The organism is Microbulbifer agarilyticus S89 (genome assembly GCF_000220505.1).
GTDB lineage: Bacteria > Pseudomonadota > Gammaproteobacteria > Pseudomonadales > Cellvibrionaceae > Microbulbifer > Microbulbifer agarilyticus_B.
This window is the reverse complement of sequence record NZ_AFPJ01000029.1, coordinates 1-57,671: the sequence shown is the minus strand read 5'-3', so window position 1 is coordinate 57,671 and position 57,671 is coordinate 1. Positions and strand designations below refer to the sequence as shown.

At 57.6% G+C, this 57,671-nt stretch carries 43 protein-coding genes (1 of these 43 running past the window's edge); 30 read left to right on the top strand and 13 right to left on the bottom strand.

The window, feature by feature from the left end; all coding sequences use genetic code 11:
• Both fabB and fabA read right to left on the bottom strand, forming a co-directional pair.
• On the bottom strand, nucleotides 1-1,013 hold the 5' portion of the coding sequence (gene fabB, locus AS89_RS0108760; protein WP_010132164.1) for a beta-ketoacyl-ACP synthase I. It extends 211 nt beyond the left edge of the window; the window shows 1,013 of its 1,224 coding nt (coding positions 1-1,013); its start codon is at nucleotides 1,011-1,013; its stop codon lies off the left edge, out of view.
• A gap of 75 nt (nucleotides 1,014-1,088) precedes the next feature.
• Nucleotides 1,089-1,613 carry a 3-hydroxyacyl-[acyl-carrier-protein] dehydratase FabA gene (gene fabA, locus AS89_RS0108755; RefSeq protein ID WP_010132163.1) on the bottom strand — a complete coding sequence of 175 codons (525 nt, stop codon included), beginning with the start codon at nucleotides 1,611-1,613 and terminating at the stop codon, nucleotides 1,089-1,091.
• 329 nt (nucleotides 1,614-1,942) lie between these two features.
• On the opposite strand from fabA, the gene galU reads away from it, so the two are divergent.
• Complete coding sequence (gene galU, locus AS89_RS0108750; protein ID WP_010132162.1) at nucleotides 1,943-2,779, top strand: UTP--glucose-1-phosphate uridylyltransferase GalU; 837 nt, start codon at nucleotides 1,943-1,945, stop codon at nucleotides 2,777-2,779.
• 1 nt (nucleotide 2,780) lies between these two features.
• Entirely contained in the window at nucleotides 2,781-4,130 is a 1,350-nt protein-coding gene (locus AS89_RS0108745; RefSeq protein ID WP_010132161.1) for a phosphomannomutase/phosphoglucomutase, read from the top strand.
• An 82-nt stretch (nucleotides 4,131-4,212) separates the two neighbouring features.
• Here the strand turns inward: AS89_RS0108745 and ispB are convergent, their stop codons facing one another.
• A complete protein-coding gene (ispB, locus tag AS89_RS0108740) occupies nucleotides 4,213-5,175 on the bottom strand; it encodes an octaprenyl diphosphate synthase (RefSeq protein WP_010132160.1) in 963 nt (320 codons plus the stop codon).
• Nucleotides 5,176-5,540: 365 nt separating this feature from the next.
• Here ispB and rplU point away from each other — a divergent pair, with 365 nt between their 5' ends.
• The 4 genes from rplU (at nucleotide 5,541) to proB (ending at nucleotide 8,655) form a co-directional block, all read left to right on the top strand.
• Nucleotides 5,541-5,852, top strand: coding sequence for a 50S ribosomal protein L21 (gene rplU / locus AS89_RS0108735; protein WP_010132159.1), 312 nt, complete (start codon nucleotides 5,541-5,543; stop codon nucleotides 5,850-5,852).
• Between the two features lie 31 nt (nucleotides 5,853-5,883).
• Complete coding sequence (gene rpmA, locus AS89_RS0108730; RefSeq protein WP_010132157.1) at nucleotides 5,884-6,141, top strand: 50S ribosomal protein L27; 258 nt, start codon at nucleotides 5,884-5,886, stop codon at nucleotides 6,139-6,141.
• A 102-nt stretch (nucleotides 6,142-6,243) separates the two neighbouring features.
• Nucleotides 6,244-7,449, top strand: coding sequence for an Obg family GTPase CgtA (cgtA, locus tag AS89_RS0108725; protein ID WP_010132156.1), 1,206 nt, complete (start codon nucleotides 6,244-6,246; stop codon nucleotides 7,447-7,449).
• A 72-nt stretch (nucleotides 7,450-7,521) separates the two neighbouring features.
• Entirely contained in the window at nucleotides 7,522-8,655 is a 1,134-nt protein-coding gene (proB, locus tag AS89_RS0108720) for a glutamate 5-kinase (protein WP_010132155.1), read from the top strand.
• 49 nt (nucleotides 8,656-8,704) lie between these two features.
• Here proB and rpsT read toward each other — a convergent pair whose 3' ends face one another.
• The 5 genes from rpsT to AS89_RS18780 form a co-directional block, all read right to left on the bottom strand.
• A complete protein-coding gene (gene rpsT, locus AS89_RS0108715) occupies nucleotides 8,705-8,971 on the bottom strand; it encodes a 30S ribosomal protein S20 (protein WP_010132154.1) in 267 nt (88 codons plus the stop codon).
• 160 nt (nucleotides 8,972-9,131) lie between these two features.
• Nucleotides 9,132-11,192: an ATP-binding protein gene (locus AS89_RS0108710; RefSeq protein ID WP_010132153.1), complete on the bottom strand. Its 2,061-nt coding sequence runs from the start codon at nucleotides 11,190-11,192 to the stop codon at nucleotides 9,132-9,134.
• Between the two features lie 13 nt (nucleotides 11,193-11,205).
• A complete protein-coding gene (pdsR, locus tag AS89_RS0108705; protein WP_010132152.1) occupies nucleotides 11,206-11,898 on the bottom strand; it encodes a proteobacterial dedicated sortase system response regulator in 693 nt (230 codons plus the stop codon).
• Between the two features lie 301 nt (nucleotides 11,899-12,199).
• A complete protein-coding gene (locus AS89_RS0108700; RefSeq protein WP_010132151.1) occupies nucleotides 12,200-12,910 on the bottom strand; it encodes an OmpA family protein in 711 nt (236 codons plus the stop codon).
• A 195-nt stretch (nucleotides 12,911-13,105) separates the two neighbouring features.
• Complete coding sequence (locus AS89_RS18780; protein ID WP_158217352.1) at nucleotides 13,106-13,246, bottom strand: hypothetical protein; 141 nt, start codon at nucleotides 13,244-13,246, stop codon at nucleotides 13,106-13,108.
• Between the two features lie 287 nt (nucleotides 13,247-13,533).
• Here AS89_RS18780 and murJ point away from each other — a divergent pair, with 287 nt between their 5' ends.
• The 6 genes from murJ (at nucleotide 13,534) to ispH (ending at nucleotide 21,456) form a co-directional block, all read left to right on the top strand.
• Nucleotides 13,534-15,087 (top strand): murein biosynthesis integral membrane protein MurJ, encoded by a 1,554-nt coding sequence (murJ, locus tag AS89_RS17235; protein WP_050901672.1) that lies wholly within the window; start codon nucleotides 13,534-13,536, stop codon nucleotides 15,085-15,087.
• A 105-nt stretch (nucleotides 15,088-15,192) separates the two neighbouring features.
• On the top strand, nucleotides 15,193-16,170 hold the full coding sequence (gene ribF / locus AS89_RS0108685) for a bifunctional riboflavin kinase/FAD synthetase (protein WP_010132147.1): 978 nt from the start codon (nucleotides 15,193-15,195) through the stop codon (nucleotides 16,168-16,170).
• A gap of 426 nt (nucleotides 16,171-16,596) precedes the next feature.
• On the top strand, nucleotides 16,597-19,401 hold the full coding sequence (gene ileS / locus AS89_RS0108680) for an isoleucine--tRNA ligase (protein ID WP_010132145.1): 2,805 nt from the start codon (nucleotides 16,597-16,599) through the stop codon (nucleotides 19,399-19,401).
• A 65-nt stretch (nucleotides 19,402-19,466) separates the two neighbouring features.
• Nucleotides 19,467-20,012, top strand: a complete 546-nt coding sequence (gene lspA, locus AS89_RS0108675; RefSeq protein ID WP_010132143.1) for a signal peptidase II — start codon at nucleotides 19,467-19,469, stop codon at nucleotides 20,010-20,012.
• A gap of 33 nt (nucleotides 20,013-20,045) precedes the next feature.
• Complete coding sequence (locus AS89_RS0108670; RefSeq protein WP_010132142.1) at nucleotides 20,046-20,486, top strand: FKBP-type peptidyl-prolyl cis-trans isomerase; 441 nt, start codon at nucleotides 20,046-20,048, stop codon at nucleotides 20,484-20,486.
• Between the two features lie 34 nt (nucleotides 20,487-20,520).
• Nucleotides 20,521-21,456: a 4-hydroxy-3-methylbut-2-enyl diphosphate reductase gene (gene ispH / locus AS89_RS0108665; protein WP_010132141.1), complete on the top strand. Its 936-nt coding sequence runs from the start codon at nucleotides 20,521-20,523 to the stop codon at nucleotides 21,454-21,456.
• Nucleotides 21,457-21,517: 61 nt separating this feature from the next.
• Here the strand turns inward: ispH and AS89_RS0108660 are convergent, their stop codons facing one another.
• Nucleotides 21,518-22,030, bottom strand: coding sequence for a GspH/FimT family pseudopilin (locus tag AS89_RS0108660; protein WP_010132140.1), 513 nt, complete (start codon nucleotides 22,028-22,030; stop codon nucleotides 21,518-21,520).
• A 308-nt stretch (nucleotides 22,031-22,338) separates the two neighbouring features.
• Between AS89_RS0108660 and AS89_RS18185 the strand changes: the two genes are divergently transcribed.
• From AS89_RS18185 to AS89_RS17220, 6 genes are read left to right on the top strand one after another with little or no spacing between them, the layout of a single operon-like run.
• Nucleotides 22,339-22,890: a GspH/FimT family pseudopilin gene (locus AS89_RS18185; RefSeq protein WP_010132139.1), complete on the top strand. Its 552-nt coding sequence runs from the start codon at nucleotides 22,339-22,341 to the stop codon at nucleotides 22,888-22,890.
• 31 nt (nucleotides 22,891-22,921) lie between these two features.
• Nucleotides 22,922-23,347, top strand: coding sequence for a type IV pilus modification protein PilV (gene pilV / locus AS89_RS0108650; protein ID WP_010132138.1), 426 nt, complete (start codon nucleotides 22,922-22,924; stop codon nucleotides 23,345-23,347).
• A gap of 13 nt (nucleotides 23,348-23,360) precedes the next feature.
• Nucleotides 23,361-24,452, top strand: a complete 1,092-nt coding sequence (locus tag AS89_RS0108645) for a PilW family protein (protein ID WP_081475705.1) — start codon at nucleotides 23,361-23,363, stop codon at nucleotides 24,450-24,452.
• Between the two features lie 25 nt (nucleotides 24,453-24,477).
• A complete protein-coding gene (locus tag AS89_RS0108640) occupies nucleotides 24,478-25,017 on the top strand; it encodes a pilus assembly PilX family protein (RefSeq protein WP_010132136.1) in 540 nt (179 codons plus the stop codon).
• A 33-nt stretch (nucleotides 25,018-25,050) separates the two neighbouring features.
• Nucleotides 25,051-28,464, top strand: coding sequence for a pilus assembly protein (locus tag AS89_RS17225; protein ID WP_158217351.1), 3,414 nt, complete (start codon nucleotides 25,051-25,053; stop codon nucleotides 28,462-28,464).
• A 25-nt stretch (nucleotides 28,465-28,489) separates the two neighbouring features.
• Complete coding sequence (locus tag AS89_RS17220; protein WP_010132132.1) at nucleotides 28,490-28,906, top strand: type IV pilin protein; 417 nt, start codon at nucleotides 28,490-28,492, stop codon at nucleotides 28,904-28,906.
• A 56-nt stretch (nucleotides 28,907-28,962) separates the two neighbouring features.
• Here the strand turns inward: AS89_RS17220 and AS89_RS0108625 are convergent, their stop codons facing one another.
• Entirely contained in the window at nucleotides 28,963-30,438 is a 1,476-nt protein-coding gene (locus tag AS89_RS0108625; protein ID WP_010132131.1) for a sigma-54-dependent transcriptional regulator, read from the bottom strand.
• Between the two features lie 40 nt (nucleotides 30,439-30,478).
• Nucleotides 30,479-32,203, bottom strand: coding sequence for a sensor histidine kinase (locus AS89_RS0108620; RefSeq protein WP_010132130.1), 1,725 nt, complete (start codon nucleotides 32,201-32,203; stop codon nucleotides 30,479-30,481).
• A gap of 99 nt (nucleotides 32,204-32,302) precedes the next feature.
• Here AS89_RS0108620 and AS89_RS0108615 point away from each other — a divergent pair, with 99 nt between their 5' ends.
• Complete coding sequence (locus AS89_RS0108615; protein ID WP_010132129.1) at nucleotides 32,303-33,931, top strand: NAD+ synthase; 1,629 nt, start codon at nucleotides 32,303-32,305, stop codon at nucleotides 33,929-33,931.
• A 76-nt stretch (nucleotides 33,932-34,007) separates the two neighbouring features.
• Here AS89_RS0108615 and AS89_RS0108610 read toward each other — a convergent pair whose 3' ends face one another.
• Nucleotides 34,008-34,916: an outer membrane protein assembly factor BamD gene (locus AS89_RS0108610; RefSeq protein WP_010132128.1), complete on the bottom strand. Its 909-nt coding sequence runs from the start codon at nucleotides 34,914-34,916 to the stop codon at nucleotides 34,008-34,010.
• A 164-nt stretch (nucleotides 34,917-35,080) separates the two neighbouring features.
• Between AS89_RS0108610 and rluD the strand changes: the two genes are divergently transcribed.
• The 7 genes from rluD (at nucleotide 35,081) to AS89_RS0108575 (ending at nucleotide 51,482) form a co-directional block, all read left to right on the top strand.
• Entirely contained in the window at nucleotides 35,081-36,067 is a 987-nt protein-coding gene (rluD, locus tag AS89_RS0108605) for a 23S rRNA pseudouridine(1911/1915/1917) synthase RluD (RefSeq protein ID WP_010132127.1), read from the top strand.
• A 60-nt stretch (nucleotides 36,068-36,127) separates the two neighbouring features.
• Nucleotides 36,128-36,889 carry a peptidoglycan editing factor PgeF gene (gene pgeF, locus AS89_RS0108600; protein WP_010132126.1) on the top strand — a complete coding sequence of 254 codons (762 nt, stop codon included), beginning with the start codon at nucleotides 36,128-36,130 and terminating at the stop codon, nucleotides 36,887-36,889.
• Between the two features lie 143 nt (nucleotides 36,890-37,032).
• The gene (clpB, locus tag AS89_RS0108595) at nucleotides 37,033-39,639 is read left to right on the top strand and encodes an ATP-dependent chaperone ClpB (RefSeq protein ID WP_010132124.1); all 2,607 of its coding nucleotides are present in this window, start codon (nucleotides 37,033-37,035) and stop codon (nucleotides 39,637-39,639) included.
• Between the two features lie 165 nt (nucleotides 39,640-39,804).
• Nucleotides 39,805-40,998, top strand: a complete 1,194-nt coding sequence (locus tag AS89_RS0108590; RefSeq protein WP_010132123.1) for an efflux RND transporter periplasmic adaptor subunit — start codon at nucleotides 39,805-39,807, stop codon at nucleotides 40,996-40,998.
• Between the two features lie 29 nt (nucleotides 40,999-41,027).
• A complete protein-coding gene (locus AS89_RS0108585) occupies nucleotides 41,028-44,099 on the top strand; it encodes an efflux RND transporter permease subunit (RefSeq protein ID WP_010132122.1) in 3,072 nt (1,023 codons plus the stop codon).
• Nucleotides 44,100-44,248: 149 nt separating this feature from the next.
• Complete coding sequence (locus AS89_RS18180) at nucleotides 44,249-50,932, top strand: NHL domain-containing protein (protein WP_010132121.1); 6,684 nt, start codon at nucleotides 44,249-44,251, stop codon at nucleotides 50,930-50,932.
• Nucleotide 50,933: 1 nt separating this feature from the next.
• Complete coding sequence (locus AS89_RS0108575; protein WP_010132120.1) at nucleotides 50,934-51,482, top strand: hypothetical protein; 549 nt, start codon at nucleotides 50,934-50,936, stop codon at nucleotides 51,480-51,482.
• Nucleotides 51,483-51,647: 165 nt separating this feature from the next.
• Here AS89_RS0108575 and AS89_RS0108570 read toward each other — a convergent pair whose 3' ends face one another.
• Nucleotides 51,648-52,139 carry a DUF4124 domain-containing protein gene (locus AS89_RS0108570; RefSeq protein WP_010132119.1) on the bottom strand — a complete coding sequence of 164 codons (492 nt, stop codon included), beginning with the start codon at nucleotides 52,137-52,139 and terminating at the stop codon, nucleotides 51,648-51,650.
• 558 nt (nucleotides 52,140-52,697) lie between these two features.
• On the opposite strand from AS89_RS0108570, the gene AS89_RS0108565 reads away from it, so the two are divergent.
• The 4 genes from AS89_RS0108565 (at nucleotide 52,698) to pssA (ending at nucleotide 57,102) form a co-directional block, all read left to right on the top strand.
• Complete coding sequence (locus AS89_RS0108565) at nucleotides 52,698-54,434, top strand: acetolactate synthase 3 large subunit (protein WP_010132118.1); 1,737 nt, start codon at nucleotides 52,698-52,700, stop codon at nucleotides 54,432-54,434.
• A 15-nt stretch (nucleotides 54,435-54,449) separates the two neighbouring features.
• Nucleotides 54,450-54,941, top strand: a complete 492-nt coding sequence (ilvN, locus tag AS89_RS0108560) for an acetolactate synthase small subunit (RefSeq protein ID WP_010132117.1) — start codon at nucleotides 54,450-54,452, stop codon at nucleotides 54,939-54,941.
• A gap of 78 nt (nucleotides 54,942-55,019) precedes the next feature.
• Nucleotides 55,020-56,045 (top strand): ketol-acid reductoisomerase, encoded by a 1,026-nt coding sequence (gene ilvC / locus AS89_RS0108555; protein ID WP_010132115.1) that lies wholly within the window; start codon nucleotides 55,020-55,022, stop codon nucleotides 56,043-56,045.
• Nucleotides 56,046-56,172: 127 nt separating this feature from the next.
• Nucleotides 56,173-57,102 (top strand): CDP-diacylglycerol--serine O-phosphatidyltransferase, encoded by a 930-nt coding sequence (gene pssA / locus AS89_RS0108550; protein WP_010132114.1) that lies wholly within the window; start codon nucleotides 56,173-56,175, stop codon nucleotides 57,100-57,102.
• Nucleotides 57,103-57,671 lie beyond the last annotated feature (569 nt).

The following is a 57,671-nucleotide window of genomic DNA, read 5'->3' as shown; positions in this document are numbered from 1 at the left end:
AGGGAGTGGCCGGTGAGGGACTTGGTAGAGGCGAAGGCGGGTACCTCGTTGCCAAACACTTCCTTCATGGCGCGCAGTTCGGCGACATCGCCCACCGGCGTGGAAGTACCGTGGGTGTTGATGTAGTCCACTTTACCTTCCAGGCCCTTGCCGTCCATACCGGCCAGTGCCTGCTGCATGCAGCGGGCCGCACCTTCACCGCTCGGAGCCACCATGTCGTAACCGTCAGAGGTGGCGCCGTAGCCCACCAGCTCCGCGATGATGTTGGCACCGCGCGCCTTGGCGTGTTCGTACTCTTCCAGCACCAGACAGCCGCCACCGCCGGCGATCACAAAGCCGTCGCGATCCGCGTCATAGGGGCGGGATGCGGTGGTTGGGGCATCGTTGTACTTGGAAGACAGGGCGCCCATGGCATCAAACAGGTGCGTCAGGCTCCAGGCCAGTTCCTCGCCGCCGCCAGCGAAAACCACGTCCTGCTTACCCATCTGAATTAGTTCGGCACCGTTGCCGATACAGTGCGCAGAGGTGGCACAGGCGGAGGAGATGGAGTAGTTCACCCCCTTGATCTTGAATGGCGTTGCCAGGCACGCAGATACGGTGCTGCCCATCACCTGCGGAACCCGGTAAGCGCCCACACGGCGCACACCTTTGGTCTTCAGGATGTTGGCTGCTTCAATGATGGCTGCGGTAGACGTGCCACCGGAGCCCATCACCAGACCGGTGCGCGGGTTGGAAACTTCAGAATCTTCCAGGCCCGCCATGGCGATCGCTTCCGCCATGGAAATATACGCGTAGGCCGCGGAGTCACCCATAAAGCGCAGGTGCTTGCGGTCGATGTGTTCTTTGAAGTCGATATCGACCACACCGGCGATCTGGCTGCGCAGGCCGAGCTCAGCGTACTCTTCCATCGCGCGGATACCGCTGCGGCCAGCTTTCAGGGAGGCCAGCACTTCTTGTGTGTTGTTACCGATACAAGAAGTGATACCCATTCCGGTAATGACTACCCGGCGCATAGTGATCTCCAGTAAAACTTGTAGAGTGAATTGTTATTTTTTTATGTGACAGTCGCAGTGCGACTGTCTGCCGCATTAAAAATCGTCGGTGCGGGTAAACAGGCCCACGCGCAGGTCTTTCGCGGTATAGATCTCACGGCCGTCAACGGACACGGAGCCATTGCCGATACCCATGACCAGTTTGCGCTCTACCAGGCGGCTCATCTGGATGTGGTATGTGACCTTTTTGTTGGTCGGCAGGATCTGGCCGGTGAATTTTACTTCGCCACAACCCAGTGCGCGACCGCGACCGGGGTTGCCTTTCCAGGCCAGGAAGTAGCCCAGCAGCTGCCACATGGCGTCGAGCCCAAGACAACCTGGCATTACCGGGTCGCCGGGGAAGTGGCAGTCAAAAAACCACAGGTCTGGAGTGATATCCAATTCGGCGATCAATTCTCCCTTGCCGAATTCACCGCCGTCTTTGGCGATGTGGGTGATGCGGTCCAGCATCAGCATGTTGGGAGTCGGCAGCTGTGCGTTGCCCGGGCCGAACATTTCACCACGGCCACAGGCCAGAAGTTCCTCACGGGTGTAGCTGCTTTTTTGAACGAAATTACTCATTGGGTCCCCATTCTGGGTATTTCTTACACGAGCCGGCATTCTAAGCGCTAAGGATATCTTGTCCAGTCGGTCATAACGCTTTTTGTGACTGGAACTGTCCCAATTAGCCCTTGACCCTCGGTGTTTGGCTCGAAACTCCGGACATCTTGCCAGATTGCCCGAGCAGACCGCTAGTCTTGTGTTGCTGTGACGATGTGTGCCTGAAGCGTGTCACACATTTGTGATAAGTTGCGGGATCAACGGATGTCCGTGGTTTTACCCTGGTGCTCTTGAAAGTCAGCGTTTCGGCACAAGTTACACGGAATCGATTTAATAATGAGGGACGTGCAATGCTCAAAAAGTGTCTTTTCCCGGTCGCGGGCTACGGCACGCGGTTCCTGCCGGCCACCAAAGCCATGCCCAAGGAGATGTTGCCCCTGGTCAACAAGCCCCTGGTGCAGTACGGCGTGGAGGAGGCTATTGAGGCGGGGCTGACCGAGATCGGTTTTGTCACCGGCCGCGGCAAGCGTGCGATTGAGGACCATTTCGACACCAATTTTGAGCTGGAACACCAGATTGCCGGCACCGGCAAGGAGCGCTACCTGGATAGCGTGCGTGAGGTGATCGACACTGCGAGTTTTTCCTACACCCGCCAGGGGGAAATGCGCGGCCTGGGGGATGCGATCCTGCAGGGGCAGCGCCTGATTGGCGATGAGCCCTTCGGTGTGGTGCTGGCAGACGACCTGTGCCTGAACGACGAGCTGGGTGTGCTGGGCCAGATGGTGCAGCTGTATAAACAGTTCCGCTGCAGCATCGTCGCCGTAGAGGAAGTGCCCAAGGAGCAGATCCACAAGTTCGGGGTCATTGCCGGCAACGAAATCAAACCGGGCCTGTACCAGGTTACCGACATGGTGGAGAAGCCCAAGGCGGAAGAGGCCCCCAGCAATATGGCCATTATTGGCCGCTACGTCCTCACCCCGGATATTTTCGACCTGATTCGCGAAACGCCTCCCGGTAAGAACGGTGAGGTCCAGATTACCGATGCCCTGTTGACCCAAGCCAAACGTGGCTGTGTTCTTGCATACCGATTCAAGGGGCGCCGCTTCGACTGCGGTTCTGTCGACGGCTTTATCGAAGCCACCAACCATGTTTACCAAAATGTCTATTTGCCGGGAGAGAGTGGCTGAGATGTCTGAATTAACCTGTTTTAAAGCCTATGACCTGCGCGGCCGAGTGCCGGATGAGCTGAATACGGATGTGGCTTATCGCGTGGGCCGGGCTTTTGCCCAGTTTCTGAATGCGCGCCGCGTGGTGGTTGGCCATGATATTCGCCTGACCAGCGGCGAGCTGACCGATGCGCTGGCCAACGGCCTGCGCGACGCTGGTGCAGACGTCTACCACATTGGTGAGTGCGGTACCGAGGAAATCTATTTCTCAACGTTTCACGGGGACTTTGATGGCGGCATCTGCGTAACCGCCAGCCACAACCCGATGGACTACAACGGGATGAAGTTTGTGCGCGCGGGCTCGCGCCCGATCAGCGGCGATACCGGTCTTCTGGATATCAAGAAGCTGGCCGAGGACAACGACTTTGCCGCGGTCGAGACGCGTGGTGAACTGCACACCTTTGCCCACCGCGATGACTTTGTAAAACACCTGCTTGGCTATGTGGACACCGCTGCACTGAAGCCGCTGAAGCTGGTGGTCAATGCGGGTAATGGCGGTGCCGGTGCGGTGGTGGATGCGCTGGCCCCGAGCCTGCCATTTGAGTTTGTGCGCGTACATCACGAGCCCAACGGCAACTTCCCCAACGGTATTCCCAACCCGATTCTGCCGGAAAACCGCGCCTCCACCGCCGCCGCGGTGCGCGAAAGTGGTGCTGATTTCGGTATTGCCTGGGACGGCGACTTTGACCGCTGCTTTTTCTTTGATGAAAGTGGCGAGTTTATCGAGGGCTACTACGTTGTTGGATTGCTGGCCGAGGCGTTCCTGGCCAAGCAGGCTGGAGCCAAGGTCGTACATGACCCGCGCCTGACCTGGAACACGGAAGACATCGTGGAAGCTGCTGGCGGTACGCCGGTAGAGAGCAAAACCGGCCACGCCTTCATCAAGGAGCGCATGCGCAAGGAAGACGCCATCTATGGTGGCGAGATGAGTGCCCACCACTATTTCCGTGATTTTGCCTATTGTGACAGCGGTATGATTCCGTGGCTGCTGGTGGCTGAGCTGGTGAGCCGCAGCGGCAAGTCTCTGTCCCAGCTGGTGGGTGAGCGCATGGCTGCTTTCCCCTGCAGCGGCGAAATCAACTCCAAGGTCGAAGACCCCAAAGCGCTGCTGCAGGCGGCGGAAGAGAAGTATGCCGCGGACGCCAACAGCGTGGAGCATGTAGACGGCTTGAGTGTTGCCTTTGACGACTGGCGCTTCAACCTGCGCATGTCCAATACCGAGCCGGTTGTGCGACTGAACGTCGAATCCCGTGGCGATGCGGCGTTGATGAAGGCCAAGACTGAAGAGTTGCTGGCGCTGATTCGCGGCTAACCTCTTTTGTCCTAGAGGTCTTGCCCCAAAGCAAAAAGCCCCGGAACAATCCGGGGCTTTTTTGTTTGGGGCTCGCTGTGCGTTATTTGGTGCGCGCTACGGAAAACTCTGCGAGCTGGCGCAGCGCGGTTTTGTGCTCCCCATCGGGCAGGAACTCCAGCTTTTCCAGTGCAAGTTCCACTTCCCGGTTGGCGCGGGCAAAGGTGTAGTCGAGCGCGCCGCAGCTCTCGATGGCGGCGACAATCTCGGTCAGCTTTTCAGCGCTCTTCTGTTCAATGGCCTCTTTCACCAGTGCCGCCTGTTCTGCGGTGCCGTTTGCCATGGCGTAGATCAGCGGCAGGGTCGGCTTGCCCTCGGCGAGGTCGTCCCCCACATTTTTGCCCAGTTCTTCAGGGTTGCCGCGGTAATCCAACGCGTCATCCACCAGCTGGAACGCCGACCCCAGGTGGCGGCCGTAGAGCTTGAGGGATTCACGCTCGTCGGCACTGCATCCGGCCAGCACCGCAGCGGTTTCGCAGGCAGCCTCGAACAGGGCGCCAGTTTTCTTGTGGATTACGCTGAGGTAGTTCGCTTCGCTTACCGCGGGGTCACCGGCGTTCACCAGCTGCTGCACCTCGCCCTCGGCGATGGTGTTGGTGGTGTCCGAGAGAATCGACATGATGTCCATGTCTTTCAGTGCCACCATCATCTGGAAGGCGCGGGAGTACAGGAAATCGCCGACTAGCACCGCCGGCGCGTTGCCCCACTGGGCGTTGGCGGTCAGGCGACCGCGGCGCATATCGGACGTATCCACAACGTCGTCGTGAAGCAGGGTGGCGGTGTGGATAAATTCGATAATCGCCGCCAAGGTGATGTGGGCATTGCCCTGATAACCCGCGGCGCGGCTGCACAGGAGCACCAGTAGCGGGCGTAGGCGTTTGCCGCCGGCCTCGACCAGGTAGTGCCCGATATTCTCCACCAGCGGGACGTCGGAATGCAGTTGGTCGATGATTTGCTGGTTGACGGCCGCGAAGTCGTCGGCGGCTACCTGGTGGAAGGGCAACATGCGGGGGTCCTTACAGGGGTCCTTATTACAGCGCGCGATTTTTCGCGCTTATCTCTCTCACGGCGGCAAGACTAGCGGTTTTGGCTTCACTGGGAAAGGCGCGTGGCTAGAAAGAGCCAGCAAAGCCCCCGGTTGGTGGGGAGTCAGGGCTGATCTGTCCGAAAAACGCACTATTGTATCCAGCGGGCGAATTGATTAGAATCTGCGCCCCGCTCAAACCGGGTCCATAAAGTGTGGATGCAGTATGGGTGGGGAAGAAGTTATTAACATCAACGGCGCAAGCTCCCAAAATGCTGGTTACCCGGTCACTTATTTTTCTGTGACTTTACCGCTGCTTCGTGTCGTCCATTTTGGAGCATAGAGATATGTACGCTGTTATCGAGAGCGGTGGCAAACAACACCGTGTAGAAGAAGGCGAAGTACTGCGCCTGGAAAAAATTGAAGTCGCTACTGGCGAATCTGTCGATTTCGACAAGGTTCTGATGGTAGTGAACGGTGACACCATCAACATCGGTGCGCCGGTAGTGGAAGGTGCCAAGGTGACTGCAGAAGTGCTGAGCCACGGCCGCGGCGAAAAAGTACGGATCATCAAGTTCCGTCGTCGTAAGCACTCCATGAAGCGTCAGGGCCACCGTCAGTGGTACACCGAAGTTAAAATCACTGGTATCAAAGGCTAATCGCCGGGTAATAGAAGAGGAGTAACTACTCATGGCACATAAGAAAGCTGGCGGTAGTACGCGAAACGGTCGCGATTCCGAAAGTAAACGCCTGGGCGTTAAGCGCTTTGGCGGCCAAGCGGTTTCCGCAGGCAGCATCATCGTTCGTCAACGCGGCACCAAGTTCCACGCTGGCGTAAACGTTGGTATGGGCAAAGATCACACCCTGTTCGCTACCGCTGATGGCGTAGTGAAGTTCGAGGTGAAAGGCGCTAACAACCGTAAGTTTGTTTCTATCGAAACAGCCTAAGCGGTCACAACGCCCGATCGAAAAGCCCCGCACTCGCGGGGCTTTTTTGTATTGATGGACCGCAAATTACACTGAAGACCGGATAACCCGGTAAGTAGACACATGAAATTTGTAGATGAGGCGCCGATTTCGGTGCAGGCCGGCAACGGCGGTAAAGGGTGTTTGAGCTTTCGGCGCGAGAAGTTTGTCGCCAAAGGCGGCCCAGATGGCGGCGACGGCGGTGACGGCGGCTCCGTGTATCTGGTGGCCGACGAGTCACTGAATACCCTGGTGGACTACCGTTACCAGCCCCGCTATCAGGCCCAGAACGGCGAAGCGGGGCGCGGGCGCAACTGTACCGGCGCCAAGGGTGAAGACCTGGTGCTGAAGGTGCCCGTGGGTACCACCGCAATTGACGTGGAAACCGGGGAAACCCTCGGCGACCTGCTGGAACCGGGCGAGAAGCTGCTGGTGGCGCAGGGCGGCTGGCACGGCCTGGGAAATACCCGCTTCAAGTCCAGTACCAACCGCGCGCCGCGCCAGACCACCCCGGGTAGCGAGGGTGAGCGCCGCGACATGAAGCTGGAGCTGAAGGTGCTCGCCGATGTGGGCATGCTGGGCTTACCGAATGCGGGCAAGTCGACGTTTATCCGCGCGGTGTCCGCGGCCAAGCCCAAGGTGGCCAATTACCCGTTTACTACCCTGGTGCCAAACCTGGGCGTGGTGAAGGTGCAGAAGTACCGCAGCTTTGTTATCGCTGATATCCCGGGTCTGATCGAGGGCGCCGCCGAGGGTGCGGGGCTCGGTATTCGCTTCCTCAAGCACCTGACACGCTGCCGAGTACTGCTGCATCTGGTGGACCTGGCGCCATTCGACGGCTCCGACCCCGCACAGAATGCGCTGGCCATCGAGCGCGAGCTGGAATCCTTCAGCCCAACCCTGGCTGGGCGCGAGCGCTGGTTGGTACTGAACAAGACCGACCTGGTACCGGCGGATGAGCTGGAAGAGCGTTGCCAGGCCGTGGTAAACGCGCTGGGATGGCAGGGGCCGGTGTTCCGCGTGGCAGCCATTCGCGGCGATGGCACCGATGTACTGTCCGGCCAGCTGATGGACTACCTCGAAGAGCGCAAGGAGCAGGAAGAGCTGGATGGCGACCTGTTCGAGGCGGAGCAGGAGGCCCAGCGCCAAATGCAGCGTGAGGCCCGTGAGCGTATCGAGCACCTGCGAGAGACGCAGCGTGCCAAGCGCAAGGCTGCGCAAGAATCTGGGGAAGATGATGAAGAATGGGACGACGACGACTACGACGTCGATATAGAATATCGTCCCTGATTTATCGGTCCTCGCAGCGTAAAAATCTGGACAAGGGTTTTTCTGCGGGGGCATACCCCATATGAGGAAGAAATGGATTCCATCTCGCCACGCCGGCAGCTTGCGGCGAGCAAGCGCTGGGTCGTAAAAATTGGCAGCGCTCTGTTAACCGATAACGGCCGCGGGGTTAATCGCGCGGCCATCCAGAACTGGGCCGGCCAGATCAGCGCTTTGCGCCGGCAGGGCATCGAGGTACTGCTGGTCTCCTCTGGCGCGGTCGCTGCGGGCATGGACCGGCTTGGCTGGCGCAAGCGCCCGGACTCCATTCATCAGTTGCAGGCGGCGGCCGCCATTGGCCAAAGCCACCTGGTGCAGGTTTATGAGCACGCGTTCGGGCAGTATGACTGCCGCACCGCGCAGATCCTGCTCGACCATGACGACTTCTCCAATCGCACGCGCTACCTCAATGCGCGCAGCACCATCAAGACGCTGCTGTCCCTGGGCGCCGTGCCCATCATCAATGAAAACGATACGGTCGTGACCGACGAGATTCGCTTTGGCGACAACGATACCCTGGGTGCGCTGGTGGCGAACCTGGTGGAAGCCGATGCCCTGCTAATTCTCACCGACGCGGACGGCCTGTTTACCGAAGACCCCCGGGATAACCCGAATGCGGAGCTGGTGCGCGAAGCCGCCGCGACCGATCCGCGCCTTGCGGCCATGGCGGGGGATTCCCGCAGTGGCCTCGGGCGTGGCGGCATGGCGACCAAGGTGCGCGCGGCACAGCTGGCGGCGCGTTCAGGGGCGCGCACGGTGATCGTGGGTGGCAGTATCGATGGCGTAATCGAGCGTGTCGCTGCGGGCGAGGACGTGGGTACCTTGTTACTGCCGGAAGCGGACCCGTTGACGGCGCGCAAGCGCTGGCTGGCGGGGCAGCTGCAGGTGCGCGGCAAACTGGTGCTGGACGCTGGCGCCGAGCGCGCGCTGTGTAACCAGGGCAAAAGCCTGTTGCCGGTGGGGGTGGTTGGTGTGGAGGGGCGCTTCCACCGCGGTGAACTGGTGAGCTGTGTGAGCAGCGCTGGTGTGGAGGTTGCCCGCGGGCTGGTCAACTACGACAGTGCCGAGGCCGCCAAGGTGTGTGGCCAGTCGTCTGAGCGTATTGTTGAGCTGCTTGGCTATCGCGACGATGACGAGCTAATCCATCGCGACAATCTCATTGTGCTGTAAATAAAAAACCCCGCATAAGCGGGGTTTTTTGTGCTCAGGAAGCGGTGGCTTAGGCAGCCAGCTTCTTGATCTGGGCATTCAGGCGGCTCTTATGGCGAGCTGCCTTATTCTTGTGAATGATGCCCTTGTCTGCCATGCGGTCGATAACCGGCACAGCTTCCGCGTAAGCGGTCTTGGCTTTTTCTGCGTCACCTGCATCAATGGCCGCAACTACCTTTTTGATGTAGGTGCGCACCATGGAGCGCAGGCTGGCGTTGTGATTGCGGCGCTTTTCGTTTTGGCGCGCGCGTTTCTTCGCTTGGGGTGAGTTGGCCACCGGTTGCTCCTGTCTGGAATCTGTAAAATCTCGAACAATCGGGCCGAGGGCCCGTTTGGGACGCGACATTATCCCCAGCGTTGGTTGTTTGTCAACCGCATTGGCGGCTTGTTTGTGACCGCTTGGGATAGCTTCGCCAGGATGGCGGGCGCGGCGCTGTTCAGCGGGGCAGCGACAGGGTAAATACCACCCCGCTGTGATCATCGCGATTGGCCGCCCGCAGCTCCCCGTGGTGGAAGTCGGCGATCAGGCGCGCGATGTGCAGTCCCAGTCCCAGATGGCCGGCCTTGCCGCCGTCATCCCTTACCGACACCAGTGAGTCAAACAGCTTCTGCTTAAAACCCTCTGGCAAAAGTGGCCCCGTATTGCTGACGCTGACGCGGTAGGTTTCATCGTCGGCCTCCAGTTTAAGCTGGATTGTACTGCCCTCCGGGGCAAAGCTGGCGGCGTTATCCACAAGCTTGTCCAGCAGCTGGGCGAGCAATTCTGGGGCCCCGTAGTAGTTTTGAGGACCGTCCGGGCTGTCCAGCGCAAACTGTTGCTCGGGGTGGGCGTCGGCGTAGCTTTGGGTGAGTAGCTGCAGCAGGTCGCACAGGTCGAATTCCTCGCGCTCCGCCTGGCTGATGCTGGCTTCCAGCTGGTTGGCGGCAGAGAGTGCGTTGAGGATGGACGACAGGCGCGCTCCGCCTTCGGCTGCGCGCTCGGCATAGCGCCGGCTGTCTGTATCCAGCTCGCCCGCCGCCAGGTTGTCCAGCGATGAGCGCACCACGGCAAGGGGGGTGCGCAGCTCGTGGGACAACTTGCTGGCGAGGCTGCGCAAATATTGGTGATAGTGGTCCAGTTCCGCCAGCAGGCTGGCGAAGGCGCGATTCAACGCTCCCAGCTCGTCGTTCAGGTAAGGCCGGGGGAATTCGCCGCGCAGGCGGCCGCTGCTATCCACCGCGGTTTGCGCGGCCCGGTGCAGCTTGCGAATGCGCCAGGACAACCAGCTGGCGTAGCCCAGCAGTAGTAGCAGCACCAGCCCTGCGGCGGCGGCGGTGGTCAGCCAGAGCCGGCGCGCAGCGGTTTCGGTAAGTGACTGCAGTGCGTTGGAGGACTGCGCGGTAATGACGCGGCCAAGCAGCGGCCGCTCGATGATGTTGTCGGCCCGGGTGATCACCGGCACGCTCACCGCGGCGATGCGCTCTTCCGCAGCACCGGTTGCCCACGTCGTGGGCAAATTGAACCACTGGCTGGCGGTCTCGCGATTTTGCGTGAGGGACTCGGGCAGGGCGTCTTGCGGAAGTACTGGCAGCTCGCCGGTGGCCAGCACCTGGCGGTTGAGCCAGCTTCGCAGCCAGCTGCGCTCGGTACTGGTGCTGGCTGGCTCGCGTTGCTGGTGCCAGTCGCGGCCGGTGCGCGCCAGTACGAAGCCCTCCTGGTCCACCACCGTGAGTTGCAGCTCGGGACGGGCGAAGTGCTCCAGCTCCCGCTGCAGGGCCGGCAGCGGTTCCACCAGCATGCCGGGGCGACCATCAGCGGGCAGGGTGCTGGCCTGGCGCACGGGGGGGCCGCCGTCGCTGCGTTGGCGGTCGAGCACGCGCAGTGCAAGCTCGCCACCGCTGAGCGCAACGGGCATCGCCAGTTCCAGTTGGTAGCCCTGTGGCGAGGCGGTCCAGCGTCCGCGGATACGCAGCTCGCGCTCGTATTCGCCGCGGCGCGGGTTGTACCACATGGCTTGCACCGGCCCCTGACTTGCCACCGGTAAGGTGTATTGCTGGTGGGCGGTGTGGATTTCTACGGTGTCGCCGTTGGAGATGCCCGCTATGCGCGGATCTTTGTAGCTGGGGCTGGCATCACTCGCGGTCAGCAACAGGTAAAGCTGGCTGCCGTACTTGCCCAGGGTGGCCTGGGCGAGAGGCTCGCCCCGGGAATCGGGCAGCACTCTGGGGCGCACGCCGCGTCCGCGCCATTCGGCTCCGTAGCCATCCAGTTGCGGCGCAGACTCCAGGGGGTGCAGGTACAGTTGGGCCCCGGGTGGCCGGCCGGTGCGCCTGGGATCGGGCGCGACCAGCTCCGGTGCACTGGCGAGACGCGCAGCGATGGCGTTACCGGTGGCCTCCAGTGTCTGCATTTGCCCCTGGCCCAAAGCCTGATCGACCTGGCGTAAATACTGGCAGCCTGCCCAGGGCAGGGCGAGGGTGCACAGGCTCAGCAGGACCAGTTGGCGGCGTAAATTCATGCGGGTGGTTCCATCAGGTCTGCCAGCGATAGCCCATGCCATACGCGGTGCCGATGGCATCGAACTGGGCGTCAAGCGCCTGGAACTTGCGGCGGATACGCTTTACGTGGGAAGTGATGGTGTTGTCATCCAGTACAACCCGTGCAGCCTCCATCAGCTGGCTGCGGGATTTGACATGCCCGGGGCGCTTGGCCAGCGCGTGCACAATCCAGAACTCGGTCACCGTAAGGTCCACCGGCGCACCCTGCCAGTGGCAGTGCATACGGGACACATCCAGCGTCAGGTCGCCCTGGGTGATGGTGTCGTCATCGTCGGTGTTCGACTGCATCGCACTGACCCGGCGCAGTAGGGCGCTGATCCGCGCCTGCATATGCGGCAGAGAAATATCCTTGGTCAGGTAGTCGTCGGCGCCCAGGCGCAGGCCCGAGATGATATCCAGCTCGGAATCCCGTGCGGTGAGGAACAGGATGGGCAGGGTTGGCGCCATGGCGCGCAGCTCGCGACACAGTTCGAAGCCGCCCTCGATTTCAGCCCCCAGCCCGACATCGATCACCGCCAAGTCCGGCAGTCTCTGCTGAAAAGCGGCCAGTGCATCCGGTCGGGTGTGGTAGAGGTTCACCTGATAGCCGCTGCGGCGCAGGGCGTCGCGGTAATTTTCGGCGATGGCGATTTCGTCTTCGACGATGGCAATGGTCGGGCTGCTCATAGGTTTCCGGAACTGTGACGAATTATTAGATTTGGCTCAGCGGAAAATCATGCCCGATTAGCGGTGCTCGAGGCAAAGGGATCTGGCGGTTGAATGGGCTTGTGTGGCACTGATTGCGGTAACTTGCGGGGTAAAAAGCCGCGCGGTCACAGGTGCGCCGCGCGCAAAATACCACTTACAGGGTTGGGTTTTGAGGGGCGGTGAGCGGCTGCTCCAGCGGTGGAGCTGGGCTCGAGGAGCCCGACCGCCGCTTTTGTGGAGCGGAGGCCGGCCAATGACATTGTTGCCGTGGTTTCTGGGCTCAGAAAGAGCCAGCAACCGCTTCCGGCATGCCGAAGTGAATGTCGACGCGGCGCTCCAGAGCGTAGGCGTCGTGGTCACCTTTGCTGGCTTTGGACTGGCTGGCACCAAGGGCGCGACGCTCAATGCGCTCCGGCGCAACGCCGTAGGCTTCGAGGGCACGCTGTACGCTCAGGGCACGCTGGTCTGACAGCACATTGTTGTAGCCGTCGCTACCGCGGGGGTCGGAGTGTCCTTCCAGGTAGACCTGCAACTGCGGGTGGCGGTTGAGGAAGTCGGCCATGGCGGCGGCCTGGCGCTCTTGGGCCTCCTGGAGTTCGTCGTCGCCGGTGGTGAACAGCATCTGGAACTCGAGGCTCTCCAGTGCCAGTTCGCGGGCGTCGTTGGCGGACAGTCGCGCCGCATCCAGTTGTTGTGCGAGGTTGCCCAGTTCGGTGCGGCTTTCGGTGAGTTGCGTTGCGAGCATGTCGGCCTCTTCTGCTTGCTTGATCTGTTCGCCCAGCCAGGCTCCGCCAAGTGCCCCGGCGATGAAGCCTATGGGGCCTGCGATGGCGGCACCTGCAACCGTGGCGCCGGTAAATACACCGGCCTGCGCGGCCGGAGTCAGGACTGAGCCCTGCAAATCGTTTTCTGTGTCGGTAGCGGCCTCAGCGGAAGCAATGGTGTTCAGAGTCAGAGTGCTCAGGGTTACTGCCATCAACAACTTTTTCATGTGCGTGTTCCTTGCGATTGGATTGAAATAACTGCTCTTGGTTCCGATCGGGTGTTTCCCGCTTCGGTTGAGAGTTATTTAAATCCCGCAAGAAGGCACTGGCGTGGCGCCCGTGGGGCGAATTGCGCAACAATTATGGCGAAATATGGCGCAGGCCCCTGTGACTGAGTTCTGCCTCTGGGTTTGAGGGGTGTCTCAGACTTGGGGACGCCGGTAACGCCGGTCTCTGGGTTGCTCAATACGCACTCGCACTCGCCGCGGGCGCGGGCCCATGGCCACGGCGATATACAGTAGAACCGCCAGTATCAGTGCAATAATCAATGCGTTGATGGTCATTCCGTTACTCCTCTTTTGCCACTACTCCCTGTAGCGCGCCAACTGCATAACCTGAGTATAGTTCCCTCTTGCGCCAAGCGTAGGCGTGGCGCGGATGAAATGCGGGATAAGTTCCCATTCCAGCTGGCCGAGTAGGTAGATTGCGGTAGACTTGCCGGCCATTATGTAGTGATCGTGAACCAGGAATCAGGGAAGTGGCAGGATCTTCGCCAAACCAGACCTCCAAACCGACCCCGGACTCTCCCGGGCAGGCCCCGCAGGCTCCAAAAGATAGTCCGCAACGGGGACTGTTGCGCGGAACCTCCGTAGTTGGGGGTGCCACTTTATTGTCGCGGGTGCTGGGACTGGCCCGGGACATTGTGTTTGCCCGCCTGACCGGCGCCAGTGATGCCGCCGATGCCTTCTTTGTGGCGTTCAAAATCCCCAACTTCTTCCGTCGCCTGTTCTCCGAGGGCGCTTTCTCGCAGGCCTTTGTCCCCGTATTGGCGGAATACCGCCAGAATGGCGGTATTGCCGCGGTCAGGGAGCTGAACGACCGCGTCGCGGGGGCGCTGGGTGGCACCCTGCTGCTGGTCACCCTGTTCGGCGTTCTGTGCGCGCCGCTGGTGGCAGGGATATTTGCGTTTGGCTGGTGGTGGGGGGGCAACGAGCCGGAAAAGTTCGCCATGACCACGGAAATGCTGCGCATTACCTTTCCGTATCTGATGCTGATCTCGCTGACTGGTTTCGCCGGCGCCATGCTGAACAGCTTCGACCGCTTCTTGATCCCCGCGCTCACCCCGGTTTTGCTGAATTTGGTGTTGATAGGCGCGGCCACCATTGCGGCCGGCTGGTTTGAGCCACCGGTGATGGCGCTGGCCTGGGGGGTGCTGGCCGCTGGGGTGGTGCAGTTGCTGTTCCAGATCCCCTTCCTGATCCAGCAGGGGCTGCTGCCGCGACCCAAGTGGGACTGGCAGTATCCCGGTGTGCGTAAGATTTTGCGCTTGATGGCGCCGGCGATCTTTGGTGTGTCGGTTACCCAGATCAGCCTGGTGCTGGACACGGTGCTGGCCTCTTTCCTGCCAACCGGCTCGGTTACCTGGCTGTACTTTTCCGATCGCCTGACCGAGCTGCCGCTGGGCGTGTTTGGCGTGGCTGTGGCCACCGTGATCCTGCCGAACCTGTCCCGCCAGCACGCCGGCGGGGACCCGCGCAAGTTCCGCCATACCATTGACTGGGCGCTGCGCAGCGTCACCCTGATTGCGCTGCCGGCAGCGGTCGCCCTGTTCGTGCTGGCCGAGCCCCTACTGACGGTCCTGTTTCAGTACGGCAACATGACCCCGCGGGATATGGAGATGGCCGCCTGGTCACTGCGTGCTTATACCTTCGGCCTGCTGTCGTTCATGCTGATCAAGGTGCTGGCTCCAGGGTATTTCGCGCGCCAGGACACCGCCACGCCGGTGAAGTTTGGTCTCATCGCCATCGCCTCAAAGATGCTGCTGAGCCTGCTGTTTGTCATCCCACTGCATATCTACTTTAAGCTTGGTCATATGGGGCTGGCGATGGCCACCGCCGGACAGGCGGCGATCAACGCCTGGCTGTTGTACCGCGGCCTGCGCCAGGGCGGTGTTTATGCGCCGGAAGCCGGCTGGCGCAGCTACCTCTTGCGTCTGCTGCTGGCTAATTTGGCGCTGGCCGCGACATTGCTGACAATCCTGCACTTCTGGGGTGAGTGGAGCCAGTGGCTCTGGTGGGAGCGGGCCTGGCGAATGGCGGCACTGGTTGCCGCCGGCGGCGCCACCTATGGCGTGGTGCTGCTGGCCAGCGGTCTGCGGCCGCGGCATTTCCGTGCGACTTCCTGAATTTTCGGGGCGTTGCACGACGGTTGACGGTGCCCAGAGGCCGGGGAAATCCGGTATACTGCGCCGCTTGATTTTGCCAGGGCGGAAAAGGGTGGTTGGAGCACTGTGACCGAGCAACGGGAGCTGATACGCGGGCTGCACAATTTGCGCCCGCACCACCGCGGATGCGTGGCCACCATTGGGTCGTTTGACGGTGTGCACCTGGGCCACCAGGCCATTATTACGCAGTTGCGCGCGCGGGCCGCGGAGCACCAGCTGCCCTCGGTGGCAATTATTTTCGAACCCCAGCCCCACGAGTACTTCTCCGGCGAAAAAGCCCCGGCGCGCCTGATGCGTTTCAAGGAAAAGGTGCTGGCCCTGTTCGATGCGGGTGTGGACCGGGTGTTGTGCCTGCAGTTCAACGAGCGCCTGCGCAGCTTGAGCGCCGACGCCTTTATCCAGCAGGTGCTGGTCGACGGCCTGGGAGTGCGCCACCTGGTAGTGGGCGACGACTTCCGTTTTGGCTGTGACCGCAGTGGTGATTACGCCTTGCTGCAGCAGGCCGGCGCTAAATCGGGCTTTAGTGTCGAGGATACCGCCACCTTGCAGATCGGTGGTGAGCGGGTGAGCAGTACGCGTATCCGCAAGGCCCTGCAGGACGCGGACTTTGCCCTCGCTGAGCAGTTGCTGGGCAAGCCATACCGCATCACCGGGCTTGTTGCCCGCGGTCGTGCGCTCGGCCGCCAGCTCGGTGCACCGACGGCCAATGTGCGGCTGCACCGCTACCGCTCGCCCTTAGTGGGCGTATACACGGTGACGGCAAAGCGGACTAGCGGCGCCCCTATGGGTGGTAGTTGCATGGAAGTAGCTGGCGTTGCCAATGTAGGTTTCCGCCCCACGGTAGAAGGTGAGGGGGCCAAGCCGCTGTTGGAAGTGCATCTGTTCGATTTCAACGGCGACCTTTACGGCCGTGAAATTGCGGTGACCTTCTGCCACAAACTGCGCGATGAAGAAAAGTTTGAGTCGCTGGATATCCTCAAACAGAAAATCGCGGACGACATTGAGAATGCAAAAGCCTGGTTTGCTAACCGCAAGCCAGTTTGAGCATCACGAATTACCCCGTTGCATCTAACGAAGTACTTTGTGAGATGCGAAGGTAGGGGGCTGGGGGCGAGTTTTCAGGAGCGTCGCAAACAGGAAGTTTGCGCCGCAGCGCCCAGGGGTGGGTTTACAGCGGTCCTGAAAACTCGCCCCCAGTACCCTACCGCAACTGAACGAGTTTAAAGGGCCCCGGAGCTCTTTCTTTTCTCCGGTGGCGCTGGAGCACTGGGGATCAGGTTTCAAAATCGCTGCGAGTACATCCATGTACGCTCCGGCGGTGACGTCCTGTCACCGACGGTTTTGAAACCTGATCCCCAGCACTCCAGCTTAGATTTTTAGCCTTGCACTTCGTAAGAAAGTTTCCCGAATGAAGTGGGTCAAGGCACAAAGAATGAATTATTTCTGAGCTACAACCGAAGTAGATAGCCAATGACCGATTACAAAGCGACCCTGAATCTTCCTCAAACCGACTTCCCGATGCGTGGCAACCTGCCCAACCGGGAGCCGGAGATTCTGAAAAAATGGCAAGAAGGCAAGCTTTACGAAAAGATTCGTGAAGCTCGCGCCGGTCGTGAGCAATTTATCCTGCACGATGGCCCTCCCTATGCCAATGGCGATATCCATATCGGGCACTCGGTCAACAAGATCCTGAAAGACATTATCGTAAAGTCGAAAACCCTCAGCGGCTTCGATGCCCCATACGTGCCCGGTTGGGACTGCCACGGCCTGCCCATCGAACACAAAGTGGAGCAGAAAGTTGGCAAGGCCGGCGTTAAGGTAGATCACAAAACGTTCCGCCAGAAATGTCGCGAGTACGCCGCCAAACAGGTCGAAGGACAGAAGAAAGACTTTATCCGTCTCGGCGTGTTCGGTGAGTGGGACAACCCCTACCGCACCATGGACTTCCAGTTCGAAGCCGACATCATTCGCTCCCTGGCGGGCGTAGTAAAAAACGGCCACCTTTCCCGCGGCTTCAAGCCGGTCTACTGGAGTGTGGTGGGCGGTTCCGCCCTGGCGGAAGCGGAAGTCGAGTACCAGGATAAAACCTCCTTTTCCATCGATGTTTGCTACCCGGTAACCGATGAGACCGCGTTGGCCATCGCCGACGCCGCCGGTGGCCACGCAGGTGACGGTCAGCTCTCCGTTGTGATCTGGACCACCACCCCCTGGACTCTGCCTTCTTCCCAAGCCGTATCCGTAAACGGCGACCTGGAGTATGTAGTGGTGCAGGTGGGCGACAAGCGCCTGCTGCTCGCCGAGGCCCTCAAAGATGACGTCTTGGCGCGTGCAGGCCTGGAAGGTGAAGTGGTTGGGCGTATCCGCGGTGCCGCGCTGGAACACCTCAAGATCAAGCATCCCTTTTACGACAAAGAGCTGCCCATCATCCTCGGTGATCACGTCACCACCGATGCCGGTACCGGCTGTGTGCACACCGCACCCGACCACGGCCCGGACGACTTCAATGTGGGCAAGCGTTACGGCATCGAGACTCTGAATTACGTCGACGATAACGGCGTGTTCCGCGATGCGGTACCGGTGTTTGCCGGTGAGCACGTCTACAAAGTTGACGGCAAGATCGTTGAACTGCTGAAAGAGAAAGACGTGTTGCTGCATGAAGACAAACTGCTGCACAGCTACCCGCACTGCTGGCGTACCAAGACGCCACTGATTTACCGCGCGACCCCGCAGTGGTTTGTCAGCATGCAACAGAACGATTTGCTGGAGCACGCGCAGAAGGCGGCGGACGAAGTACAGTGGATCCCCGGTTGGGGCAAGGCACGCATTGACTCCATGCTGGATGCCAGTCCGGATTGGTGTATCTCCCGTCAGCGTACCTGGGGCGTGCCCATTGCGCTGTTCGTGCACAAGGAAACCCACGAGATCCATCCGGACACCCCGGCACTGATGGAAAAAGTGGCGCAGAAGGTCGAAGAGGGCGGTATGGACGTCTGGTTCGAACTGGACGCCACAGAGCTGTTGGGTGATGAAGCGGATAATTACCAGAAAGTCACCGATACCCTGGACGTATGGTTCGATTCAGGCGTAACCCACTACGCGGTGCTCGAGCGCCGTGAAGGCCTGCGCTTCCCGGCAGATCTGTATCTGGAAGGTTCAGACCAGCACCGTGGTTGGTTCCAGTCTTCCCTGAAAACCTCGATCGCCATCAACAATTGCGCCCCTTACAAGCAGGTGCTGACCCACGGGTTCACCGTGGATGCGCAGGGTCGCAAGATGTCCAAGTCCGTTGGCAACGTGGTAGCGCCCCAGGATGTGATCAATAAGCTGGGCGCGGACGTATTACGTCTGTGGGTTGCGGCCACCGACTTTAGCGGAGAGATGGGGGTTTCCGACGAAATCCTGAAGCGCACTGCGGATTCTTACCGCCGCCTGCGCAACACTGCGCGCTTCTTCCTGTCTAACCTGGCGGGCTTTGACCCGGCGAAAGATCTGTTGCCGGTAGAAGAGCTGCTGGCGCTGGATCGTTGGGCGCTGGAACAGGCCGCGAAGCTGCAGGAAGAAATCATCGCTTGCTACGACCGCTACCAGTTCCACCAGATTTACCAGAAGCTGCATAACTTCTGCGTGGTGGAGATGGGCGGCTTCTACCTGGATATCATCAAGGATCGCCAGTACACCACCCAGGCAGACAGTGTCGCACGCCGCTCCGCACAAACTGCGCTGTACCACATCATGCAGGCGTTTGTGCGCTGGGTTGCACCGATCCTGAGTTTCACCGCGGAGGAACTGTGGAAGTTCATCCCCGGTAACTCGGAAGATAGCGTCATGCTGGCGGAGTGGCATGAATTCCCTGAATTGCCGCAAGGCACCGAAATGGGTGATGAATTCTGGGCCGCCATTGCCGATGTGAAAACGGCGGTGAACAAGGTGCTCGAAGAGCAGCGTGGCGCTGGCAACATTGGTGGCTCCTTGCAAGCAGCCGTTACCCTGTTTGCCGACCCGGCCCTGCAGGCCAAGCTCGATGCGCTAAAGGATGAGCTGCGCTTTGTACTGATTTGTTCCTCTACCTCCGTGCAGCCGATTGCCGACGCGGCCGGCGCCGAAGAGACGGAACTTGCCGGCTTGCGTGTGTCGGTGCATAAAGTGGATGCACCGAAGTGTGGACGTTGCTGGCACTATCGAGAAGATGTGGGCAGCAACAGTGAGCACCCGGAACTGTGCGGGCGCTGTGTAGAAAATGTGAGTGGCAATGGCGAAGAACGTCACTTCGCATAATCAGCGCTACTTTGTATGAACAACGCGACCTTGCATGAAAAACGCGATTTTGCATGAGGAACACTATGCCTAACGCTCTCAAGCCCAAGCCCTCGTTTGGCCTGTTCGCGGCGCCCTGGCGGTGGTACCTGCTGTCGCTGGTGATCATCGTGATTGATATTGCCACCAAGGTTTGGGCAGTGGAGCGCTTTATGTATGGGCCGCCATTGCAGATTATCCCTGGCTTTCTGCAGTTCACTTATGCAGAAAACTATGGTGCCGCATTTAGCTTCCTGGCCGATGCCGGGGGCTGGCAGCGTTGGTTTTTTGGTGCGGTGGCCGTGATCTTCAGCGCCGTGGTGATTGTCTGGATCAAGAAGTTGCCGGCGGACAAGCGCTGGGAACCCATGGCGCTCGCGCTTATTCTTGGCGGTGCACTGGGCAACCTGTGGGACCGCATGCTGCTCGGTTATGTGCGCGATTTCATCTCTGTCTATTACGGAGATTGGCATTTCCCTGTGTTCAATGTCGCCGATATGGCAATTTCCGTGGGTGCCGCGATGCTGCTGATCGAGCTGCTGTTTTTTAAAGAAAAAGACGAAGAGTCGAGCAACAGTGGCGCGGAAGCCTAATCGCACAACGGACGTATCTGTTAGAGAAGTAGTATGAGTAATAACGTAATTGGCGAACACAGCCGGGTCACCCTGCACTTCGCATTGAAGCTGGATGACGGTTCGGAAATTGATTCCAATTTTGAAGGTGAGCCAGCCACGTTTATCGTTGGTGACGGTAACCTGTTACCTGGGTTTGAAAGTGCGTTGCTCGGCCTGAAGGCGGGTGATGAGGCAGAAATCGAAGTGCCCCCGGAAGCGGGCTTCGGCCAGCGCAACCCGTCCAATATCCAGAAGGTGAAAAAAGGCCATTTTTCACCAGACATGGAGCTGGAAGAGGGCTTGGTGGTTTCGTTTGATAACGGTGATGGCGAATTGCCTGGCGTGATTCGCGCAATTGGCGAGGACGATGTGGAGGTGGATTTTAATCACCCCCTAGCCGGTCAAACCGTATTCTTCCATGTGAAAATTCTTGAAGTGGCCTCGGTCAATTAATTAGACGGCTTAGATAGGTCAAGGACCCAGTAAGATGCAAATTCGCCTCGCCAATCCTCGCGGTTTCTGCGCCGGTGTCGACCGCGCCATTGATATCGTGAACCGCGCGCTGGATGTATTTGGAGCGCCTATTTACGTGCGTCACGAAGTGGTACACAACAAATTCGTTGTGGATACCCTGCGTGAGCGCGGCGCGGTATTTGTGGACGAGCTGGATGAAGTGCCGGACGATGTGATCGTGATCTTCAGTGCGCACGGTGTCTCCAAGGCCGTACAGCAGGAGGCCGCCGAGCGCGGATTGAAGGTCTTCGATGCCACCTGTCCGCTCGTCACCAAGGTGCATATCGAGGTGAGCAAGTTCAGTAGCGATGGCAGTGAATGTATCCTTATCGGTCACGAAGGGCACCCGGAAGTCGAGGGCACCATGGGCCAGTACGACACCAGTAATGGCGGTGCCATCTATCTGGTGGAAGATGAGCAGGATGTTGCGGCCCTCGAGGTAAAGGACCCTTCCAACCTGACCTTTGTTACTCAGACTACGCTGTCTGTGGATGATACCTCCCGGGTCATCGACGCCCTGCGGGCGAAGTTCCCCAGTATTCGCGGCCCGCGCAAAGACGATATCTGCTATGCCACCCAGAACCGTCAGGATGCGGTGAAACAGCTGGCGCTGGAATGCGACCTGGTATTGGTGGTGGGAAGCCCGAACAGTTCCAACTCCAACCGCCTGCGTGAACTTGCCGAGCGCTGCGGTGCCGAGGCCTACCTGATTGACGGCCCGGATTGCATCGACGCATCCTGGCTGCAGGGTAAACAGCGTATCGGTATCACCGCCGGTGCATCGGCGCCGGAGGTGCTGGTGGAGCGGGTGATCAAGAAGTTGCGCGACCTGGGTGCGGACGCGCCCGATGAGGTGGCCGGCATCCCGGAAAACATCAGCTTCAGCCTGCCTAAAGAGTTGCGGGTCTGACCCGCAACGGATTCTTTCGGAAGTCCCCCGTCTAACAATTTACGGGCTGGCAATCTACGGCCTAGCAATCTGCTGCAGCGACCCTGTCTACGCGGACACGGCCGCTGCGTGCGAGCACCAGCTGGTAGCCCTCTCCCTGGGTCGTCGGGCAAATAGTGAAGGTCCCGGCCTGAAAGCCGCCACCGCTCGCCGTACCCGCATAACGGCTTTCCCCCGAGCCGATAAACGAAACATAGGTCGCCAGTGGGCCGTTGCCATTGACTGTGACTCCAGTTAGTTCACTCCCCGTCGCGATCTGCGGCTCATCGGGGTCCCGCTCGCCGTCAAAATCCAGGTCGTAAAAAATTTCCCAGCCTGCATGCCAGGTAGCGAGCCTGCGCAAGGTGGCCCGGCGATTTGTGCTGACGGCTTTGCTGCGGGTGAGATGGATGGCCTGTAGCAGCGTGTCGGCGGCGGCTCTTGTGCGGCTGTCTTCCAGCTGTTGCTGAAAGCTGGGTATGCCAATGGCCAGTAAAATGCCAAGAATGCTGCAGGTGATCAGCAGCTCAATCAGTGTGAGACCACGTTGCTTCACAGCTCCTCCCTGAGTTGTATATATTTTCAACGGTGGCCGTCCTGGCTGCCGCTTGCTCCCTTCAGCTCACCGTTTGTCGGCCCCGGCTCTTGTCGAGGCCGCGAGCGTGATAGGGTGCGCAAAAGCTAACATCGCGCTAATTCGGCATCCAGAGCGGTCACACTGGAAATGTTGCATAAGATAGAATCGATGCCAGTATTTGCGGTTCATCCGTACCACCTGAGTCGATCACCGAACCGGCGCGCGATGGGGGGCATTGAAGCGTGTTCAGCAGGAATAAAAAGCAGAATATCTGAGGCTTAGACACTATGGGATCCAGACAGCAGGGGCTGACCCTGATCGAGTTAATGATCACCCTCGCCGTGCTCGGGGTTATCGTCGCCATCGCCGTGCCCGGCTTCAACACCATGATCCAGAACACCCGCTCTGCCACGCTCGGCGAAGAAATGGTTGGTGCGTTGCAGTTTGCACGCAGCGAAGCCATCAAGCGCGGTGCCCGTGTCACCCTGTGTGGGAGTTCTGATGGTTCCAGCTGCGATGGTGGCTGGACCGACAACTGGATAGTGGTGCTCGACACAGCAGCAACCGATGATGCAGCGGCACCTGTGGTGGCCAATGCGGCGGCCGTGCTGCGCTTTTGGGAAGCCCCTGAGAATGGCGCCGCGGTCGCCGCCACCCAGGGTGGTGGCTCCCCCACCTTTGTACGTTTTACCCGCCGCGGTACCTTGGGCCTGTCTGGCAGCGGTGCGGTAACCCTGAACACAAGCTTTAGCGGCTGTAGCAGTAACAGCGCGCGGCAAATTACCGTGGGTGCTGCGGGCATGTTGAATGCCGCACGCACCACCTCTGGCTGCTCCTAATTAACGGGCTGTTCCTGACATGGGGATTCCAATGAAAAAACAACAGGGCGCTGGCCTGATCGAAGTTCTGGTAACCGTACTGATCCTCGGTACCTCATTGCTGGCGCTGGCCGCACTGCAGAGTAAGTCCCTGCAATACAACCACAGTGCTTACCTGCGCTCACAGGCCAATATCCTCGCGTACGACATTCTCGATCGCGCGCGTATCAATCGCGCCAATGTCGCGAGTTACTCATTGGGCCTGGCGGACGCCAAACCGACGGGCACGACCCTGGCGCAACAGGATATGAACCAGTGGTTAACCAATGTGGAAGACACGCTACCCGGCGCGGATGGCGGTATCGAGTGCATTGCTGCCACCAGTTTCTGCACCGTGACCATCCAGTGGGGTGAGCAGAACAGCTCTGGCGATGCCACTGAAGATACCAGTCAATTCGTGTATACCACCCGGCTGTGAGGAGCAGTAAGCAATGTTAAGAAAAATGCATATGCAAACAACCATGCGCAGCCAGACAGGTATCTCGCTGGTTGAGCTGATGATCTCCATCACCATTGGCCTGATATTGATGACCGGTGTGGTGCAGTTGTTCCTGTCGAGTCGCGCCACCTTTTCCACCCAGCAGGCGCTGGCGCGGGTGCAGGAAAGTGGCCGCCTGGCGATGGAGTTTCTCGCCGAGGATATTCGCATGGCGGGCTACATGGGCTGCATGAGCCGCAACCTGAATGTGACCAATACCCTGAATAGCTCTGGCGATCTGGCATACAACTTCGAGATTGGTATTGAAGGATTGAATGACGTTGGCGCTACTCCCCCCGCGGACTATCCGGCGGGAATTGTCGAGGGCACCGATGTGTTGGTGGTGCGCGGGGCCAACGGCAATGGCGTGGACATTACCCAGAACAACAACGGTGCCCAGCTTTTCACTGAAAATACCGGGGTGGCCGCCTCATGCGGGGCCGGTCTGGCAAGTTACAGTGGCCTGTGTGAGCAGGATATTGTGGTGGCTACTGACTGCAGCAAGGCGCGGGTTTTCCAAATTTCTCAAATGCAGGCAACCGGTGGTGGCGGTACTACAGAAATCAATATTGCACACTCCGGGGCGAGCATGTTGCCTGGCAATGCAATTACTTCCTGGGGTGGCAACAGCAACCCGGAAGAAACTTTTGGGGATGATGCAGAAATTATCAAGATGAACACCTCCGTGTATTACATCGCCGATGGCACCGCCAGTGCGCAGCCCAGTCTGTGGCAGCAAACCAACGGGGGCACGCCGCTAGAGCTGCTGGAGGGGATTGAGGATATGCAGCTGACGTACGGCCGCGACACCTCTGGTGACGGCATCCCCGATACCTATGTCGATGCCTCTGCGCTCACGACCGTTGCCGCTTGGGAAGATATTTCCAGTGTGCGCGTACAGCTGCTGATTCAAAGCACCGAAGACAACCTGCTACCGGAAGAGCAGCCCTACACCTTCAATGGTGTTGTCAATAACGCGCCCGGTGACCGCCGCTTGCGTCAGGTTTTTATCAATACGGTAGGCATCCGCAGTCGCTTGCCCTGATCGGAAGGTCAATCACGAGAAGAGTATGAAAAAAGTAACGAGCTTCAAGGCGATTCATGGTCAGCGGGGTATGACGCTGATTGTCGGCCTGATTATGGTACTGCTGATGACCCTGGTGGGCATGGCGGCGATTCGTGGTAGCGGAATGCAGGAATTGATGGCCGGTAATATGCGCGACCGTAATCTCGCATTCCAGTCTGCCGAGGCCGGCCTGCGTGCGGGTGAGGAAGTACTCACCGGGGCAACCATCCCCGTGTTTAACGGGTCTACCGCAGGCCTGGTGCAGGCAATGGATGGCTCCAGCAGCACTGGATTCTGGGACACGTACGGATGGGATGCCGGCTCGGTGCGCTCCGCGGAAGGGGTGCAGATGGTGGCCAGCCAGCCGCAATATGTCATTGAAGAGGTGACCTCAACGGTTACCACCAATGCCGCCGATGGCGGCGCGGTAGATTTTGCCAGCACCCTGAAAACCGAAGATACCGTGTATTACCGGGTAACCAGCCGCGCCGAAGGCGGTACTGCGGATGCAGTGGTTATCCTCCAGTCCACGTACAAACGCTAAGTCTGGGGAAGGGAATAATTGATGAGCATAAAAATGAACGCAAAAAAATTCTCTGCCGGTCTGGCTGCCGCAGTATTGAGCCTGGGTGTAACACACAGTGCCATGTCGGTTGATATGGCGCAGAGCCCGCTGTTCCTGAGTACCGGTGCACCGCCGAATATCATGTTTATTCTGGATGACTCGGGCTCGATGCATTTCGAAATCACACCGGAAAATTTCCGTAACGGCACCAGCTATATTTTTCCGCGGGCCAATGGAATTTACGGTTCCAACGACGGCGATAACCGTATCCCGACCGTGGCCGATGACGATCCGTTTAATGCGCTGACCCGTTCTCCCCAGTTCAACAAGACTTATTACGATCCGTCGATCACCTACAAACCCTGGATCAAGTATGACGGTACCGTGTACCCGGATGCGGTTCCCGAGTGTGCCTGGCACAATCCGGCAAATACCGGTACCTGTCCCACCGGCGACGAATCGGTAACGGAAAGGGCGCGTAACCTCACCGTTGATAACGCAAATTACAATGACAACCGCTGGTACACCCGTACGGTGGATGCGGATGGTAACGTGTCTTACGGTTGGAATACGGATGCGCTGACCTTTTGGCCTGCCACCTACTTCTGGCACAACGGCGGTGGCCAGTGGGTGTGGGGCAATTACACCAAGCAGGAGATAAAGCCGGGTATTCCCAGCTACACCGGGCACGGTCGCGATGAGCGAACCGACTGTTCTGCCGGCACCTGTACCTACACCGAGGAAATCCAGAATTTTGCCAACTGGTACACCTATTATCGCTCGCGGATGCTCGCTGCGCGGGCGGGCATTGGCCGCGCGTTTGCGGAGCAGGGGGAAGACCTGCGCGTGGGCTTTGGCGCGATCAACCAGGGGTCGACCAGCGTTGACGGCGTGAACACCAATACGGTGTTAAATGGTGTGCGCCCGTTCTCTGGCACTAACCGCGAGAACTTTTTCAGCACACTGTACACCCGTGCGGTACCTTACTCCGGTACCCCGCTGCGGCGCGCGCTGGATAGCGCCGGGCAATACTTCATGCGTACGGATAACCGCGGCCCCTGGGGTCAGGATCCCGGCACCGACGATTCCACGCCACATCTCGCCTGTCGCGCGAACTACACCATCTTGATGACCGACGGCTACTGGAACGGTACCAGTGACTATACGAATGCCGCCGAGGCCAACGTGGATGGCACGTCCGGATCGGAGATTACCGGGCCCGACGGGCAGTCCTATACCTATACCGCGGCATCCCCGTTTACCGACTCCCACAGCAATACCTTGGCCGACGTGGCGATGTATTACTGGGGCACCGACTTGCGCACGGACCTGTCCAACCAGGTACCGGTAAAAGATGATTCAATCGACCCAGCCTTCTGGCAGCACATGGTGACCTTTGGCGTGGCCTTTGGTGTTACCGGCAGCGTGGACAAGGATGATGCCTTTGCCGCAATAGGCACTGGGGCCACCATCAACTGGCCAAACCCGAACAGCAATGCGGCAAAAGTAGATGACCTGCTCCACGCATCGGTCAACGGCCGCGGTGGTTTCTTCAGTGCTGCGGACCCCCAGGCATTTGCCGATGACCTCTCCAGCGTGCTGGAAAACATTGTTGGGCGTACCGACGGCTCGGCTTCCTCGGTTGCCACTAACTCCACCCGTCTCGGTACCGATACGGTGATTTACCAGGCGCGCTTTAACAGCACCAACTGGAGTGGTGAAATCCGCGCGCTGAACCTGAATAGTGATGGCAGTGTCGGCACCACCAAGTGGCAAACCGAAGACGCAGATTTTGCCAGTCCGGCGATACGGGATATCTACACCCATAACGGTACCGCAGGCACCGAGTTTGTGTGGGCGAACCTGTCAACTGCGCAGCAGGATGCCCTGAAGGACGGTGGTACCGATGCCCAGGGGCAGGATCGCCTGAACTGGGTGCGCGGTGCGGATGTCACCGGCCTGCGCGAGCGCAGCTCGTTGCTGGGGGATATTGTGAACTCCAGCCCGGTATTTGCCGGTGACCAGAAATACAACTTCAGCAGCCTGTCCGAAGCGCTCGGTGGCCTCGCCTACGACACGTATCATTCGAGCCAGAAGGATAATCGTCGCCAGGTGATTTATGTCGGTGCCAACGATGGCATGTTGCACGCATTCGATGCCTCTACCGGTGAAGAGCTGTTCGCCTATATCCCTTCCGGCGTATACGACCAGTTGGCGAATATGAGTGAAGCGGATTACGGTTCTACCACCAACCCACATGCCTACAGCATGGACGGCAAGCTGTTTGTGGGCGATGCGTTCGTGGATGGTGCCTGGAAGAACATCCTGGTGGGCTCTCTCGGCGCCGGCGGCCGCGGTATTTTTGCCCTCGACGTCACCAATCCAGACAGTTTCGATGCATCAGATATTTTGTTTGAACTGACCGAAGCGGATTTCCCCGGTATCGGGAATATCACCGGTGAGCCGCTTATCGCGCCGACAGGCGATGGTTGGAAGCTGTTCTTCGGCAACGGCTATAACTCCGAGAATGACCGCGCACGGCTGTTCGCGGTAGACCTGGAGAACCCGCTCACGGAAACCCAGATCATTGAGGTAAATGATGCAGGGGCAAATGGCCTCGCTGGCCCGGCGCTGATTGCGAATGCCGACGGCGAAGTGATTTCTGCCTATGCCGGTGACCTGCTCGGCAACATGTGGAAGTTCGATCTCAGCGCAAATAATGCGAGCAATTGGGATGTGGCACTGGACAGCGGTGGAGTAAATGCACCACTGTTTACCGCGGTTGATGCGAGCGGCAATCCGCAGCCGATTACTTCCACGCCTACACTGGGCCTGAATGGCGAATTGGATAATGCAATCATGGTCTATTTCGGTACCGGCCAGTACATGGCGAGCACCGATAACACCGTTGGTAGCGTTGTGAACAGCTTCTATGCGATTGCCGATGAAGATGCGCCGGTAACCGGCCGCGATCAACTGTTCCAGAAATCCATTTCCACGGAAGCGAATGGTGTGCGTGAAGTGGCCGGCAATACCGACACCAGCTTTTGGGAGACCAAAAAAGGCTGGTACCTGGACCTGTCCTATGCCGGCAGTGTTACCGGTGAACGCGTGATCAGTAAGCCGCTGCTGGTGTACGACCGCCTGCTGTTTCCAACCACCATCACTTCTACCGATCCCTGCTCCTTTGGTGGTAGCGGCTGGCTGATGGAACTGGTTGCGGTGGGTGACCGTTATGAGGGGCACAGCATCTTTGGCGAAGACGGGGTGGAAGTGGATTACGCGGTCATCAGTTATTCGGAAATCATCCGCAGTGGTGAAAAGGCCTATCTCCCCACCAGTAACATCCGCGGTGATGTGGCGGTGCCTGAAGGTGGCTTCCCCTCCGAGGCGGTTGGTCGTATGTCCTGGCGTCAGTTGCGATAAGTATTTGGAAGATTGAGATTTAGTTATGCACAAACAAACCGGTTTTACCCTAATCGAGATGATGATCGTTGTGGCCATCATCGGCATTATTTCGGCCATCGCGTACCCGTCGTACATGGAGTCTGTACGCAAGAGCAACCGTGCAGACGCCAAGGCGACGCTGAATGATGTGGCGCACCGCCTGCAGCGTTGCTTTACCACCTACAGCGCCTACGACAATGCGAATTGCTCTGTGGCAACGACCCTTTCGGGTGGTGGAACCATTACCTCGGCTGAGGGGATGTACAGCGTCACGGCTGCCATCACCGCGACCACCTACACCCTCACCGCGGCACCTGTCGCCGGTACCAGCCAGGCGGCCGATACCAAGTGCGGCAGCCTCACATTGACGAACGCGGGTGTGCGCAATGCGACTGGCTCCTATGGTGCCGAATGCTGGTAAGTTGATGGCGCGCTAGCGATGCAGCGACAATAAAAAATAACCCGGCATTTGCCGGGTTATTCGTTTTCCAGTCCCAGCTTTTTCAGCCGGTAGCGCAGTGAGCGGAAGCTGATGCCCAGCTTTGCCGCGGCGGCAGTTTTATTCCAGCGTGTCTGGCTAAGTGCGAGTTCAATGGCATCGCGCTCAATGGTTTCGAGGAAGTCGTCCAACGTCTCGTGATCGCCCGCGCTGAATTGACCGGGGTAGGTGTGGTGATCGACGGACTGATCCGCGGATGGATTGGCGACATGGGGTTCGCTGCTAACCGCCCCAGCGGATACCGCCCTCGGGGAACCTGTGATTGTGGTCGTGACGGGTACCGGCGGCGCGCTGCCAAAATCTAGGTCCTGCGGGCGAATGGTGCTGGACTCACACAGGGTCAGTGCGCGCTGCAAAATGTTTTCCAGCTCGCGCAAATTGCCCGGGAAGGAATAGGACAGCAGGGACTGCATGGCCTCCTGGCTGACGCGTGGCGTGCCGCCGCTCTGAGATTCGTTCAGCCTGCGTAACAGGAAGCGCGACAGCAGCGGAATGTCTTCCGCGCGGTCGCGCAGCGCCGGCACCGCGAGTTCAATCACATTGAGACGAAAATACAGGTCACTGCGGAAGTGGCCGTCGCGGGTAAAACCGGACAGCAATGTTCTGGTGCTGCTGATAATGCGTACATCGAGCGGGGTGTGGCCCTCGCGAGCGCCCGCAGGCAGGCGCTTCTCTTCAATGACCTGGACCAGCTTGCCCTGTATTTCTTTGGGCAGCCTGGCGATTTCGTCAAAGAACACGGTACCGCCATTGGCTTGGGTTAGCAGTCCTTCCGTGTCGCCAGTACCGTCGCTCCGGCCATCGCTACTGTCGTTGCCTTTGCCGAACAATACCTGCGCAAATTGTTCCGCAGGGATGTCGGCGCAGTGCACGGTAGTAAATGGCTTGTCGGCCCTTGGCCCCAGCTGGTGAATACACCGCGCGGTGAGCTCTTTGCCGGCCCCGGCCTCTCCTACCAGGTGAACCGGTGCGTTGCTGCGTGTAACTTTTTCAATCGTATGGCGCAGGGCCTGCACCGCAGGCGACTGCCCCTGCAACAGGGGCGGAAACTCCTGTTTTTGCAGGAAGCGGTCTTCACCGAGACGCAGCGCCATTTGCACCAGGGTGCGCAGGCGCGCAAGGTTGACCGGCTTGCTGACAAAGTCGAAGGCGCCGAGCTTGAGCGCGGCAATTGCGGTATCCATATTGCCGTGGGCGGTGATCACCGCGACGGGGAGGGATTGATCGGCGGGGAGGTTCTGGATGGTTTCTACCAGCGCCAGGCCGTCACCATCCGGCAGCCGCATATCTGTCAGGCAGAAATCGTACTGCTTCTCCAGCAGGCGCCGGCGCGCCTCCGCCACAGACATCGCAACATCCGCACGGACATGCATGCGTTGCAGCGTCATGGAGATCAGGTCGCAAATATCTGGTTCGTCATCGACAACCAGGGCGATGGGTTGACGGTCGGTCATCTTGTTCAGCGTTATTATTGAGCGACAATCAGAAACTTCGTTAGAAAATCTGTGCAGTGCTGGCGAAATCTATTCGAAAGCAGCTGCGATTTTTTGGGTCTCTGCAGTAGTAGAGGCTTGCCCGATTAGATTCGCATAATTCCCGTGCAATATACAGTCCCAGTCCGGCACCGGTTGCTGCAGTTGTGAAAAAAGGCTCAAAAATCTTGTCTTTGTGTTCTTCGGTTACGCCATGGCCCAGATCGATGAAATCTAGTTGCGCGCACTCGCGGTCGGGGTTAAAACGCACAACGATTTCGGCAACGGAGCGTCCCTGAGCTTGATGGGAGTGTCGCACAGCGTTGTTACACAAATTGGTCGCAACCTGCGCCATTTGATTGGGGTCAAACCGCGCATACACCGGGGCGTCGGGTGCCGTTAGTGTGATGGCATGCTGGTGGTGGGTTTCTCGCTGGTACTCGTCCAGAAATGCCGTCGTCCACTGGCGAAGATCCTGCATGGCTGTCTGTGGTGCCTGGCGGCGCGACAGCTGCATCACATTCTCGATGATCTGGTTCACGCGTTGACTGTGGCGGCCGATGATTTCGGTCAGTTGGCGATCTTCACCGCTGATCGATGGGGACTCCGCGAGCAGCTCCGCTGCGTGGTTGATTGCGCTGAGTGGGTTGCGCACTTCGTGGGCAATGGAGCCGGTAAGCCGGCCAAGGGAGGCCAGCTTGAGTTGCTGCGCCTGCTGAGTCAGCTTGCGGTTGTCCTCCAGGAACACCAGTGAGCTTTCCGACGTGTCGCCGCTCAGCGCCGTGACACTGGCCCGGATTTCGCTGCCGGGATCGCCCTGCACGATGCCGCTGGTGATACCGGGTTGGTGGCGTAACTCTGCCAGATGCATGAGGAGGTCGCCCTCAAGCCCACCGTCCTGCAATTGCTTGGGGCCGAGCAGCTGGCGCGCAGCACGGTTGATCAATTCCGGTTCCCCCGATGCGTTCAGCACCATCACACCGGTGCGCATTTGCGCAACAATCTGCTGGGTCAGGCGCTGCAGTCGCGCTGCCTGGCGACGCTGTTGCTCGGCTTTTTCGTTGGCCAGCTGGATATGGGTGGAAAGGTATTGCAGTGCAGTCACACAGGTAAACAGCAAAATGCCGAGGCTGCCTGCAGACACGATATCCTGGGTATCGGCGCGGTCACTCAGGGTGTTGAGGACCTGCTGGCAGATCACCGCCATACTGGCAATTGCGGCGAGGAACGCGCTCATGCGCCGGTCCAGTAACAGTGAGCCCACCGCACACGTCGTCAACAGCAGGTAACCGATGCCGGAATCGAGCCCGCCGCTCGCCTGTATCAGCAGCAGGAAAGCGAGGATGTCGCAGCCGAGGATGCTGCCGATACGCCGCGGCGACGTGCGAAATCCACTGGGGTACAGGAACAGGAGCCACGCGATATTCAGCACCGAATAGCTGATGGCGGTGTTCAGATAGAGTGCGGGGAACAGGGTGCCAACGGAGCCGCGACTGATGCCAGAGACGAAAAGCCCGAACAGTACCAGGCTGATGGCCACCCGGTACCAGGCGTAAATCTTCAGCAGGTCCTGCTGGCGAAGGTTGAACTGCCCGGGTGTCGGGTTCGCCTTGGCCCCAGAGTCTGCAATGTTCTCTGGGGTCGTATCTGCAGTCTTATCTGCAGAGGTGTCTGCGGCGATGGCGGATCGGGTGAAAATACCGGCAGTGCGCGCGGGCCGGCTGGCTGCTGGGGATTGGTCGCTCACTTTTTATTCTCGTAGTGTGAGTAGGTTCTTGCCCCAGCGGATATTGTGCGCTGGGGCTGCGTGGCTACAATAGCCGCCTCAACGCAATGGGGTTACAAGATGTCTACTTTGCAGCTAGTGCTGGCGCAAATCAATCTAATGGTGGGGGATATCCCGGGTAATACCGACCAGGTGGTCGAGGTCGCCCGCCGCGCGCACCGCGAACACGCTGCCGATCTGGTTGTGTTTCCAGAGCTCACGCTGTGCGGCTACCCGCCCGAAGACCTGCTGCTACGCCCCAGTATGCAAAAGCGCATCGACGATGCGCTGAGCCAGTTGCAGGAAGCTGCGCTGCCCTGCGCGGTGTTGGTAGGCTACCCCCGCGTGGTAGGTGGTACTGTGCTCAACATGGCGGGTCTCATTCAGGACGGCAGGCTGGTTACCGAGTACGCCAAGCAGAAACTCCCCAACTATCAGGTGTTCGATGAGCTGCGCTACTTCGCCCATGGTGACCAACCATGCGTGGTAGACATCAAGGGTATTCCCACCGCCATCACCATCTGTGAAGACATCTGGCACCCGGAGCCTGTGGCCCAGGCCAAGCGCGCCGGCGCCAAGCTGATGCTGAACATTAATGCCTCGCCTTTCCATCGCGGCAAGGCCGCTGAGCGGCTGGCGCTGCTGGCGCGGCAGGCTCAGGCCGGCGACATGCCGATCGTGTACGTCAATTCCGTGGGTGGCCAGGACGAGCTGGTGTTTGATGGCGGCTCCTTTGCGGTAGATAAAGATGGCAGCCTGCGCGGACGGGCCCCCGAGTTTATCGAAAGCCTGCTGCCGGTCACCGTCACTGCCGAGGGTGAGGATGTCAGTATCGTCCCGGGCAACGACGTGGAGCCACTGGAAGACCTCGCTGCGGTCTATCAGGCGCTGGTGCTGGGTGTACGTGATTATGTGAATAAGAATGGCTTCAGCGGGGTGGTGCTGGGCCTGTCAGGTGGGATCGATTCCGCGTTAACCCTGGCAATTGCGGTGGACGCGCTCGGCCCGGACCGCGTGGAAGCGGTGATGATGCCGTTCCGCTACACCTCCGATCTGTCGAAAAACGATGCCTCGGATCAGGCGCAGCGCCTCGGTATCCACTACCGGGTAATCGGCATCGAGGGCATTTTCGATGCGGCGATGGCGGCGCTGGCCAAAGAATTCGCAGGCAGCGAGCGGGATACCACCGAGGAAAACCTGCAGGCCCGCGCCCGTGGCATGCTGTTGATGGCGATCTCCAACAAGAAGGGTTACATGGTGCTGACCACCGGCAACAAGAGTGAGATGGCCGTGGGGTATGCCACCCTCTATGGAGATATGGTGGGGGGCTATAACGCCTTGAAGGACGTGCCCAAAATTCTGGTGTATGCCCTGTCGCGCTATCGCAATTCGGTGTCCGAGGTGATTCCGGAAACCGTGATCACACGCGAGCCGAGCGCGGAACTGGCGCCAGACCAGGTCGACTCCGACAGCCTGCCACCTTATGAAATTCTGGATGAAATCTTGCGCCTGTATGTGGATCACGACCACAGCGCCGAGACCATCATCGGCAAGGGATTTGATCGGGACGTGGTCATGCGCGTGGTGCGCCTGGTGGATCGCAACGAATACAAGCGGCGCCAGGCCGCAGTGGGGGTGCGCATCTCCGAGCGTGGCTTCGGTCGCGACCGGCGCTACCCCATCACTAATGGCTGGCAGGCTGGCGAATAACCGCTCCGGCGCCAATCGCAGCCCAACAAAAAAGCCCCCGTTACTCGCGTAGCGGGGGCTTTTTCGTAGCGGCCGATTACTGGAGTTCCGGGGGCAGGGGTGCCTGCTCGCGCTGGAACTCGGCATTGTAGAGTTCGCGGCTATCAAAACCTCTGGGGTCGGACTTCTCGAACAGGCCCAGGGTGATGCGGTGCAGGAAGCTGCGGCCGCTGGCACCGGCGTAGTAGCGATAGTTGAAGCTACCATCGCTGCGGAATGCCGGGTGGTCCGGATAGTTATCGCGCAGCACTGCCAGGGAGGTAGACTCCAACTGGGGCATCTCCAGCAGACGGTAAGCCTGTACCATCACCGCCAGCGCATCCGGCACCGCCGGGGTCTGCTGGAAGTTCTCCACTACAAAACGGCCACGATTCGCCGAGGCCAGGTAGGCACCGCGTTTGAAGTAGTAGTTGGCTACGTGAATTTCGTAGCGTGCCAGCAAGTTACGCAGGTGGATCATGCGTTTCTGTGCGTCCGGGGCGTAGCGGCTCTCCGGATAACGCGCCATCAGCTGGGCGAAATACGCAAAAGACTCCCGCGCCGAACCGGGGTCGCGGCGGGTCATATCCGTTGGCAGGAAGCGCTCGAACAGGCCGCTGCCTTCGGTAAAGGAGGCCAGGCCTTTCATGTAGTAGGCATAATCTACATTGCGATGCTGGGGGTGCAGGCGGATAAAGCGGTCCGCCGCGGAAATGGCCGCATCATTCTGGTAGTCACGGTAGTAGGCGTAGATCAGCTCCAGCTGGGCCTGTTCGGCATAGTTGCCAAACGGGAAGTTGTCTTCCAGCGCCCTCAGGTTTTTGATGGCCATTTCCCACTGGCTGGAACGGAGCTGCCGTTGGGCCGCTTCATAGAAGGCCTGCTCGGTGCGGTTTCCGCTGGGGAGGCCCTCTTCTTCCTCATCCGTACTGGCGCACGACGCCACCAATACGGCCAGAAGTGCCATAAATAGGGTTTTCCAGGCCTGATTATTCCAAGACCACATGGCCCCTCGCTCTATCATTATTCGTCTCAACCTTATTAAACTAGCCGCCCAAAAATTCACAGGGGGCTGAAGGGCAGCTATTTAACCACAGCGCCTCGCCAGCCCAAAGTATTAGACCCTCTCGGATGAGCAATCAAATACATCTTGAAATTGAAGTGCCCGCAGAATGTGCCGGGCAGAGGTTTGACCAGGCTGCGGCGGATTTGATCCCTGATTATTCGCGCGCGCGCCTGCAAACCTGGATAAAAGGCGGCCAACTCACGGTTAACGGGCGTTCCGGCAAGCCGAAGGACAAGCTTTTCGGCGGCGAATTGCTGGTGCTGCGCGCGGAACTGGAGCCGCAAGGCGAGTGGCTGGCGCAAAAAATGGACCTGGACATTATTTACGAGGATAACGCCATCCTCGTCATCAACAAGCCCGCTGGGCTGGTGGTTCACCCGGCGGCGGGCAACCCGGACAATACCCTGTTGAACGGCCTGCTGGCGCACAATGCTGGGCAACACAACATTCCGCGCGCCGGTATCGTGCATCGCCTGGATAAGGACACCAGCGGCCTGATGGTGGTAGCCAAGACCCTGCAGGCGCAGACGGATCTGGTGGACCAGCTCAAGGAGCGCAGCGTGAGCCGGCTGTATGACGCTGTAGTGCAGGGCACGTTGAGCGGCGGCGGTACCGTGGATGCGCCAATGGGGCGTCACCGCACCCATCGGCTGAAAATGGCGGTATTGCCCAACGCCGGCATGGGCGGTGCCAAGGAAGCGATTACTCACTACCGCCTGCAGGAGCGCTTCCGCAGCCATATGCTGGTGCGCTGCCAACTGGAAACCGGCCGCACCCACCAGATTCGCGTGCACATGGCGCATATCCGCCATCCACTGGTGGGCGATCCACTATATGGCGGGCGCGGTAAATTGCCCCAGGGGGCGAGCCGCGAACTGGTGGAAGCTTTGCAACAGTTCCCCCGCCAGGCACTGCATGCCGCGGAGTTGGCACTGATTCACCCGGAATCCGGTGAGCCGATGCACTGGCAGGCGCCGATGCCGGAGGATATGCTGCAGCTGCTCGCGCTGTTGCGCGCTGATCGTGCGGATTCCGGCCCGGACGCCGTCTAATCACCCAGCGCTGCAGCCTTCGCGCTTGGACAAACGATTTATTGCTACACAGGATCACCCATGTCTGCGGATCACTACCTCAAACCCGACTGGCCGGCACCGGCAAACGTGCGCGCTTTCACAACCTTGCGCGACGGCGGTCACAGTGAGGGATGTTATGCCGCATTCAATCAGGCGGATCACGTGGGCGATGCCGCAGAGGCGGTCGCCGCGAACCGGCAACAGCTGCAGCAGGAACTGAGCCTGCCCAATGCACCCCAGTGGCTGGAGCAAATCCACAGCGACAAGGTGGTGGTTGCGGGCACCGACGGCAAAGTACTTACCGCCGACGCCAGTATGACCGGCGAGGCCGGCACCGTGTGCGCGGTGCTTACCGCGGACTGCCTGCCGTTACTGGTGACCAATCGCGATGGTACCGAGGTGGCCGCCATTCATGCCGGTTGGCGCGGGCTTACCGGTGGCGTAATTCGCGAGACGCTTTCGGCAATGCAAAGCGAACCTCAGGACTTGCTGGTGTGGTTGGGGCCCGCTATTGGCCCGCAGGCCTTCGAGTGTGGTGTGGATGTGCTCGAGGCGGCGTTTGAGTCGGCCATCAGCGAAGAACATGCGGAAGCGATTGCCCAGTGTTTCGTGCCGCACGTGCAAAAACCGTTGCATTTCCGCGCGGATATTTATGCGCTCGGCCGCGCGGAGTTGGCCGAACTCGGTGTCAGCCAAATCTTTGGCGGTGACCGTTGCACCGTCACCGAGGATTCGGCCTTTTTTTCCTATCGCCGGGATGGCGATACCGGTCGTATGGCGTCCCTTATCTGGTTCGAGTAACGCCGGTCTTTGATTCCGCCAACTTGAAAACCTGCAGTAAGCCCGCAAATTACTGATCAGCACTAGACTGTATTCGTCATTGTGTTTCCGCGCGTCGCCACTTTCTTTCCCGGCGCGCCAATGATCAGGAGAGGGGAGTACGCATGCGCATCGACCGGATGACCAACCCGCTGCAGGCGGCGATTGCCGACGCGCAATCGATTGCCGTTGGCCGTGACCACAATCAAATTTATCCCGAACACCTTTTGCAGGCGCTGCTGGATCAGTCCAGCGGCAGTGTCACCGCATTTCTGAATCAGGCCGGATTTAACATCAACGGCCTGCGCAATGACCTCGCCAAACGCCTCGACAGCTTGCCCACCGTCGGTACCCCGACCGGCGATGTTGGGATGTCGCAGGAATTGATGCGCCTGTTTAATCTCGCAGATAAGCAAGCCCAGAAAAATGGCGACAGCTTTATCGCCAGCGAGACAGTATTACTGGCGGCATTCGACCCCGCCGCCGGTGAAGTGTCCAAGATCCTCAACGCCAATGGTGACCTGAAACACCTGCAGGACGCGATTCGCAAAGTACGCGGCGATGAAAAGGTGGACGACCCGCAAGCGGAAGAGGCCCGTCAGGCCCTGGATAAGTTCACCCTGGATATGACCGCGCGTGCCGAGGCTGGCAAGCTCGACCCGGTGATCGGTCGCGATGACGAAATCCGCCGCACTATTCAGGTGTTGCAGCGCCGCACCAAGAACAATCCGGTGTTGATCGGCGAACCCGGCGTGGGCAAGACCGCCATTGTTGAAGGGCTCGCCCAGCGTATCGTCAACGGTGAGGTGCCGGAAGGGCTGAAAGACAAGCGTCTGCTGTCGCTGGACCTGGGCGCATTGCTCGCCGGGGCGAAATTCCGCGGCGAATTCGAAGAGCGCTTAAAAGCCGTGCTCAACGAACTCTCCAAGCAGGAAGGGCGCATCATCCTGTTTATCGATGAACTGCACACCATGGTGGGTGCTGGCAAGGCGGAGGGCGCCATGGACGCGGGCAATATGCTCAAGCCCGCCCTCGCCCGCGGTGAGTTGCACTGTGTGGGCGCGACGACCCTGGACGAGTATCGCCAGTACATTGAGAAGGATGCAGCGCTGGAGCGGCGCTTCCAGAAAGTCCTTGTGGACGAGCCCTCGGAAGAGGACACCATTGCAATTCTGCGTGGCCTGAAGGAACGCTACGAAGTGCACCACGGTGTGGATATTACTGACTCCGCGATTATTGCCGCGACCAAACTGTCGCAGCGCTACATCACCGACCGCCAGTTACCGGACAAGGCCATCGATTTGATCGATGAAGCCGCCAGTCGCATTCGCATGGAAATCGATTCCAAGCCGGAGGAAATGGACAAGCTTGAACGCCGTTTGATTCAGCTCAAGATCGAGCGCGAAGCGGTGAAAAAAGACAAGGACGACGAAGCCGCCAAGAAGCGCCTGGAAAAACTCGAAGAGGATATCGACCAGATCGAAAAAGAGTATGCCGACCTGGAAGAAATCTGGAAGGCCGAGAAAGCCAAGCTCGCTGGCAGCGCCGACATCAAGAATAAGCTGGAGCAGGCCAAGCTGGATATGGACGCCGCGCGTCGTGCCGGCGACCTGACCCGCATGTCCGAAATCCAGTACGGGGTAATCCCACAGCTTGAAGAGCAGCTTAAGCATGCATCGGACAGCAGCGATACCAGCGAAAACCAGTTGCTGCGCAATCGCGTTACCGACGAGGAAGTGGCGGAAGTCGTATCGCGCTGGACCGGCATTCCGGTGTCAAAAATGCTCGAAGGTGAGCGAGAAAAACTGCTGCGCATGGAGGACGTTCTGCATAACCGCGTGATCGGCCAGGACGAGGCCGTCGAAGCGGTCTCCAATGCCGTGCGCCGCTCTCGTGCAGGCCTTGCCGACCCCAATCGGCCCAACGGCTCCTTCCTGTTTCTCGGCCCTACCGGTGTGGGTAAAACCGAGCTGTGCAAGGCGCTGGCGCAATTCCTGTTCGACACCGAAGACGCCATGGTGCGGGTGGATATGTCGGAGTTTATGGAGAAGCACTCCGTGGCCCGTCTGATCGGCGCGCCTCCCGGCTATGTGGGTTACGAGGAGGGTGGCTACCTCACAGAAGCGGTGCGCCGCAAACCTTACTCGGTACTGTTGCTGGATGAGGTGGAAAAGGCGCACCCGGATGTGTTCAACATTTTGCTGCAGGTTCTCGAGGATGGCCGCCTGACCGATGGCCAGGGACGCACCGTGGATTTCCGCAACACGGTTGTGGTGATGACCTCGAACCTCGGCTCGGACCTGATTCAGAAATACGCCAGCGGTCGCGACGATGATGAAATCGATTCGGAAATCCAGTACCGGCAGATGAAGGCTGCGGTGATGGATGTGGTGGGTGAGCATTTCCGCCCGGAGTTTATTAACCGCATCGACGAAGTGGTGGTATTCCATCCGTTGGGACGCGAGGAGGTGCGGGCGATCGCCGAAATCCAGCTGCAGAACTTGCGCAAGCGCCTGCTGGACCGGGATCTGAAACTGGAGATCTCCGACGAATTGCTGGGCAAGCTCGCCGATGTTGGCTTCGATCCCGTGTACGGTGCGCGCCCACTGAAGCGTGCCATCCAGATGTGGATCGAGAATCCGCTGGCCCAGGACGTGCTGTCTGGCAAGTTTGTGCCCGGTGACACCATCCATGTAACGCTCGAAGGCGACAAGGCGGTTTTCAACAAGTGAGCCGCAAGCGACTCATGCTTGATGCTGCCCGAGGTCCACGGAAGGGCCTCAGCGAACGCGTCAGCGGTATTGCCCAGTGGTGTTAGTTCGCTGGTAGTAGATCGGTAGCACTAGTTCGGTAGTAGTAGGTCGGTAGTAGTAGGTCGGTGGTAATGGAAGGGATGTATGACACTGGCAAGGCAGTTAATTAACTGGCGCATGTTCTGGATGCTGCTGGCCTGCCTTGTGGTGTTCGGCGGTATCTTCGGCTTCAAGTTTTTTGGCCTGCACATGATGAACCAGGCCATGGATAACATGTCGCGGCCTCCCGCCACGGTAACCGCGAGCCGCGTGCAGCAGCAGCGCTGGCAGGCCCGCCTGAACGCGGTGGGCAGCCTGCGTGCGGTCAATGGTGTGGACGTCACGACTCAGGCACAGGGCAAGGTAAAATCCATCTTCTTCGAATCCGGACAGCCAGTGGAAAAGGGTGCGCTGCTGGTTGAGTTGATTGCCGAGCCGGAAACCGCGCAAATCGATGTGCTGGAAGCGGAGCGCCGCCTGGCGGAGCGGGAATTCAAGCGCATCTCCGAGCTTTACAAGAAAGGTGTCGCCACACTGCGCGAACTGGATCAGGCCCAGTCCAATATCGACCAGGTGCTGGCAAGCCTGCTGGTACAGCGGGCCACCATTGAAGAGCGCATGATTACCGCTCCCTTTTCCGGGCGCCTGGGTATCCGCCAGGTGGATCTGGGGCAAAATGTCGCGCCCGGGGATGCCGTGGTTTCTCTGCAGCAATTGCATCCCATCTTTGTGGATTTCTCCCTTTCCGAACAGGACTTTTCCCGTGTTGAGGAAGGTCAGGGCATTGAGTTGAGTGCCCCGGCGGTCCCCACGCAGACTTTTCAGGGGCGTATCACCGCCATCGACCCGGCCATCGACCCGCGCAACCGTACGTTTCTGCTCCAGGCTACGCTGGAAAACCCCGAGGGACGCTTGCGCCCCGGCATGTTCGCCGACGTTGCGGTGAAGGTGGAAAAGTTTCGCAATGTACTTGTAGTGCCGCGCACCGCAATCAGCTATGCACCCTACGGCAACTCGGTATTTATTATTCGCAAACAGCAGGGTAAGCCCGAGCCAAAAGCGCCACAAAAGTCTGTGCTCGGACGGGCTCCGCCGCCGCAAACGGATTTGGTGGCAATAAAACGGTTTGTCAAAACCGGTGAGGTGCGCGGCGACATGATCGAAATCACCGAGGGCATTCAGGCCGGCGAGCAAGTGGCAACCAGCGGCCTGTTGAAATTGCGCAATGAGGGTGGGGTGATCATCAACAACGACAACCCGCCGCCGGAGCAGCTGGCTCCAAAGCCGGGTAACAGTTAGCGCGCTAACGCCGCTGGCAGGGACGCCGAGTGCAGTTTACCGACATCTTTATTCGCAAACCGGTTCTGGCCTGCGTGGTCAGCCTGTTTATTTTCCTGCTCGGCCTGCGTTCCACTGCTGAACTCAATGTACGCCAGTACCCCGAACTGGAAAATGCGGTCATCACCATCAGCACTGTCTATGTGGGGGCGGATGCAGACCTGGTACAGGGGTTTATCACTACGCCACTGGAGCAGGAAATTTCCACTGCCGATGGCCTGGATTACATTGTCTCGACCAGCATTCAGGGTATCTCGGTAATCCAGGCCTATGTACGGCTCGACTACGACCCCAACCAGGTCCTCACCCAGGTGGTGGCGAAGGTTAACAAGCTGCGCAACGAATTGCCGTTGGAGTCAGAGGACTCGACGGTAGATCTGGCGGTGGGGGAAACCATCGCCGCCATGTACCTGTCGTTTTCCTCTGAAATCCTCGATAACAGCCAGATCACCGACTACATCACGCGCGCGGTGCAACCCAAACTTTCCACCATCGCCGGGGTACAGCGGGCGCAGCTGCTGGGCAATCGCACCTTTGCCATGCGTGTTTGGCTGCGGCCGGCGGAAATGGCTGCGCAGGGTGTTACCCCCGGCGATGTCAGCAGTGCGCTGCGCCAGAACAATATCCTGGCCTCTATTGGCAGCACCAAAGGCTCGCGTGTGGCGATGGATATTCGCGCAGATACCGATATTGCCTCGGAGCAGGCGTTTCGGCAGTTGGTGGTCCGTGCTGACGGCGATCAGCTGGTGCGTCTTGAAGATGTCGCAGACGTGGAACTGGGCTCCGAATCCTATGAAACCTCGGTCACCTTCAACGGAAGGTCTGCGACCTTTGTGGCAGTTGAGGTGGCGCCGGATGCGAATGCACTGGATGTAATCGCCGATGTGCGTGATGTGCTCGACAACGAGATCTTCCCTCAGCTGCCCGAGGGGATGCTGGGGGAAATTCCCTACGACAGCACCGAATATATCCAGGATTCGATCAACGAAGTGGTGAAGACCATCGCCGAGGCGGTGCTGATCGTGATCGTGGTGATCTACCTGTTTCTGGGCTCGATTCGCAGCGTGATCATTCCGGCAATTGCGGTGCCGCTGTCGATGGTTGGCGCACTGTTCCTGATGTTGCTGATGGGCTTTTCCATCAACCTGCTGACGCTCCTCGCGATGGTACTCGCCATCGGCATTGTGGTGGACGATGCAATCATCGTGTTGGAGAACGTCCACCGGCATATCGAAGAGGGCATGACGCCGCTGGATGCCGCGATCAAGGGCGCGCGTGAACTGGCCTGGCCCATTGTAGCCATGACCACAACGCTGATCGCGGTATATCTGCCGATCGGCTTTCTCGGTGGCCTCACCGGCACCCTGTTTGTGGAGTTCGCGTTTACCCTCGCTGCGGCAGTGTTACTGTCGGGCGTGGTGGCCCTGACCCTGTCCCCGATGATGGCGGCGAAGGTGCTGCGCGCGGAAGATGGTGAGCGCAGCAACCGCTTTGAAGCCTGGATTGAGCGGCGCCTGGCAGCACTGGAGACTGGATACCGGCGCCGCCTGCACCGGGCGCTGGACGCGCGGCTGGTCATCCTGGTGTTTGGCGGCGTGGTCCTGTGCAGCTGCTACTTCCTGTTTATTACCTCCCCCAGCGAACTCGAGCCGCAAGAAGATCGCGGTTTTATCCTCGGCATCGCCAGCGGCGATTCCTTCGCCACCCTAGATTATATGGAGCAGTTCACCCAGGAAATTAATGGGGTGCGCGACCGGCACCCGGAAGTGGAGAACCTGTTTCTGTTAAATGGCGTGGGCGGTGCGGGGAACAGCCCGAATAGTGCGATTGCGGGTTTCGTGCTGTCGTCGTGGAACAAGCGCGACAAGGATACCCAGGAAATGCGCGAGGTCATCCGCGGCGAGGTTTCGCAGATTGCCGGGCTGAAGATCGCCACTTTTGTGCCTCCGAGCCTGCCCACGGCCGGCGGGCGCTTGCCGGTGGAATTTGTGGTCGGTACTACCGAGCCTATTTCGACGCTGGCGGGCTTTGCCGATGACATTATGGAGCGCGCGCGCGCAAGTCGTCGCTTTATCTTCCTCGATGCAGACCTGAAGATCGACAAGCCGCGCATTGAGGTGGTCATCGATCGCGACAAGGCGGCCTCCATCGGCGTAACCATGGCGGATATCGCGCGCGAACTGGGTGCCATGATGTCCGGTGCCTTCACCAATCGCTTCGCGCTGGAAAACCGCAGCTACAAAGTGATTCCGCAGGTGGTGCGGGTCGAGCGTCTCTCCGCTGAGCAGCTCAAGCAGTATTACATTCGCGCCGGTGACGGCAACCTGGTGCCCCTGTCGACGCTGGTGCGGCTGGAAGAAACCGTCGAGCCGCAGCAGCTGAAACGTTTCCAGCAGTTAAATGCGGTGACCATATCCGGTGTGCCGCGGCCGGGGGTGCCGCTGGGTGAGGCTCTGGGGGTGCTGGAATCTGCCGCGCAAGAGGTATTGCCGCGGGAGTACTCGGTGGACTATTCCGGGCAGTCGCGCCAATTCAAGAAAGAAGGGTCCGACCTGGTAGTTACCTTCTTCTTCGCCATGATCGTGATTTATCTGGTGCTGGCCGCGCAGTTTGAATCCTGGCGCGACCCGCTAATTATGCTGGTTACCGTTCCCATGAGTGTGTGCGGGGCGATGATTTTTGTCAGCCTCGGCCTGACCACCCTGAATATCTATACCCAGGTCGGGCTGGTTACCCTGATTGGGGTGATCTCCAAACACGGTATCCTGATCGTGGAGTTTGCCAACCAATTGCAGCTGCAGGGAAGGAGTAAGCGGCAGGCGATTGAGGAGGCGTCGAGTATCCGGCTGCGTCCAATCCTGATGACTACCGCCTCGCTGGTGCTGGCGATGGTGCCGTTGTTGCTCGCCGCGGGTCCCGGGGGTGGGGCACGTTTCGCGATGGGTTTGGTGGTTGCGTCCGGCATGACCATCGGTACGCTGTTTACCTTGTTTGTAGTGCCAGCGATGTATCTGTATCTGGGGCAGTCGTACCAACAAGAGGTTAAAGGAGCAGGGGAATAATAATTTTGGCGGCATTATCATTCAGGTAATTATCTGCCATCTCGTAATCAAAGTTTATCTCTGATTTAATCCGCGAAATTTTTGGATATATAAAAATAACCAACGACTCCTTTCCGTCAGGAGTTTTTCAAAGGAAGATTGGGGATTAAATGTTTTTAAAAAGAATGCTCGGTGCTTGTCGATTTTTGATATGCGCTTCGGTTGTAGTTTTATCAAATTCGGTAAAGGGTGGTGAGTTTCCTGTCAGTGGGGTCCAGGAGTTCATACGGGAAACCGGCAATCCTGTAGAGCATTCAGTCAACTTTTCCGCCCCCAAAGCTGGTGATCACTACCGGTTACGGATTTTAAATGTTGAGGGGGAGGGTTATCAGGCCGTATATCCTGTTACATCAGGAATTATTGCCCTTAATGGGTCTCAGAGATTTTTGCCAGATGACTTCACGAAAAAATTGAACTATCTCGAGGTTCCGGTATCTCTAGAGCTGCAGAATTTTCTTACAGTAAAATTGGCTGGTAAGCCTGGCAGTGGATTGCGTGCAGAGGTCGTGGGAGTGGATAACGATGTGCCCATGATTGCTTCCTCGGTAAGTCTCTCTGCAAATGAAGCCGGTTGGCATAAAGAAGATGTAATCGTGAACTTTACTTGCAGCGATTCTGGTAGCGGAGTAGAAAGCTGTAGTGCACCTGTTGTGATAGCTGAAGAAGGTGCAAATCAAGTGGTCACTGGCGTTGCTTTGGATATGGCAGGTAATTCTGTGCAGGCACAGGTGACTGTTAATTTAGACAAAACCGCTCCAATAATTGAGGTTGTTAAACCCGCGGACGGCGCCGTAATGGACGCGGGTGTCTCAGAAGTTCTACTCAACTTTTCTGATAATCTGAAATTTAATGCCGCTTCACTTGAGCTTTTGGTCGACGGTAAGAATACTGCCTGCACGGTTAATGTGGGTGAGGCGGTGTGTCAGCTCGCTGTTGAGCCTGTGCCTGGTCAGGAAGTGGTTCTATTAGCGTCCGTCAGTGACTTGGCGGGTAACACGGCGGCTGTTGAGAGTCGTTTTTCTATTGAAGAAGACGCGAATGACCCATCCGAAGAATTACCGCTAGAGCCCGATGAGCTTGCCACATCTATTGATAAAACCAGCGTTAATAGTCTGAGGAGTACTACTGAATTTATATTTTCAGGGCTGAACCCAATTCAAACAGGGGTTCTTCCCGAAACGATTGAAGAAAAGCGTGCGGCGGTAATTCGCGGAGAAGTATTTGATAAGGCGAATAGTCCACTATCCGGAGTTTCGATTACCATTAAAGATCATCCGGAATTCGGACGGACGCTGACTCGTGCCAATGGCAAATTTGATATGGCAGTCAATGGTGGTGGGCACCTAGTAGTTAACTATGAGAAAGAGGGTTTTTTACCAGCTCAGCGTCTCGTAAAGGCGCCGTGGAATGATTACATATTTGCGAAGGATGTAGTGCTTATTCCTCTGGATAATAAAGTAACTACAATCGACCTTGCTGACAGTAGTATGCCTTTCCAGGTACATCAAGGAAGTCTACAAAGTGACGATGATGGTAGTCGCCAGGCAACCGTTCTATTCCCTGCTGGTGTCTCTGCTGTTATGACGCTACCAGGGGGTGGCGTTGCCTCACTTGATTATTTAAGCGTACGTGCCACGGAATACACTGTCGGCGAAAATGGTTCGCAAACTATGCCTGGCCCGTTGCCACCTATCAGCGGTTATACCTACGCGGTTGAACTCAGCGTTGATGAGGCTATTGCTGTCGGAGCATCACGTATAGATTTTAGTCAGGCGCTGCCAGTTTATGTTGATAATTTTCTCGAATTTCCAGTTGGCAGTATCGTGCCTGCGGGTTGGTATGACCGAGAAAAGGCAGCATGGATACCGTCAGAAAATGGCGTTGTCGTTGAGATATTGGACATCGTCGATGGTATTGCTCAGCTAGATATAGACGGCAGTGGTTTGGCAGCAGGCACCACTGCGTTGACTGCGCTTGGAGTCAGTGACGCAGAGCGTCGGCAATTGGCCGAATTGTACTCGGTTGGTAAAAGTCTATGGCGTGTTCCAACTATGCACTTTACGCCGTGGGACCATAACTGGCCATACGGTCCACCTATGGATGCAGAGCGTCCAGAGCTTCCGGAGCCAGAAGTGGATGAGCCCGAGCCTGAGCCTGAGTGCCAAAGTGGGTCAATTATTGAGTGTCAGGGACAGGTGTTGCGGGAGCGTATCCCGGTGGTAGGTACGTCGTTCACCTTGAATTATCGTAGTGATCGCGTGTCAGGGCGAAAAGCCTATACAGATATTCAGCTTACCGAGGATACGATATCCCCTTCCTTGCAGCAGATTATTCTGGAGGTTTCAGTTGCTGGTCGGAAGTTTGAATATACTTTCCCTCCCCAAAATAATAAAAGTCATCGTTTCATTTGGGATGGCGTTGATGCATACGGTCGAAAAATTGTTGGGCAACAATCCGTAAATGTTCGCATTGGATATGAATACGATGCCGTTTACTATGAACCAGAAGATTTCGAAAGAGCTTTTTCTACAGCAGGAAAAAGTCCGATAACGCGAAGTGGTGGAAATGCAATTTCGGCTCGGAGGACGGTCACTTATTGGCAGCAAAGTACAAAGATGCTTCAGGCAGCATCTGCTGATAATGCGGGAATTGGCTCTTGGAGTCTTTCAAACCACCATCACTATGAGATTTCCGGCCAGCGAATTCAAAGGGGGAATGGTTCAGTAGTCGATATTTCATCACTAGGGGGCGTTATTGATACAGTTGCCGGAGGTGGAGAGGTTGGAGGAACGTCAATACTCGGCGATGGTGGATTGGCGGTAGACGCCAGTCTCAGATATCTGGGACGTGTGGCTGTTGCTCCAGATGGGAGCTTCTATTTCACAGATGACCACCTGATCCGTAAAGTTGATGTCGATGGTTATATCTCCACAATTGCCGGAACATTAGCCTCTAATGTAAGTGTGCGCGGTTTCAGCGGTGATGGAGCCATAGCGACTGCCGCAACAATGGATCACCCCTACGGCTTGGATTTTTGTGATGATGGCTCTATCTATGTTGCCGATACCGGAAACGATCGCGTTCGTCGTATAGACCGGCGAGGTGTGATAACCACTATTGCAGGGAGTGAAGTCATCGACACCTTCGCAGGCGACGGAGGTCCAGCTACAGATGCTAGTTTGAATGCTCCATATGATGTGATCTGCGGGCCGCACGGAAGTATATATATTGCAGATTCACGAAACCATCGTATTCGTCGAGTTGATGTCAATGGAATAATTTCTACCGTTGCGGGTAGTGGGGCTAGAGGATTTTCGGGCGATGGTGGTCCGGCTACTGACGCTAGCCTGAGTGCGCCTTCTGGAATTACTTTGGATCCTGAAGGCAATCTTTATATCGTTGACTCCGGCAACCGGCGTATTCGGCGGGTTGGCGTGGACGGACGCATCACGACAATCGCGGGTAATGGTGGATATAAAAATACAGGTGATGGTGGCTCTGCTCTTGAGGCGGGATTTGATGATCCTCTAGGGATTGCTTACGCGGCAGATGGAGGGATCTATATTTCAGATTCTGGTGAAGGTGGGGTTCGACGAATTGGTACAGACGGTACAATTGTTACTGTAGCTGGCAACAAGTCTCCTTATTGGGGGTTTGGCGGAGATGGTGGCCCCGCCATTCAAGCCGATATGACCGGTGTTACAGATGTGGCAATCGGACCGGAAGGCAGCCTTTATTTGGTAGATGCGTACAACTTTCGTATTCGTAAGGTTTCCAATCCGGAAGCCTTGGCACTTCAGGAGCACTTTGTTTCTTCTCGTGACGGCACTCAGTTGTTTCAGTTCGATAAGACTGGGCGCCACTTGGAAACCAGAGATGCAGTATCGGGAGCTTTGATATATCGCTTCCATTACAATGAAGTTGGTCTGTTAGAGCGAATTGAAGACAGCGCCAATAATGAGACGGCTATTGAGCGTGGTTCGAATGGAGTGCCTTTAGCGATAGTGGCTCCCGATGGCCAAAGGACTGATATTGCTCAGGACGCTTTTGGCTATCTTTCTAGTGTTGCCAATCCTGCCGGTGATAGTTACACAATGGCTTATACCGATAATGGCTTACTTGCCCGTTTTACGGATCCAAATACCAATAGCTCATCAATGACCTACGATGATTTGGGTTACCTCGTTACGGATATAAATGCGGAGGGCGGCGGTTGGACCTTGGAAAAGGAAAGCCGCTTTCCTATACAGGAATTCCGTATGACTTCCGCCGAGGGTCGCACCACCCGCTACCAGGTAATCCCCGAAAGCGTGGGCGGTCGCCGACGCGTCAATATCCACCCGGACGGCACAGAGACTACGACCCTATTCGGCACTGGTGGCGATGTTATTACGATTGCTCCAGACGGCACCGAGACCTACAGGAAGCGCGGCCCCGATCCCCGTTTTGGCATGGGCGCCCCGGTTCAGGAAAATACTTTCGTTACCACGCCTGCGGGCCTAGAGCAGGTGATCAGCAGCAGTCGTACTGCAGAGCTTGCAGACCGGGCAGACCTGCTGAGCCATAACTCTCTCGGTCAGACGGTCACTATTAACGGGCGAACCGCAACGGCGGTGTACGATGCATCAAGTCGCACCTGGTCGAGCGCCACGCCTGAGGGGCGTCAGAGTACTGTAGTGCTCAATGACAAAGGGCGTCCGGTATTCCGGCAGTCCGGTGGTCTTGCCCCCCTAGGTCTCGTTTATGATTCACGCGGGAGGCTAGTTCACTCCATTGCTGGTGACGGCGCCACGCAGCGTACAGTGGGTTATAGCTATGGTTCTGACGGATTGCTGGAGAGCGTTACTGATTCTCTGCTGCGTACTACCAGCTTTAGCTACGACCTTGCTGGCCGTGTTACCCAGCAAGCTTATCACGATGGCCGTAGTGTCAATTTTCAATACGACCCCGCTGGAAACCTGACTGCAATCACTCCATCAGGGCGTAATGCGCATATATTCAACTACACCAAGGTCAATCTGGAGGAAGGCTACATTCCGCCAGATCTGAGTGGGGTGGAAACGGTAACCAGCTATCAGTACAACAAAGATAAACAGCTGGTGTTGATAGAGCGGCCCGATGGCCGCGATATTAGCTACGGCTACAATGACGGCGGCCGCCTCGCCAGCCGCACCATTGCACGTGGCAGCTACGGCTATGCCTACAATGAAAGCACTGGCCAACTGAGCACCATCACCGCCCCCGACGGCGGCACACTCAGCTATAGTTACGACGGCTTTTTACCCCTGTCCGAAACCTGGGGCGGAAGCATCACTGGCAGTGTGTCATGGACTTACGACAACAACTTCTGGCTAATCGAAGAATGTATTAATACTAGTAACTGCGTCAGCTTTGAGTACGACGACGATGGCTTGCTCACTTACGCCGGCGCCCTGAGTCAGACTCGCCACGCCCAGAGTGGCCTACTGACGAATTTAGAGCTGGACAGCACCACCACTGAATATGCCTATAACAGCTTCGGTGAATTACTCAGTGCGGAAACTAAATTCTCCGGTAGTCGTCTCGCGAGCTTTAGATACCAGCGGGACAATTTGGGTCGTATAGACAATAAGACTGAAATCCAAGACGGTAGCACTTTAAGCGAGAGCTATGAGTACGATACCGTAGGGCGCCTAAAGGCAGTAACACGTAACGGTGAAACCACCAGCTGGCAATACGACAGCAACGGCAATCGTACCCACGAAAACGGCCAACTGATCGCTAGCTACGACGAGCAGGATCGTCTGCTCACATTTAAAGGGAATAGCTACAGCTACACCGCTAATGGAGAGTTGAAGAGCAAAAGCAAAGGCGGCGTTACAACCCATTTCAGCTATGACGAGTTAGGTAACCTGGTAAGCCTAGTCCTCCCGGGCGATATTCAAGTCGATTATTTAATCGATGGTAGTGATCGTCGAGTCGGCAAGAAGGTGAATGGTCAGCTTGTTCAGAGCTTCCTTTATGGTGATCAACTGAACCCTATTGCGGAATTAAGCGGTAGTGGCGATGAGGTCGCTCGATTTATTTATGGCGAGCAGGTGAATGTGCCTGCCTACATGGTAAAAGGTGGAGTGACTTATCGTATTGTCAGCGATCAACTTGGAAGTCCTAGGCTTGTTGTTAATGCTGCTAATGGGGAGGTTGCTCAGCGCATTGACTATGATGCGTGGGGTAGAATCATTGCTGATACCAATCCTGGGTTCCAGCCGTTCGGGTTTGCTGGAGGGATTTATGATCTTCACTCCCAGTTAACGCGTTTCGGTAACCGAGACTATGACGCCGATGTAGGGCGTTGGACTGCGAAGGATCCAATTGGCTTTTTAGGTGGAGATTTTGGCCTTTACGGCTACGCAAATGGCGATCCAGTCAACAATATCGATGATGATGGGCTTAGACCCACCACAAGCCGTGCGCCAGGCAATCCATTCTCTAGGATTAATCGAAAAAATCATAAATTGCAGTCCCAGCAACAGTCGCTTAGAGATCGCCTGAAAAATTTGGAGCGTGACGCTGCACAAAAGAAGAAATTTCTAGATGATGCAATTTCTGAGCTGGAGCGGAGGATGCACCCTATGTTCCCGACGAAATGTGTGAAGAGAGAGTGTCCTTGGGACAATCTTAACTCTCAATCGTGTGATAAGACCGGGCAGAAAGTATCTCCGATGAGGAGTGCGGAAAATGGGTGTAAGTGTGTGAAAGAAGAAGCTGATTGGTCTGGTCCCATTGGGAATAACGATATTATAGTGGTTCGTTGATATGAAAGTTTTATTGTTGATTTTCACAATTTTCCTGGCGTCCGCCCTGACAGGTTGTGAAGAGGGTGGCTCTCAAGATTTTGACATTGCTGTGCTCGATTTAAATGGGGATGGGGTGGCGGATATTTCCTATGAAGAGTCAGCTGATGGATATTTTGAATTTGTTGACCGGAATTTTGATGGGCGGGTCGATGTATCTAGTTTTTACGGAACGGATGATAAAATCGTTAGCAGTATGTTGGATGACAATTTTGACGGCTTTTTGGAAACAAAGACTTGGTATGCGCATGGCAACCCGACGGTCTCGGTTGTCGATGAAAATTGCGATGGGACTGTGGATATTCTGTTTGTATACGAAAATGGGGTAGTTCGAAGGTCTGAGAAATATGTTGTCACTGAAGGTAGTTCCGACGGCGAAATAGTGCAATTTGAGTATGAATTTGGCTATCCAGTTAGTAGGACGGTAATTGGTGGCGGGGTAGCGCGTAGTCAATATTACGAGAGGAATAAAGAATATTTCGACGTCAGCGAGGTTCATGGATGCAAGTGACGATAGTCCAAGTTTACTTCTCTCTTTCTTGATGGTGCCTAGCTTACGTTAGGCCCACGAAACCCTTTACTAGAATTTAGATCGCAGCATTTGTTTCTCGCTCAGTTTGAAGCTAAGTGATGTATCTAATAGGGTTAAGCTAGCCCCTGAAGTGTTTTTGCTATATCAGCAGCTTGATAGCAGGATCTCGCGGGTCTGCTGGATGCGCTGCTGGCGTTCGTCTTCCCCCAGTACCCGGTAGTTACCACTGGCATCCACTTCGCGCACACGCGAGCGGGCCTCAAGCTCTTGCAGGCGCCGCTGTGCGCTCTGGCAGCGCTCGGCGCGCGCGGCCATTTCGGCCTGGTCGAGTTTTTCTTGTTGTGCTTGTTGGTTTTGATCTGCGTCCGTGGTCTGCGCCGGGGTGGTGGTTGCCGCATCCTCTAGTTGCACCGCGGTGGCGAGCTGGCGGTTGGCTTGCAATGCCTGCTGTTCGTTTTGCCACTGGCGGTAGCGTTCGGACTTCGGTGCTTTCACAACTTCGACCTGCCCATCCTGTGGGGGCTGTGAGCCAAAGTGCACCACGCCATTTTCGTCGACCCATTTATAGATGCCATCTGCATGAGCGGCCGCCATCAGGCCCAGAGACAGGGAAAGGGATACAAGCAGAGTGCGCATGAGAAGCCGCCTTGTCGAGTGTTGCTGTGGTTGCAAATCGGTATTGTTATTTGGCCATTGTACCGGGCGAAGGCGGGTATCTCGCAACCCAGTTAACACTTTATCGGTGGCAACCAGCCTGCAGAGGCCCAAACAGGGGCAATTTGGCCGGTGGTTGCCTTCTATTTGCCCCTATTTGTCCACCGGGGCCCCGGGTTGGTTGACACTGGCGATTCAAACTGGACAATTTGCGCCTCGCTCGGCGAAGTAGATGCCCCCGCAACACCCTGCGGTCTGTACTCTCTCCCCAGCGGGTTAAGCACCCGCTACCTCCTGCCGAGGAGGTCCTCCCCATCTGGAGGCCTTGGAGCCCGCGCTCCGGTCCCGCGACCGGTCGGGTTCCGCGCAAAAATAGCGCTGCCGTGAAGTTATCCTAAAAAACGGGCTATTTCTGCGTTTAAGGCTGATATTTATCACGCTTTTCCTTTAGAATCGCCGTCTGGCTTTCGCATGCCTGGCGCTTCTTTCGCTTGTGGATGATGCGGATCCTAATATTTAGGTATTTTTGAGGGGGCTCACGTGGAATTACTCTCCGGCGGCGATATGTTGGTTCGCGCGCTGCAGGATGAAGGGGTAGACCTGATTTTCGGTTACCCCGGCGGTTCAGCGCTGCATATATACGATGCAATCTTCCGGCAGAAGAGCATCAAGCATGTGCTAGTGCGTCATGAGCAGGGTGCCACGCACGCTGCAGACGGCTACGCCCGTGCTACCGGCAATACCGGTGTGGTGCTGGTGACGTCTGGTCCCGGTGCGACCAATGCCATTACCGGCATTGCCACTGCCTATATGGATTCCATTCCTATGGTGGTGATTTCTGGCCAGGTACCTTCCGAGAAGATCGGTGAAGATGCTTTCCAGGAAACCGACATGGTGGGCTGTTCGCGTCCGATCGTGAAGCACAGCTTCCTGGTGAAAAAAGCGGAAGATATTCCCGCGGTGGTCAAGAAGGCGTTCTATATCGCCGCGACCGGTCGCCCGGGTCCTGTGGTCATCGATATCCCGAAGGATGTCACCAACCCGGTAGACCGCTACCCGTACCAGTACCCGGAAAAACTGCGCATGCGTTCCTATACCCCGGCGGGTAAGGGGCATGCCGGCCAGATTCGCAAGGCCGTAGCGCTGTTGTTGTCTGCCAAGCGCCCGGTAATTTATGCCGGTGGCGGCGTGGTTCAGGGGGATGGCTCCGAGTTGCTGACCGAATTGGCGCAGCGCCTGAACTTCCCGGTAACCAATACCCTGATGGGCCTTGGTGCTTACCCCGGAACCGACAAGCGCTTCCTGGGCATGTTGGGTATGCACGGTACCTTTGAGGCGAATACCGCTATGCACCACGCCGATGTGATTTTGGCCGTGGGTGCGCGCTTTGATGACCGGGTAACCAACACTCCGAACAAATTCTGCCCCGGGGCCAAGGTAATCCACATCGATGTGGACCCTGCGTCTATTTCCAAAACCATCACCGCTGATGTGCCGATCGTTGGCACCGTGCAGTCGGTGCTGGGTGAAATGCTGGAAATGCTGAAGTCCTCGAAAGAAATGCCCGACCAGTCTGCAATTGTCGACTGGTGGCGTCAGATCGATGATTGGCGTGAGCGTCACGGCTTGTACACCGCGCCGCGCTACCGTACCGATGGCGACATGATCATGCCGCAAGAAGTGATCAGTGCGGTACATCAGATCACCGGTGGCGATGCATTCGTGACTTCTGATGTAGGTCAACACCAGATGTTTGCCGCGCAGTACTATCTGTTTGATAAGCCGCGCCGCTGGATCAACTCCGGTGGCCTCGGCACCATGGGCTTCGGCCTGCCGGCGGCGCTGGGGGTGAAAATGGCACACCCGGGTTCAGAAGTGGTGTGTGTGACCGGTGAAGGCAGTATCCAGATGTGTATTCAGGAACTGTCCACGGCGACCCAGTACAACTTGCCGGTAAAAATTCTGTGTCTGAATAACCAGGCACTGGGCATGGTGAAACAGTGGCAGGAGATGCAGTACGAAGGACGCCTTTCCAACAGTGTGTATGAAGAGTCCCTGCCGGACTTTATCGCGCTGGCGGAAGCCTACGGGCACCTTGGAATGAAGATCGAGCATCGCGACGAGTTGCACGGCAAATTGGCCGAAGCGTTCGCGATCAAAGATCGCACCGTGTTTATTGATGTTTATGTCGATCCGACTGAACACGTATACCCAATGCAGGTTATGCCGAGTGGCTCCATGCGGGATATGTGGCTCAGTAAGACGGAACGGACATAAAGGGAGGTAAACCGGATGCGCAGAATCATTTCAGTTCTGATGGAGAATGAGCCCGGGGCATTGTCGCGGGTAGTAGGCCTGTTTTCTCAGCGTGGCTACAACATTGAAAGTCTTACGGTAGCGCCAACCGAAGATGCGACGCTGTCGCGCCTGACGCTGACGACTGTCGGAGACGACCACAAGATCGAACAGATCACCAAGAATCTGAACAAACTGATCGATGTGGTGAAGCTGGTCGACCTCACCGAAGGCTCGCACATTGAGCGTGAACTGCTGCTGGTGAAGGTGCGTGCGACCGGTGCGCAGCGCGATGAAGTAAAGCGCAGTGTGGATATTTTCCGTGGCCAAATTGTCGATGTCACCAGCAACATGTATACCGTGCAGGTGTCTGGCACCAGTGAAAAGCTCGATGCCTTCTTACAGGCTCTGGGTGAGCACACCATTATGGAAACGGTACGTTCCGGGGTGAGCGGTATTGCTCGCGGTGAAAAAGTTCTCAGTATTTGACTGTCAAACAACTGAACAGGAAGTTCTGGATTTTGGATCCAGAGTGAATTTCAAAGCACATTAAGCAGGAAGTAAGTTATGCAAGTTTATTACGATAAAGATTGTGACCTCTCTTTGATCAAGTCCAAGACCGTTGCCATCATTGGTTACGGCTCTCAGGGCCACGCCCACGCCAACAACCTGAAGGATTCCGGCGTTGACAATGTTGTTGTTGGTCTGCGCAAGGGCTCCGCTTCCTGGGCCAAAGCAGAAAAGGCCGGCCTGCGCGTAGCGGAAGTTGCCGATGCAGTAAAAGATGCCGACGTGGTAATGATTCTTACTCCGGACGAGTACCAGGCTGCGGTATACCGCGAACAGGTAGCGCCGAACCTGAAGGCCGGTGCTGCACTGGCTTTTGCGCACGGCTTCAACGTGCACTTCGAGCTGATTGAACCGCCGAAGGATGTTGACGTAATCATGATCGCGCCGAAAGGTCCGGGCCACACTGTGCGCTCTACTTACCTGGAAGGCGGCGGTGTGCCGACGCTGATCGCGGTTTACCAGAACGCTTCCGGTAACGCGAAAGAGCTGGCGCTGTCTTACGCTTCTGCCAACGGCGGCGGTCGTTCCGGTATCATCGAAACCAACTTCCGCGAAGAAACCGAAACCGACCTGTTCGGTGAGCAGGCGGTACTGTGCGGTGGTGTTTCCGCACTGGTACAGGCTGGTTTCGAAACTCTGACCGAAGCGGGTTACGCGCCGGAAATGGCCTACTTCGAGTGTCTGCACGAGCTGAAGCTGATCGTTGACCTGATGTATCAGGGCGGCATCGCGGATATGCGCTACTCTATCTCCAACACCGCAGAGTACGGCGACTACGTAACCGGTCCGCGCATCGTAACCGAAGAGACCAAGGCTGAGATGAAGCGCGTACTGAGCGACATCCAGACGGGTAAGTTCGCCAAAGACTTCATGCTGGAATCTCTCGCTGGCCAGCCTCGCCTGAAAGCGGAGCGCCGTATCGGTGGCGAACACCAGATCGAAGAGGTCGGTGCCAAGCTGCGTTCGATGATGCCTTGGATCAAGGCAAATAAGATCATCGACAAGACCGAAGGCAACAGCTGATTCCGTTGAATTAGCAGCGTTCGATCACAAAGCGGTGGGGCTCGATAGCCTCACCGCTTTTTTTTTGCCGCTGCGCCACTGTACACTGCGAGGGTAATTAGTCAGTCGTGCTTTTAAGGAAGCCTGTATGAGCGATAACAAGGACGCCCGGACACTGGGCCCGGGATCCGATGAAGAGATCCGCTTGCCCGTGGATGAGCATGTGGAAGAAGAGGTTTGGGAGAATGGTAAAAAGGTCCGTGCGAAAGGCGTGTACTTGCTGCCCAACCTGATTACCACAGGTGCGTTGTTTAGTGGCTTCTATGCCATCGTTGCCGGCATGGGAGGCAAATTCGAAGCGGCGGCTATCGCCATTTTCGCGGCGATGATCCTCGATGGCCTCGATGGGCGGGTTGCACGCCTCACCGATACCCAGAGTGCTTTTGGGGTGCAGTACGACTCCCTGTCGGACATGGTTTCCTTTGGTTTGGCGCCGGCACTGGTGGTCTTCAGCTGGGGGCTTGCGCCGTTGGGTAAGCTCGGCTGGGCCGCTGCGTTTCTGTATACGGCTTGCGCCGCGTTGCGCCTTGCACGCTTCAATACCCAGGTCGATACCGTCGATAAGGGTGTGTTTATCGGTCTCGCCAGTCCAACTGCGGCTGCCATCGTTGCCAGCATGGTGTGGGCGGGGCACGAGACGGATGTGGGCACCGGCTTGGCCATTGTTGCCGCACTGGTGACTGCGGCCGCCGGCTTGTTGATGGTTTCGAACTTTCACTACACCAGCTTTAAAAAGCTCGACTTTAAGGGGCGGGTGCCCTTTGTGATGATGCTGGCAATCATCCTGGTCTTCAGTCTGGTCACCATTGACCCGCCACGTGTGCTGCTGGTTATCGCAATTATCTACACCTTTTCAGGTCCTGCTATGTGGGGTTGGAAGTTTGTTGCCGAGCGCCGCAGCGCCAATGCCGCGGCAGAACAGGTGCACGATGATGCCGCTGATACCGCCGCAGAGGATGGCGGGCCCAAGGTCGATACCAAGGACGATAGCGGGCATAACTCCGAGCCCAAGCCTTAGCCTGTCATTTCGGAATTGAGGTGCGGCCACCCTGTGGCCGCCTCTTTCCTGTCGACCTGGCCGCAATCCCGCCACTGTGGATTGGCCGCAAAATCCCCCTTCGCCATTTGGCATTACCCTTACCGCACACTAAGCTCAAAAGATTACTTGCTCAAAAGTGACCGGCTACCGTGGTAGGCCGGGGAGGCAGGTCGGGCTTTTTGTCAGCGCAAATCCCTGAGATTCAATGACTGACTCGCAAGTATTTGTGCGTAAAAACTTTTTTCACAAAAGTCCTTGCACCCCAAAGGGTGCAGCCGTATAGTTCGCGCCCTCGCTGCCAAGGCGGTAACGCAAACGGCGGCGAGAAGGTAAGTTAACCTTTTGATTTTCAACGAGTTTTTCTCGAAAAAATGAATTTCAAAAAGCGCTTGCCAAGGTCGAAACGGGCGCTATAATGCGCGCCACTTCAACGGAGTCGTCACGGTTTAACCGGTGTTTTTGTTGATGGTTCGACGGGGCTCCAGGCAGTCCCCCAGCACTGAAAACGAGGTCATTTATTTGGCGGTTTCCAGCGCTGAAAAAAGCTT

What these genes read in the sequence shown, in the direction of transcription:
- AS89_RS0108570 (WP_010132119.1), bottom strand. Translation starts at nt 52,139, where the DNA reads ATGCGCACTCTGCTTGTATCCCTTTCCCTGTCTCTGGGCCTGATGGCG.
- pdsR (WP_010132152.1), bottom strand. Translation starts at nt 11,898, where the DNA reads ATGAGCAGCCCGACCATTGCCATCGTCGAAGACGAAATCGCCATCGCC.
- pilV (WP_010132138.1), top strand. Translation starts at nt 22,922, where the DNA reads ATGAAAAAACAACAGGGCGCTGGCCTGATCGAAGTTCTGGTAACCGTA.
- AS89_RS0108610 (WP_010132128.1), bottom strand. Translation starts at nt 34,916, where the DNA reads ATGGCACTTCTGGCCGTATTGGTGGCGTCGTGCGCCAGTACGGATGAG.
- ilvC (WP_010132115.1), top strand. Translation starts at nt 55,020, where the DNA reads ATGCAAGTTTATTACGATAAAGATTGTGACCTCTCTTTGATCAAGTCC.
- AS89_RS0108625 (WP_010132131.1), bottom strand. Translation starts at nt 30,438, where the DNA reads ATGACCGACCGTCAACCCATCGCCCTGGTTGTCGATGACGAACCAGAT.
- AS89_RS0108590 (WP_010132123.1), top strand. Translation starts at nt 39,805, where the DNA reads ATGACACTGGCAAGGCAGTTAATTAACTGGCGCATGTTCTGGATGCTG.
- AS89_RS0108615 (WP_010132129.1), top strand. Translation starts at nt 32,303, where the DNA reads ATGTCTACTTTGCAGCTAGTGCTGGCGCAAATCAATCTAATGGTGGGG.
- ilvN (WP_010132117.1), top strand. Translation starts at nt 54,450, where the DNA reads ATGCGCAGAATCATTTCAGTTCTGATGGAGAATGAGCCCGGGGCATTG.
- AS89_RS0108710 (WP_010132153.1), bottom strand. Translation starts at nt 11,192, where the DNA reads ATGAATTTACGCCGCCAACTGGTCCTGCTGAGCCTGTGCACCCTCGCC.
- AS89_RS0108745 (WP_010132161.1), top strand. Translation starts at nt 2,781, where the DNA reads ATGTCTGAATTAACCTGTTTTAAAGCCTATGACCTGCGCGGCCGAGTG.
- rluD (WP_010132127.1), top strand. Translation starts at nt 35,081, where the DNA reads ATGAGCAATCAAATACATCTTGAAATTGAAGTGCCCGCAGAATGTGCC.
- AS89_RS18180 (WP_010132121.1), top strand. Translation starts at nt 44,249, where the DNA reads ATGTTTTTAAAAAGAATGCTCGGTGCTTGTCGATTTTTGATATGCGCT.
- AS89_RS18185 (WP_010132139.1), top strand. Translation starts at nt 22,339, where the DNA reads ATGGGATCCAGACAGCAGGGGCTGACCCTGATCGAGTTAATGATCACC.
- galU (WP_010132162.1), top strand. Translation starts at nt 1,943, where the DNA reads ATGCTCAAAAAGTGTCTTTTCCCGGTCGCGGGCTACGGCACGCGGTTC.
- proB (WP_010132155.1), top strand. Translation starts at nt 7,522, where the DNA reads ATGGATTCCATCTCGCCACGCCGGCAGCTTGCGGCGAGCAAGCGCTGG.
- rplU (WP_010132159.1), top strand. Translation starts at nt 5,541, where the DNA reads ATGTACGCTGTTATCGAGAGCGGTGGCAAACAACACCGTGTAGAAGAA.
- clpB (WP_010132124.1), top strand. Translation starts at nt 37,033, where the DNA reads ATGCGCATCGACCGGATGACCAACCCGCTGCAGGCGGCGATTGCCGAC.
- fabA (WP_010132163.1), bottom strand. Translation starts at nt 1,613, where the DNA reads ATGAGTAATTTCGTTCAAAAAAGCAGCTACACCCGTGAGGAACTTCTG.
- lspA (WP_010132143.1), top strand. Translation starts at nt 19,467, where the DNA reads ATGCCTAACGCTCTCAAGCCCAAGCCCTCGTTTGGCCTGTTCGCGGCG.
- pssA (WP_010132114.1), top strand. Translation starts at nt 56,173, where the DNA reads ATGAGCGATAACAAGGACGCCCGGACACTGGGCCCGGGATCCGATGAA.
- cgtA (WP_010132156.1), top strand. Translation starts at nt 6,244, where the DNA reads ATGAAATTTGTAGATGAGGCGCCGATTTCGGTGCAGGCCGGCAACGGC.
- rpmA (WP_010132157.1), top strand. Translation starts at nt 5,884, where the DNA reads ATGGCACATAAGAAAGCTGGCGGTAGTACGCGAAACGGTCGCGATTCC.
- ileS (WP_010132145.1), top strand. Translation starts at nt 16,597, where the DNA reads ATGACCGATTACAAAGCGACCCTGAATCTTCCTCAAACCGACTTCCCG.
- AS89_RS17225 (WP_158217351.1), top strand. Translation starts at nt 25,051, where the DNA reads ATGAACGCAAAAAAATTCTCTGCCGGTCTGGCTGCCGCAGTATTGAGC.
- AS89_RS0108700 (WP_010132151.1), bottom strand. Translation starts at nt 12,910, where the DNA reads ATGAAAAAGTTGTTGATGGCAGTAACCCTGAGCACTCTGACTCTGAAC.
- AS89_RS18780 (WP_158217352.1), bottom strand. Translation starts at nt 13,246, where the DNA reads ATGACCATCAACGCATTGATTATTGCACTGATACTGGCGGTTCTACTG.
- AS89_RS0108645 (WP_081475705.1), top strand. Translation starts at nt 23,361, where the DNA reads ATGTTAAGAAAAATGCATATGCAAACAACCATGCGCAGCCAGACAGGT.
- pgeF (WP_010132126.1), top strand. Translation starts at nt 36,128, where the DNA reads ATGTCTGCGGATCACTACCTCAAACCCGACTGGCCGGCACCGGCAAAC.
- AS89_RS0108670 (WP_010132142.1), top strand. Translation starts at nt 20,046, where the DNA reads ATGAGTAATAACGTAATTGGCGAACACAGCCGGGTCACCCTGCACTTC.
- ispH (WP_010132141.1), top strand. Translation starts at nt 20,521, where the DNA reads ATGCAAATTCGCCTCGCCAATCCTCGCGGTTTCTGCGCCGGTGTCGAC.
- ispB (WP_010132160.1), bottom strand. Translation starts at nt 5,175, where the DNA reads ATGTTGCCCTTCCACCAGGTAGCCGCCGACGACTTCGCGGCCGTCAAC.
- AS89_RS0108575 (WP_010132120.1), top strand. Translation starts at nt 50,934, where the DNA reads ATGAAAGTTTTATTGTTGATTTTCACAATTTTCCTGGCGTCCGCCCTG.
- AS89_RS0108640 (WP_010132136.1), top strand. Translation starts at nt 24,478, where the DNA reads ATGAAAAAAGTAACGAGCTTCAAGGCGATTCATGGTCAGCGGGGTATG.
- AS89_RS17220 (WP_010132132.1), top strand. Translation starts at nt 28,490, where the DNA reads ATGCACAAACAAACCGGTTTTACCCTAATCGAGATGATGATCGTTGTG.